We start from the raw sequence: 46,045 nt of genomic DNA on the forward strand, positions 1-46,045 counted from the left end.
TGAAGTTATGGACCCCCGACTGACCGAACTGCTCACCCCGTTCCTGAAGTTCCTCGGCGACCAGGAGATCACCGCCGGCTCCTCGCTGCGCGATCTCGGCCTGGACTCGATGCAGGCCATCGAGCTGCTTTTCGCCATCGAGGACACGTTCGGCGTGACGCTGCCCGACGACGACATGAACGACGAGACCTTCGCCACCGCCGGCAGCCTGTGGGCCGTGGTGAGCGCCGTGATCGACGCCGACGAGCCGAGCGGCGCCCCGCAGGAGCTGGCCGCATGACCGCGCCCACGCTCGCCGCGCCCCGGCCCGCGCCCCGGCGCGCGGCTCCGGCGGCCACCGTCGTCGCGCAGCGCACCGCCCAGGTCGCCGCCGTCGCGGCCGAGCACCTGGCACGGCACGACCGCGACGCGTCCTTCCCCGTCGAGGCGCTGGCCGAGATGCGCCGCACCGGCCTGCTCGGCCTGCTCGTGCCGCGTACGCACGGCGGGCTCGGCGGCTCCGTCGACGACGTGGTGGCCGCGGGCATCGCCCTCGGCCGCGTCGACATGTCCGTAGCGATGATCTTCACGATGCACTGCCAGCAGGTGGCGGCCCTGGTGCGCTACGCCGACGACGGGCTGCGCGCCGAACTGCTGCCCGAGATCGCCGCGGGCCGGGTCTATCTGGCGTCGGTGACCACCGAGGCCGGCAAGGGCGGTCATCTGCTCAGCTCCGCGGCGGCGCTCGGCCGCGAGGACGGGCACCTCGTCCTCGACCGCTTCGCGCCGATCGTCACCGGCGGCGAGCACGCCGACGGCTTCCTGATCACCATGCAGAGCCCGGAGTCGACGTCACCGAACCAGGTGTCGCTGGTGTACGCGCACCGCGAGCAGCTCACCGTCGAGCGGTCCGGCGACTGGCAGCCGCTCGGCATGCGCGCCAGCCACAGCGTGGCGCTGCGCCTGACGGGTACCGTGCCGGACCGCCAAGTGGTGGGCGCGCACGGCGACTTCAGGGCGATGGTGACCGCCGTGTTCGGGCCGATGGCGCATCTGGGCTGGTCGGCCTGTTGGCTCGGCACGGCGGCGGGCGCGCTGTCCCGCGTACTGAAGCTGCTGCGCGGGCCGCAGAGCCGCGGCCGGGTCGACCTCGACTCGGAGCTGCTGCTCACCCGGCTCTCCCGGGCCCGGCAGCGGCTCGACACCGTGCACGCGCTGCTTGCCCGCGCCCAGCACGTCGTCGCCACCGAGGACGACCTCAGCCCGCCGCGTATCCAACTGCTGCTCAACGGGCTGAAGATCACCGCGGCCGAGGAGTGCCATCAGGTCGTCGAGGGTCTGGTGGAGGCCGTGGGAATGCGGCACGGCTACCTCAAGGACTCGCCCACCCGGCTCGAACAGAGCCTGCGCGACCTGCGGTCGGCCGCGCTGAACTACAGCAACGACCGGCTCCACCTGGTCGACGGCAAGCTCGCCCTGCTCGATCAGGAGGTGCGCCTTGCCTGAGACCCGCGCGGCACCGCCCCCCGTCGCGGCGGACCACACCGCCACGGACCACAGCGCCACGGACCACCGCGAGCGGACGGCGGTCGCCCTGGCCGGGCTGCCCGCGCACGCGCCGGTGCCCGGGGTGTGGGCGGCGCTCGGCGCCGCGGGCGTGCTGCGCGACCTCTACGTCCCGGCGATGTCCGGCACCCCGGACCCCGGCCGGCTCGCCGGGCTGCTCGGCGCGGTGGACGCCCGCGGCGAGAACGGCGTCACGCTCAGCGTGCTCGTACAGGTGGCCAGCGCGCTGCCGGTGCTCGCCGCGTCCGCCCCGCCCTCCGGTCCCGTACGCGATGTCCTGGCCCAAGTCCTCGACGGGGCCGCGACGTTGGCGCTGGCCGCCACCGATGCGGCCGCCGCCGGCTCCGACCTGGCCGGGCTCGGCACCGAGGTGACGCTCGGCCCGGACGAGGTGGTCGTCGACGGCGGCAAGCGGTGGATCACCACGGCCTGCGCGGCCGACCACTTCCTCGTCCTGGCCCGGCACAAGGCGGGCCGGCACTTCTCCAGCTTCACGTGGGTGCTTGTCCCGGCCGACGTGCCCGGCGTGGACGTCCAGGCCGCCGACAGCCACCTGCTGACCGGCGGCGGCGTGGGCCACGTCCGGTTCACCGGGGTCCGGCTGCCCGCCGCCCACGTCGTGGGCCGGCCGGGCCGCGGCATGCTGAGCTTCGCGCAGCACATGGGTACGGAACGGCTCGCGGGCGCGCTGTGGGCGGTGGCGCTCACCACCCGGGTGCTCAGCGACACCAAGGTGCGGCTCGCCCTGCGTGAGGTCGACGGCCGGCCGCTGTGGCAGGACGCCTCGGTGCGCCGCCGCTTCGCCGACTGCCTGGTGCAGGTACGCCAGTTGCGGGCGCTCTGCGACAGCCTCGGCACCCGGGTCGTACGCCATCACGACCTCTCGGCGGCCGCGCTGCTCAAGTCGGCGGCGGCGCTGGCCGCCGAGCCGGTCCTCGCGACCTGCGCCCAACTGCAGGGCGCCGACGGGTTCCGCCGCGGCGGCGTACAGCAGACCCGGAGCGAGGCCGCCGTGTTCGGCATCGGCGGCGGGGTCACCGAACTGGTTCTGGGCGCGGTCGCCGACCACGCGGACAAGGTGCTCAAGGAGCTGCGCTCATGACGTTCCTGATGACGCAGGTGGCCCCGAAGGTGTGGGTGGCCGGTGGCCGCGGGCGCCGTTGGGCCGAGGCGGAGCCGCACCCGCTCGACCGGGAGACGGCCGCCGGGGCGCCGCCGTGGCGGGTGGCGGAGTTCCGCGCCAGCCGGGCCCTGCTGCGCCATCTGCTGCGCGCCACCCTGCCCGGCCTGGCCGACGCGGCGGTGACCGCCGACGCGCAGGGCCGGCCGGTCCTCGACGGGCATCCGGAGACGGGCATCAGCATCTCCCACGACGGTGACGCCGTCGCCGTCGCCCTCGCCCCGCACCGCAAGGTCGGTGTCGACGTACAACTGCCGCCCGACACCGCACCCGAGTCGCTGCTACGCCGCTGCCTGGGCGCGCACGCCCCGGAGGTGATCCCGCTCCCCGAGGGGCGGCGGGCCGCCGAGCTCGCCTGGGTGTGGACCGCGCAGGAGGCCTGTGTGAAAGCCGAGGGAAGCGGCCTCTCCGGGCGGCCCTGGGCGATCGACGTGCCGCCCGGCGGCCGGCACGGCCGCTGGGACGCGTTCACCTGGGTCAGCCTGCGCGGCCGCTCCCGCACCCCGTTGAGCTGCGCCTTCACCGCCCCGTACGTCGACAGCGCCGCGATCCGCGGCGCCGAGGAGGCCTCGTGTTCCTGACCGGTGCCCCGGCCACGATGCCGGACCTCAGCTGCTACACCACCAACCTGCTCGCCCACCTCACGCCCGACGTGCCCGATGTACGGCGCCGCTTCGCCGAGTCGGTGCGGCTCGCGGTGCGGGTGGATCCGGACGCCGGTGAGCTGGGCGCCGGTGAGCTGGCCTTCTCGCACCACCCCCGCGTCGACATCACCCCGGACGGCCGCGAGCTGGCCTACCGCGGCGCGCCCGACTGGCCCTCGGCCCGCGTCGCGCTCCTCGACCAACTGCACGCCGACGGGCGGGTGTTGGCGGTGGGCAGCGTCCGCCATCTGCCCTGGGCGCCCGGCTACGGCCGTGCCGACGCCCCGCACTGGGTGCTGCTCCGCGAGTACCGGGACGGCCGCTGGTTCGTCGCCGACCACTTCACGGCCCTCACCCCGCACGGCGAGCAGGAGCCCTACCTCGGCTGGCTCACCGACGGCGAGCTGGCCGCGGCGCTCACACCGGCGCAGGACCCGCCGCCGGAGGTGGCCCGCCGCGACCGGTTCGCCCTGGGCGGGCAGGTCCCGGTGCCGCCCGCCGGACACCACCGCTGGCTGGCCTGGCAGCCCCGCACGACCCCGGTGCCGCCCGCCGATCCGGGTCCGGGCCGGTGGAGCCTCGATACGGCCGAGTCCCTGACCCGGGTCGCGGCCGTCCTGCGCGACCACCCCGAGGCACTGTCGCGCCACGTCGACGACCTGTGGGCCGCCGCCCGCCACCACACCTACCGGCTCGCCTTCGCGGTCGCCGACGGGGCGCTGCACCCCGAGCGGGCGGCCGCGGCGACGGCGGCGTGGGGCGAGCTGCCCAGGACCCTGCGGTTCGCCGCCCAGTCGGCCGCCCGCGGCCGGCCGCGCCCCACCGTCGTCGACCGCTCCATCGAGCAACTCCTCACCGCCCAGGCCGACTTGGGCACCGACTTTCCCCAGGAAGGATGACCATGGACCGGACCCTGTACGAGTGGTTCGCCGGCTCCGTCGACGCCCACGGCGACGCCCTGGCCCTGGAGGTGGGTCAGGAGCGGCTCACGTACGGGCAGTTGGGCGAGCTCTCGGACCGGATCGCCGCCGGTCTGCTCGCGGCGCACGGCACGGTGCCGCGCCGGGTGGGCCTGCTCGCCGAGCGCAGCGTCCTCGGCTACGCGGGCTATCTCGCGGTGCAGCGCCTGGGCGGCACGGTGGTGCCGCTGAACCCGTCGTTCCCGGCCGCCCGCAACACGGCGATCGTCCGCGCGGGCGCCCTGGACGTGGTGCTTGCGGAGGAGACGGGGGCCGCCGAGGCCGGGCTTCCGGTGCCGGTGCTGCCGCTCGCCGGGTGCGCGGACCGCGTGGACCGTGCAGATAGGGTCGAACTCCCGCCGTACGCGGGGGACTTGGACGCGGTGGCGTACATCCTGTTCACCTCCGGCTCCACCGGTACGCCCAAGGGGGTGCCGATCCGGCACCGCCATGCGTCCGCCTATCTGCGGCATGTCGTGCCCCGCTATGAGCTGGGTCCGGGCAGCCGGGTGTCGCAGACCTTCGACCTGACCTTCGACCTGTCGGTCTTCGACATGTTCGCCGCGTGGGGCGGCGGGGCCGCTCTGGTCGTGCCGGGCCGCGCGGACCTGATGGCGCCGTCCCGGTTCGTGGCGGCCAAGGAACTGACCCACTGGTTCTCGGTGCCGTCGGTGGTGTCGGTGGCGCGGCGGCTTCGCAGCCTGGCGGCGGGCAGCATGCCGACGCTGCGCTGGAGCCTGTTCTGCGGGGAGCCGCTGACCCTGCAGCAGGCCGAGGCCTGGCAGCGGGCGGCGGCCGGCAGCCGGATCGAGAACCTGTACGGGCCGACCGAACTGACCATCAGCTGCACCGAGTACCGGCTGCCGCCCGACACCGCCGACTGGCCACGGCCCGCCAATGGCACGGTGCCGATCGGCACCCTGTATCCGGGCCTTGAGCAGGTGGTCCTGGACGCCGACGGACTGCCGTGCGAGGACGGCGAGTTGTGCGTGCGCGGCCCGCAGCGCTTCCCCGGCTATCTGGACCCGGCGAACAACGCGGGCCGCTTCGTCCGGTACGAGGACGGCGAGCGGGCCCGGGACTTCGACGGCGGCGGGCCCGTGCCCGACGCGCTCTGGTACCGCACCGGCGACCGGGTCGCCCGGCAGGACGGCCACCTGGTGCACCTGGGCCGCCTCGACCAGCAGGTCAAGGTGCGCGGCTACCGCGTGGAGCTCGGCGAGATCGAGGCGGCGCTGCGTGAACTGCCGGGCGTACGGGACGCGTTGGTGGTGGCGCTGCCCGGAGCGGACGGCGAATGCGACCTGGAGGCGGTGTGCACCGGCTCGCCCGCACCGCCGCAGGAACTGCTCGCCGCGCTGCGGCTGCGGCTGCCCGCGTACATGGTGCCGCGCGGGATCAGCCGCTACGAGGAGCTGCCGCTGAACGCCAACGGAAAGGTCGACCGCAAGGCGGTGACCGCCGAGATCGCCGAGTCCGTCGCCCAGCACGCCTGAGTACGCCCTTATCCGCACGGCCTTATCCGTACGCCCTTAGCCGCCTGAAGGTGAGCAGTCGATGACCACCGAAAGTCTTCTGTCCGCGCCGCCCGTGGTGTCCGGCGACCGCTTCCGGCACGCGATGGCGCGCCTGCCCACGGGCGTCGCGGTGGTCACCGCGACCGGCCCGGACGGGCCCGTCGGCTGCACGGTGAACGCGGTCATGTCCCTGTCCCTGCGGCCGCCTTCGCTGCTCGTGTCGCTCGGCACCGGCAGCCGCACCCTCGACCGGATCCTGTCCTGCGGCTCCTTCGGCGTGAACGTACTGCCGTGGTCCGCCCGGCAGTTGGCCGGACAGTTCGCGGTGGGCACCGCGGCGCAGCGCTTCGCCGGTGTCGACTGGGAGCCGCGCCACGGCGTGCCGGTGCTGAGCGCGGCCGCGGTGGGCGTGGTGTGCGCGATCGGCGAGACGGTGCGCCTGCACGACCACACGCTGCTCGCCGGGACCGTGCTGTGGACCCGTGCCGACGAGCGGCCCACGACGGTCCTGTACGGGGACGGGCAGCACCGGGTGAGTGCCTGAACGCAGCAGCGACGCGAACCTACCGCCGCGCCGACTCTCCTTCCTCCGTGGGGAGTCGGCGCGGCTCACGCGTTTCTGACCCCGGTTGGACCCAGGCACATTCCGGTCGCGGGCACTGTGTGCCACCGGTTGGCGCTTCCGCCGGAGGCGGACCGCTCGGCAGGCTCGATGTCTCTACCCCTCTGTGGAGCAACGTCTCGAATCCCACCGGGAGAAACCAATGGACATAAGGCAACTTCGGACCTTTCACCGTGTGGCCGCGCTGGGGAGCTTCACCCGGGCCGCGGCCGAGCTGAACTATGCGCAGTCGAGCGTGACCGCGCAGATCAAGAGCCTGGAGGTATCACTGGGCAGCGAGCTGTTCGAGCGGGTGGCGGGCAAGGTGAAGCTCACTCCCGCCGGTACGCGTCTGCTGCCGTACGCCGGGCAGATGCTGTCGCTCGCCGACGAGGCGCGCGGGGTGGCCTCGCCCGACGCGCAGCCTGAAGGTGTGCTGACGATCGGCACGATGGAGAGCATCACCTCGTACCGGATGCCGACCGTCCTTGAGTACTTCCACCACCGCTACCCGCGGCTCCAGATCGCGCTGCGGCCGAGCCTGTGCGCGGAGACGCTGCACTCGCTGCGTCAGGGGGTGTTCGACGCCGGTTTCCTGATGGAGGCCGAGACGCAGCACTCCGGTGTGCACAGCGAAGTCCTGGGCGTGGAGCCGCTGGTCATCGTGGCCGCGCCGGGGCACCGCCTGGCCGGCGAGTCGAAGGTCGACACGGACGAGCTGCGCACCGAGTCGGTGCTCGCGCCCGAGGCGGGCTGCGCGTACCGGGAGCTCCTGGAGGCGGAGCTGAACGACGGCTCGGGTGAGCCGGTGCCGTTCCTGGAGTTCGGCAACATCGAGGCGATCAAGCGCGGTGTCGGCGCGGGGCTCGGCGTCAGCATGCTGCCGCGGATGACCGTCACCGACGAGCTGGCCGCCGGCACGCTCGTACCGCTGGCGTGGGAGCCGCCGTTCGAGCTGTACACGCAGCTCGCCTGGCGCAAGGGGTCCCAACTGTCCCGCGAGCGGCAGGTGTTCGTGGAGCAGGTCATCACGTTCCTCAGCCAGGAGTACCAGGATTCCTGATCGGCACCGCACTGACGGTCCTTCACATGAGCGGCCCGCATGCTGTTCATGAATGGATTCGTTTTATCGATCGGTGCAGCCGATAACGGCCATCTGGTACGGCGAACTCATCTCCTGGACTTCACTCTCCGCACCGCAGAGACTTTTGGAGTCCCAGTTACACAACAAGGAGAAACCCCATGTCCCAGGTCATGCTCCCGGCGAAGCGGTTTGTCGTGTCGAGCGTGTCTTCCGATGCCCATATGTGGAATCTCGTCTTTCTTCAGCTACTGCTCGAGGAGCAGGGCGCGCACGTCACCAACCTGGGAGCTTGTGTGCCCGACGATCTCATCATCGAAGAATGCCGCCGATCGCGACCTGATGCGCTCGTCATCAGCACGGTCAACGGACATGGCCATCTCGACGGTCTCCGGCTGATCCGCCGCATACGCGAGGAACCGGATCTGGCGGATCTGAGAGTGGTGATCGGCGGAAAGCTGGGGGTGCGCGGCGCGGAAAACATCGTATTCGCCGAGGAATTGGCACTGAGCGGTTATGACGCGGTGTTCGAGGCGGACGGCGGTATCGAGAATTTCCAGGAATTCCTGGGAACGCTCGACGCGCCCGCCGAGCGGCCCGCGCTCGCCTCCTCGGGGGTGGCGGCATGAACGCGCCGATACGTTCCTCCGAGGGTGCCGTGGCCGCGGCCCGGACGCAGGGGCGGTTCTCGCGCTACGTCCACGGGGCGCACGCCGACGGCCGGCTCGTGGTGCAGCCGCGGATGGGTTTCGCGGATCTCGCCACGATGCGGGAGGGGCTGCTCGGGGTGCGGGGCGCCGATGCCACGGCGACCGGCACGATCACCCTGGACAGCTACACCCGTGTCAACGACCACGACTCGGCGCGGCAGGCGCTGCGCACCGGTGCGGAGCTGAACGGCTTCCCACTGGTGGCGCACGGCCCGGACGCCACCCGGCAGTTGCTGGACTCGGTGTCGGGTCCGGTGTCGGCGTCGGGCGGCCGGGACTTCCCGGTGCAGGTGCGGCACGGTTCCGCGTTGCCGTACCCGTTGTTCGAGGCGATGGTGGCCGCGGGCGTCGACGCGACCGAGGGCGGCCCCGTGTCGTACTGCCTGCCCTACAGCCGGGCCCCGATCAGTGCGGCGGTGAAGGCGTGGGCGCAGTGCTGTGAGCTGATCGCCGCGCAGCCCGATCCGATGCACCTGGAGAGCTTCGGCGGCTGCATGCTGGGCCAGTTGTGCCCGCCGAGTCTGCTGGTCGCGCTGAGTGTCCTGGAGGGGTTGTTCTTCCGGGAGCACGGGCTGAGCGACATCTCGTTGAGCTACGCGCAGCAGACGCACCCGGGTCAGGACCTGGAGGCCATCGCGGCGCTGCGCCGCCTTGCCGGTGAGCGGCTCGCGGAGGCCGACTGGCACGTGGTGCTCTACACGTTCATGGGGGTGTTCCCGCGTACGCCCGTGGGGTCGTTCCGCATCCTCGAGGAGAGTGTGCGGCTCGCGGTGCGCAGCGGCAGTGAGCGGCTGATCGTGAAGACGCCGGCGGAGGCGCACCGTATTCCGACGATCGCCGAGAACGTGGACGCGCTTGAGTTCGCGGCGTCCATCGCGCGGGACGAGGCCGGGCGCGGGGCGGAGGTCGCGCCGACCGAGTCGGGTGTGTACGAGGAGGCCCGCCTCCTGGTGGACAGCACTCTTGAGCTGGCCCCGACGGTCGGTGAGGCGCTGATCCGGGCGTTCGAGCGGGGCCATCTGGACGTGCCGTACTGCCTGCATCAGGACAACGCCAACAAGTCGCGGGCGTACGTCGATCCGGCGGGGATGCTGCAGTGGGCCGAGGCCGGGCGGATGCCGTTGCGTGTGGAGCGGGGCGCCTCGCGCCGTCCGGTCAGCGCCAAGGGCCTCCTCACGATGCTCGGTTTCAACGAACAGCGCTTCGACCGTGAGCAGTTGACCAACGGCCACCTCCGGGGTCTGCAGTACCCGGGGCGCACGGCCCGGCGGGGCCTGTCGTGAGCGGCCCCGCGCGCTGTGCGCTGCGCCGGGTCCGCGTCCTGCGTATTCGGACCGTCAACAGCCTTTGCCAGAGCTTCCGTTCCTATCCGAGGAGCACTTCGTGACCAGCACTCCCACCCTCGATGCGGTACGCGGACGCGGTGCGCTGCGTGCCGTGGTGAGCCGCGGTATCCGTGGTCTGTCGCAGCGTGGCGACGACGGCCGCTGGGTCGGGCTCGACACCGATATCGCCCGCGCCGTGGCTGCCGCGGCGCTCGGTGACGGCGAGGCCGTCGACTGGGTGTCGTCGGACCCGGCGGACCGGCTCACGCATCTCGCCGCCGGTGACGCCGAGCTGACCGTGTCCAACGTGAGCTGGACGCTGGGCCGTGAGGCCTCGCTGCCGGTGCTTTTCGCGGGGGTGACCTGCTACGACGGTGAGGGTTTCCTGGTCCGCGCGGACAGCGGCATCACCGCGCCCGAGCAGCTCGCCGGGCAGCGGGTCGCCGTGCAGGCCGGCACCACGAGCGCCGCCAACCTGGCGTCCTGGTACGGCGCGCGGGGCCTCGCGGTCGAGCCGGTCGCGCATGCCACGCCCGCCAAGACGCTGGCCGCGTACGCCGACGGGGCGTGTGTGGCGTACGTCCTGGACCGGGTGGCGCTTGCCGGGGAGCGGGCGGCGCTCGCCGATCCGGGCGCGCACCGCATCCTCGATGAGGCCATCTCGCGGGAGCCGATGGCGGCCGCGGTGCGCGACGGTGACGCGGCCTGGTTCCGGCTCTGCCGGTGGGTGCTGCAACTCCTGGTCTCTGCCGAGCTTCACGTCAACGAGGCCGTCGAGGTCGGCGAGCGGGAGAAGGCACTCGCGCAGGCCGCCGAGGCCGCGGGAGCGCACGGCGCCGCGATCGGCCTCGACCAGGACTGGGCCGCGCGCGTCCTGGCCGCGGTCGGCACGTACGCGGACGTCTACGAGCGCAACCTCGGCCCGGCCACGGGCCTGAACGTGCCGCGCGGGATGAACGAGCTGTTCACCCGCGGCGGCCTGCAGTACGCCGTGCCTCTGCACTGATCACAGTCTCCGTACCGGTCACTGACCATCCGTCACTTTCCTTCTGAGAAAGGCCTCTTCCCCATGAGTTCCGATACCCGCGCGGCAGGCACGGAGACGAAGGGCGCGGTAGAGTTGACCGCCGCCATGGTGCTCTCCGGCACTCTCGGCGTCTTCGTCATCGAGTCGGGCGCCTCGCCCTTCAACGTGGTCTTCTTCCGCTGCCTGTTCGGAGCCGCGGCGCTCGGTCTGTACTGCCTGGTGCGCGGCTTCTTCAAGAACCACGGCTTCACGCCCAAGAAGCTGGGCCTGGCCGCGCTCGGCGGCGCGTTCATCGTCTTCAACTGGGCGTTCCTCTTCGAGTCGTACGAGGGCACGTCCATCTCGGTGGCGACGGTCGTCTATCACACGCAGCCGTTCTACGTGGTGCTGCTCGGTGCGCTGCTGTTCCGCGACAAGCTCACGGCCACCAAGTTCGGCTGGCTCGGCATCGCGTTCGTCGGCCTGATCCTGGTCGCCGGGGTGTCCGCCTCGGACCTGACCGGCGGCGGTGACAGCGCCTATCTGCAGGGCCTCGGTTACGCCCTGCTCGCGGCCGTGTTCTACGCCGCCTCGACGGTGATCACCAAGCGGGTCACGGGCGTGAGGCCGCACCTGGTCGCCCTGGTGCAGGTGGTTCTCGGCATCTTCCTGCTGCTGCCGTTCACGACGCTGAGCGAGACGAAGGACCTCGGCGCCGACTGGGGCTGGCTGGTCGGCCTCGGCCTGATCCACACCTGCGTGATGTACGTCCTGATGTACTCCGCGTACCAGAAGCTGCCCACCCCGAAGATCGCCGTCCTGGCGTTCGTGTACCCGGCGGTCGCGATGCTCATGGACTGGGCGGTCTACGGGCACAGTGTGAGCCTGCTGCAGGCGCTCGGCATTCCGCTGATCGTCGCCGCGAGCCTGGGCATCAACCTGGGCTGGTCCTTCAAGGGCCGCCCCGCCGCGGCCACCGCCGCGAAGCCCGCGGTCCAGGAGCCGGCTGCCGCCGCGCCTGCCGCCGAGGAGCCGGGCGACGCCGCCACGGCCGCCGAGTCCAAGATCGAGATCAAGTCCGGAGGCACCCGATGACCCTCGTCACCGACCCCAAGGCCCCGCGCGTCGCCATCGTCGGCGCGACCGGCGCCGTCGGCAACACCCTGATCGGCCTGATCGAGCAGCGCGGACTACGCTACCGCGACATGCGCCTGGTCGCCTCGGCCCGCTCCGCGGGCACCGAGCTGACCGTGGACGGGGTGGCGTACCCGGTGCAGGCCGTCGACGAGTTCGACTTCTCGGAAGTGGACCTGGCGTTCTTCTCGGCGGGTACCGAGGCGAGCGAGAAGTGGGTGCCCAAGGCCACCGCCGCCGGCGCGGTCGTCATCGACAACACCATCGCGTACCGCATGGACCCGGACACCCCCCTTGTGGTGCCGCAGGTCAACGCGCACGAGCTGGACCGGCGGCCGAAGTCCGGTGTGATCGCCAACCCCAACTGCTCGACGATCCCGCTGGTGCGCCTCCTCAAGGGTGTGGAGGAGCGCTGGGGCATACGTCAGGCCGTCGTCAGCACGTACCAGGCGGCGTCCGGGCTCGGGCACCCCGGTGTGGAGGAGCTGCAGGACGCCAGCCGGGCGAGCCTCGACCATCCCGAAGAGGCGTACCCCAACAAGGAGTTCACGCCGTCGCTCGCCTTCAACGTCATTCCGAAGATCGACCGGTTCCTGGACTCGGGCTTCACCCTCGAGGAGCAGAAGATGCTCCAGGAGTCCCGCAAGATCCTCGGCATACCGCACCTCGATGTCACCACGACGTGTGTGCGGGTGCCGGTGGTGAACGGGCACTCGGAGGCCGTGTGGATCGAGACGCAGGGCGTCGTGGACCGCACCGAGCTGGTCGAGACCCTTGCCGCGCTGCCCGAGGTGACGGTGCACGACCGGGAGTCGCCGCGCGAGTTCCCCACCCCCGCCACCATCGACGACCGCGACCAGGTGCACGTCGGCCGGGTCCGCGTGAACCCCAACAACCCGCGCGCCTTCTGGCTGTGGCTGGTCGCCGACAACCTCACCATCGGCGCCGCCCTCAACGCGATCCAGATCGCCGAGGAGCTCATCGCCCGGGAGACGCTGTGAAGGGCTCGCCGCCGACGGCACCGGAGCAGCCGGTCGCGGTCCTGAAGTTCGGCGGCTCCAGCTTCCGCACCCTGGCCGCGTACGGGCAGCTCGCCGAGGCGCTGGCCCGGCGGGTGCAGAGCGACGGCACGCGTCTGGTGGTCGTGGTGAGCGGCCAGCCGGGCGAGACGGAGCAGTTCCGTGAGCGCCTCAGCCAGGTCAACCGGCACCCGGAGGACGAGACGGTCGCGGGTCTGCTGACCCTGGCCGACACGGTGGGCGCACAGCTCCTGGCCACCGCCCTGCACCGGGCGGGCCGCACGGCGACGGTGCTCGCCGGGCACCAGCTGGGCCTGGTCACCGACTCGGCGTTCATGTGGGCCCGGTTGGAGCACACCGACCCGGAGCCGCTGCGTACGGCGCTGCGCGACAACGAGGTCATCGTGGTGCCGGGCGGGCAGGCCGCCGACCGGGAGGGCCGGCCGACCTGGCTGGGCAAGAACAGCTCGGACCTGTCCGCGGTCGCGGTGGCCGCGGCCGTGGGCGCCCGGTCCTGTGAGATCCACTCGGACGTCGACGGCATCTACAGCTCGGACCCGCACCTGGTCACCGGCTCGCAGCTGCTCGGCCAAGTGTCGTACAACACGGCCGCGTTGATGTCCCTGTACGGCGCGAAGGTGCTGCACCGAAGGGCGGTGCGGCTCGCGCAGCGCAACAAGATCGAGATCGTGTGCCGCTACAACCGGGACCCGTTCCCCGCCGGTTCGGTGATCGGCCCGGCCGGTTCCTCGGTGGCGGCCGTGGTGCTCAACCAGCGCTCGGCGGCTCTGCGGTACGCGACGGACGAGCTCGCCGACCAGGCGTTCGCCGCGTTCCACGGCGCCAACATCGATGTCGTACGCCTCACTTCGGGACCGCTGGTGGCGGTCACGGGCGGCTTCGTCGACCTGCCCGAGTTCCAGCGGCGCAACGGCATCACCCCGGGTGAGTACGCGGGTGTGCCGGTGACCGCGGTCCGCGGCAGCCAGGTGGCGACCCAGCTGGCGGCGGACGAGGAGGACGCGCTGCATCTGACGCAGCGTCTGCACGACTACGTGAACCGTCCCGGCGCGGACGTGGACCCGAACGCGCCACTGCTAGAGATGCAAGGAGCCTGACAGACATGACCGCGACCACCGACCACGGCGTCCCGGCCGCCCCCGTCCTCGCCCCGACCTTCCGCGAGATAGCGCTGCCCGACGCGGTACGGGACGCCCTGGGCGAGCAGCTCGCGAAGCTGCCCGACCCGAACACCGACATCGACCGTTCGTCGACCCGGCTGCTGCAGATCTTCGCGGACCTGCCGACCGAACTGCTCCAGCAGATCCTGGACTTCGGCCGCCACATCGACACCCCCGGTGTGTCCCTCGTCAGCAACCTGCCGGTCGACGCGGACCTGCCGGACACCCCGTCGGACGGCGGCCCGAGCCGTGCCAAGAAGACATTCGTGGCCGAGGGCGTGCTGCTCGGCCTGAGCGGTCTGCTCGGCGAGCCGATGGGCGTACTCACCGAGAAGGCCGGGCAGTTGGTGCACGACGTCATCCCGGTCGAGGGCGGCTCGATGACCCAGACGAACCAGGGGTCAGAGGTCTTCCTCAACTTCCACAGCGACATCATGCACGACGTGATCGGCCGCTACGACGTGGCCAACCCCGACTTCCTCGTGCTGAGTTGCCTGCGCCCGGACCACGAGGGCATCGCCGGCACCTTCTACGCCGACGCCCGCGACATCCAGGCCGCGCTGCCTCCGGAAACCCTGGAGACGCTGCGCAGCCCGCTGTTCCGCCTGAACGCGCCGGGCAGTTACGTCCGGGACGTGGCGGGCGGCCAGGACGTGCTGTCCGAGCCGGTACCGATGATCAACGGCCATCAGGACTACCCCGAGATCGCGATCTCCGCGAACGGCGTGCACCCGCTCACCAGCGGCGCGCGCGAGGCCCTGGACACCCTCCAGGAGGTCTGCGGTCAGGTCGCCCACCAGGTCCAACTCCGCCCCGGCCAGGCCCTGTTGATCAACAACCGCAAGGGCGTGCACGCCCGCTCGACGTTCACCGCGCGCTACGACGGCCAGGACCGCTGGCTGCAGCGGACCTACGTACGCCGCAGCCTGTGGAACGTCCGCTACCGCGTGACCGACGAGAACCGCCGGGTGCACTACTGATCCGTACCTGCCCCCTGACGGGGCGCGCCGCCGCCACGACCGTCGCGACGGCCGGCCCCTCCCTTCCGCCCCGCACCGCGCCGAGCGATCCCCGGCGTTGTGCGGGGTTCTTTTTGTTCGCATATGGGGTGTACGGCACCAAATCGGCTTGTGGGGTGGCGATTTACCGCGGTAAATCGCCGTCGGTGCTCCGGGGACTCCTGGGGGGGCGCCGTATGACCTCGACGCCCCCTCATCCGGCGGCTACACCGCCCGCGCCGTCGGACCCGGTGCCGCCTTCGGCGGCGGGCGCCCGGTCCGTGACGGGGTGCGTCTGCTCGGACGCACTCGTCGTCGTGGTACGGGGCTTCTTCTTCCAGAACGGTCGCATCGCCGATCTCTTCCTTGTCCAGGAATGGATGGCGAGCTGGGAGGACGGCTCCTTGAAGCGCTCCCAACGCACGGAGAAGCGCCGAACTGCCCACTCACCCTGAGGAGAAGGGAGAGCAGGCTCTTACAGGCTGGCGAGGAGCGGACCTGATAGCAGCCGCTTGAGGCGCGTCCGTACCCGGATCAGGTCAGCGGCCATGGATCGCACGAGGCCGGTCCCGAACACGTGAGCACAGGCCAGGACCACCACCACGACGACGGACATCCCCATGGCCCAGCAGGCCGGGAGGGGGCTTCGTCGATCGGTGGGCGGATGCACATGTCCATCATGGCACAGCGGATGACGGCCAACTCACGTGTTGCTGCGGGGTGTTCGCGTTGGTTTCGGATGTAGGTCGAGCGGCCCCGGGGCAGGTGGGTGGGGACGTAGTTCAGGGTGTGATGAGGCGGCTGGTGAAACCGTCGCGGATGAGGGACTCGTACGCGGCATGCACGTCCCCCGGAACGTCCTGCTCGATGGCGAAACCGAGCTTCGGGTATGCGATGACCCGCTGGAGGTCGCCGACGAGCATGTCCAGGACGAGCTTCTCGTCGCCAATGGACTTCAGGTAGTCGTCGAACTCCAGCGGCTCGGATGCGCAGATGACCTCCACGTCGGGCCACAACTTGCGGGCGGTGGCGAACGACCTCCTCTCCATATAGGGCTTGGAGATCAGCAGCACCGAGTTCGGGGTGAGGCCGGCGGCAGCCAGGACGTCACGGGAGAGCGTGATGTTCTGCCCGGTGTTCGTGGCGTTCGGCTCCAGCAGGATCGCCGCGGCGGGGACACCGAGGTCGATGGCGTGCTCGCGGAAATGGACGGCCTCGCCGCGAGGGAACACCTTGGCGGTGGTGGGGCTGTTGCCGCCGGTGAACACCAGGTGCGGGAAGAGTCCGGCGCGATGCAGCTCGGCTGCGGCGGTCGCGACTCCGAGGTCGTGGCTGCCCAGGCCGATCGCCACGTCGGCGGGCCGCACCTGGTGGTGCATCTGGTGGAAGTCCCAGATCAGCTCGGCCCCTCGCCACTGGTCGTCTGTGATGGTCTGCTGGTGGTTGCACACGCGGTCTTCTCCCTGGTCACCGTTGCCGGGGCCCGGCTGGACCCGCGCTGGCCTGCACGCCCTCGATACTGCGCAGTTGGTGCACGAGCCCGTACTTGGCGGCCGTGCCTGCGGCCCGGTCGAGGACGATCAGTCCATCATCGCGGGTCGCCGGATCAGAGAGCAGGATGTGGCCGTGAGCGGTGTCAAGGCGCACGCGTTGCATCGGCGAGTCGGAGATCCCGCTGCTGCGGGCCGTATCGATGAATTGCAAGGCTGCGGTCAGATCCCCGGCGCCCCTGCGAGCCAGGGCGAGTTTCTGCTGGGCCACCGCCCAGTCGTCGGGTTCGGTGAGGTCCTCGAACTCTCGGGTCGCGGCCTGCATGACGCGCGTCGCGCAGTCGTGCTCGCCGTCCTTGCTCAGTGCGGTCCCCACCCACAACCGGGCACGAGCCCGGTCGCGGCGCGACAGCCGGTCATCGACGGCGAGAGTCCCGTAGTCGCGGGCCGCGGTCTCCAGCTTGCCGGACATCTCCGCGACGACCGCGAGGGACAGGTCGAGCTGGGCGACACGGCGCGGGATGTCGAGCTGGGCGAAGACGGAACGGGCACCGGCATAGGAGTGCTGGGCCGACAGCGGCCCGAGCACGGCGCCCTGGTCACGTTTGAGGTCGCCGAGCAGGGCGGTCGAGCGGGCGAACAGATACAGGCCCTTGTCGTCGAGCTCGGCGGACGTGAAGCGGGTCAGCCACCGGCCGAGGAGGGTGTCGGCGAAGGCGAAGCTCTGCCGGGAGAGGGCGACGGCGGCCCGGTCCAGGTCGTCGGTCCACGACTCGTACTCCCAGGCGCGGGGACCGACCGTGGTGACCCGTCGACGGCCGCCACTGGCGCCATGGCCGAGTTCGGACAGGAGGGTCTCGAAGCGCAGGTGGACCGCGGCGTCCGCGCGGGCGAGTGCGGTGTCCAAGATGGCCTGGGTGTCGGGTCTTGGCTCGGTGGCGGCCAGGAGCTTCTCCCACTTGGAGATCGTCGCGACGGCCAGGCCCAGGCGCTCGGCGAAGGCCCGCACGCTGAGGCGCAAAGCTAGCCGCAGGGCCCTGGCTTCCAGGCCGGTCCAGTGGTGCACGGTCGCCACACGTCACTCCCTTCCGCCAGTCATCGAAGCACGGCTGGTGCGGTCGGCGGGACGGAAGTGGAACAGAGGTGGAACAGCCGGTGATTGGCACCGGATCGGCCGACGGCGAGCCTGAAGAGGCCACCACGTGCCGACACTTCTGGACGGTCTTGAGCATGGAACCCCTCACGCAGCATCGCCTCGTCAACGGCCCGGTCGTGTACGGCTTTCTGCGGCTGGTGCGCGTCTCCACGGCCCGGCGGGAGTCCTGGCGGCCGGGGGTGACAGCGGCCGCACGCGGACGGCAGATCGAGGCGGCGGCCGCCCGGCCGCTGCAGGTCCGCCAGGCGCGAGCGTCCCGCACATCGAGCCCGCCTCGCGGTCCGACCCGTCACGGGCGGGGTCAGGATCGCGTTCTGGACGCCGAGACATAAGGGTTTTGATGACCGACAGCATGCAGCAGTTCTTCGCTGCCCGGCCCCAATCCGTCAGCCAGGCACGCCAGTTCGCGGATCGAGCCCTGAAGGGGTGGGGACGCACCGGCCGCGCCGAAGATGTCCGGCTCTGCGTTTCGGAGCTGACCACCAACGCCGTGGTCCACGGCACCACGCGGGGGCATGGATTCCTCCTGCGGATCGACTTCGATGACGAGGTGGTAGGCGTCGAAGTGCACGACAGTCGCCGCCAACAGCCGCAGGTCCGTGACGCCTTGGCCACGGACCTCGCTGGACGGGGCCTGGTTCTGGTGGCCGCGCTGGCCGATGAGTGGGGCATCGAGGACCGCCGCCCCATCGGGAAGATCGTGTGGTCGTGCTTCAAGGCCGGGTCGGCGTGATGCTGAGCGCCCCACGGCCAGGCGTCACGTCCGGCGCCCGGAAGCCCGAGGCCGCCCGCGCCCCTGGACAGATGAGAGGAAACTGACATGGAAGCCTTCGAACGCGCCCGGCTGGACGCCTACTTCGCCCGGACCGTCGCCCAATTCACCCCCAGCGAGCCGACCGCATCGTTTCTGATCACCCATCTGCTGCCCGAACGGCCCGCGTTCGTCCGCGCCGTCGCGGCGATGACCCGGCTCGCGGCCGTGCTGCCCAAGCCCAAATCGGTCAACCCGGCAGCCCAGCGCGAGGTCGAACAAGCCGTCCCCGTCGACACGCTCACCCGCGGCCTGTTCACCGACCCCGATACGGCCCTGGACTACCTCGAGTCCCGCGCCGCGGGTGAAGCGGTGAGCCTGCTCGATGTCGGCGGCTACTTCGCCCCGAGCCTCGCTGACCTGCACAGCCGCTTCACCGGCACCCTCGCCGGAGTCGTCGAGGACACCGAGAACGGTCACCGTCGCTACGAAGATCTCGAGAAGCTGCCCTGCCCCGTCATCTCGGTCGCCCGCTCGCCGCTCAAGGACCCCGAGGACTTCCTCGTCGGCCAGTCCGTCGTCTTCTCCACCGAGGCCGTCATGCGCGACCGCGGCGACATCCTCCATGGCCGGCCCGCCCTCGTGGTCGGCTTCGGGAAACTCGGCTCCTCGATCGCCCGGCTCCTGCACGCCAAGGGCGTCCACGTCACCGTCTTCGACATCGACCCCGTTCGCCGTACCCAGGCCATGTCCCAGGGCTTCGCTGTCGCCCGCGACCGCGAGACCGCCCTGACCGGGGCCGGCTTGGTGCTCTGCGCGACCGGCGCCGTCTCCCTGCGCAGTGAGGATTTCGGGCACCTCCGCAACGGCGCCTACATCGCCACCGTCACCTCCAGCGAGGACGAACTCGATCTCGTCGGACTCCCGGACGTCTACACCCGCACTCAGGTCGGCGACCACGTCACCCGCTACCAGACCACCGGCCACTACTTCTATCTGGCGAATGGCGGCAACGCCGTCAACTTCATCCACGGCGCCAGCGTTGGGCCGTTCATCTTCCTGGTCCAGGCCGAGATCCTCGCTGCGATCAGGATGCTCACCCGCGGCGACCTCGCCCCCGGCATCCATGAGGTCCCCGCGTCCGACCGCGAAGCTATCGCGGCGACCTGGCTCTCCTACTTCAACAGGTGATCACCATGGCCATCACGGCAGACCACATCCGCACCACCCTGAACGCCTACCTCGACGAACACCCCGAGAACGAAAGGGAACTCGCCGTCGCCCTCGGCCTGATCGCCGACGGCGACGACCTCACCAGCCGCAAGACGTCCCCCGGGCACGTCACCGCCGGCGCGATCCTCGTCGACGCCGGCCATCGCGTCCTGCACATCCACCACAACGCCACCGGGAAATGGCTGCTGCCCGGCGGTCACCTGGAGTCCGAGGACAACACCCTCTTGCAGGCCGCGGGTCGCGAGCTGGCCGAGGAGACCGGCATCCCGCCGCACGCGGTCACCCCGCACGGCGAAGGCCCGCTGCACGTCGATACTCACCCCATCGACGCCAACCCGGCCAAGGGCGAGCCCGCTCACCAGCACTTCGACTTCCGGTTCCTGTTCCGCACCACCGCCGACATCGGCGACCTGCAGACCGAAGAGGTCTCCGACGCCGCCTGGCGCGACATCGACCAGATCACCGACCCCCAACTCCGACACCGCATCACCGCCGCCCTGCGCTGAATCACCCCTGCCTGCGAGAACGGACCCTCGAATCGGCCCGCCATGGCCTCGACCGGTCATTCCCCTCACGGCCATGAGCGGGCCGCTGCGTGTGGCCGTCGGGCGGCCCATGATCGACGTACCCGCAGGCAGACGGCAGCGAGTCGAGGGAGACCATGGGTACGACACTGGCGCAGAAGGCATGGGACGCCCATGTCGTGCGACGTGCGAGCGGCGGCGGTAAGGACGATCTGCTGTACGTGGATCTGCAGCTGCTCCACGAGGTGAACACCCCGCAGGCCTTCGACCGGCTGCGGGCCGCGGGCCGGACCGTGCGCCGCCCCGATCTGACCGTCGGCACCGAGGACCACAACACGCCCACCCTCGCCCTCGACCGGGTCATCAAGGACCGGGAGGGGCGCCGGCAGGCCGAGTTGATGCGGTCCAACTGCGCCGAGTTCGGCATCCCTCTGCACCGCTTCGGCGACCCGGGCCAGGGCATCGTGCATGTCATCGCGCCCGAACTGGGCCTGGTACGGCCCGGCATGACGATTGTGTGCTGCGACTCGCACACCACGACGCTCGGCGCGTTCGGCGCGCTGGCCTTCGGGATCGGCGCGAGCCAGGTCGAGCATGTCCTCGCCACCCAGACGCTGCCGATGCGGCCGCTGAAGACCATGGCCGTGAACGTGGAGGGCACGCTGCCCGAGGGGGTCAGCGCCAAGGACCTGGTGCTCGCCCTGATCGCGCAGATCGGCACGGCGGGCGGGCAGGGCCACATCATCGAGTACCGCGGCGCGGGCGTGCGGGCGCTGTCGATGGAAGCCCGGATGACACTGTGCAACATGTCCGTCGAGGCCGGCTCGCGCGCCGGGATGGTCGCCCCGGACGAGACGACGTTCGCGTATCTCGAGCGGTGCCCCGGCATGCCGCAGGGCGAGGAGTGGGACGCCGAGGTCGCGTACTGGCGCAGCCTGGCCAGCGACGCCGACGCCCGCTTCGATCGCGAAGTGACAATTGACGCACGGGAGTTGAGCCCCTACGTGTCGTGGGGCACCAACCCCGCGCAGAGCGTCCCGCTGGCCGGGCAGGTGCCCGCGGCGGCCGACTTCGGCACGGCCGCCGAGCGCGCCGCCGCCGAACGGGCCCTCACCTACATGGACCTGAAGCCGGGCACCGCACTGCGTGACGTGTCCGTGGACACCGTGTTCCTCGGCTCGTGCACCAACAGCCGGATCGAGGACCTGCGCGCCGCCGCCGACGTACTGCGCGGACGCAAGGTCGCCGACGGGCTGCACATGATGATCGTGCCGGGCTCCGCCCGCGTACGCCTCCAGGCCGTCGAGGAGGGCCTCGACCGGGTCTTCGCCGAGGCAGGCGCCGACTTCCGGGTGGGTGCGGGCTGTTCGATGTGCGCGGCGCTCAACGAGGACCGGCTGCTTCCGGGACAGCGCGCCGCGTCCACCAACAACCGCAACTTCGAGGGCCGGCAGGGCCGCGGGTCGCGCACCCACATCGTGTCGCCCGCCGTCGCCGCCGCCACGGCCGTCACCGGACGGCTTTCCTCGCCCGCCGATCTGTGAGCCGGAGCACCGTCATGGAGAAGGCCACCGTCATGGAGAAGGCCACCCTCAGGGAGAACGCCACCGTCATGGAGAAGTTCACCGTCCACACCGGGACCGCGGCCCCGCTGCGCCGTACCGATGTCGACACCGACCAGATCATCCCGGTCCGGTTCTGCGCGAGCACAAGGCGTGACGGGCACGCGGACTCGCTGTTCGCCGACTGGCGCACCGAGGACGGCTTCGTCCTGGAGCAGCCGGAACGCAAGGGCGCCACCGTCCTCGTGGCGGGGCAGGACTTCGGCACCGGATCGTCGCGCGAGTACGCGGTGTGGGCGCTGCAGGACTACGGCTTCCGTGCCGTGATCGCGCCCCGTTTCGGCGACATCTTCCGCGGCAACTCGCTGATGAACGGGCTGCTCACGGTCGTCGTCCCGGCCGCGGTGGTGGAGCGCCTGTGGGAGCTGACGGAGGCCGATCCGACGGCTCTGGTCACCGTCGACCTGGAGCGGCTGCAGGTGCGGTGCGCCGATCTCGTACAGGACTTCACCCTCGACGAGGACGTACGGCGCCGGCTCCTCGGCGGCCTCGACGCCATCGCCGACACCCTGCTCGACGAGGCGGACATCGCGCGGTACGAGGCGACGCGGCGGCCCGCGCTGCCGGTGACGCGCCCTCCGGTGACATACCCGCCGGCGACCGTGCGATGAAGGCGACTGTGCGATGAAAGCGACTGTGCGATGAAGCTGTCGCAGTGCGCGGCGTTCGTGGCCATAGCGGACACCGGCAGCTTCACCAACGCGGCCCGCGCCCTGGGCATCAGCCAGTCCGCGGTCAGCCACGCCATCGCGGGCCTGGAGACGGAGCTCGGCGTGACGCTGATGGTGCGGGACCGCTCCGGCGTGGAACTCACCGACGCCGGGCGCCGCGCCCTGGAGCCCGCGCGGGCCACGGTCGCGCAGTCCGAGCGGGTGCGGCAGGCGGTGCACGGCGAGGGCGGCGAGCCGGAGGGCACCGTACGGATCGGCACCAGCCAGAGCTTCGCCGCCCGGCTGCTGCCCGCCCTGCTGTCCGAACTCCACACCCGCTACCCGCTGTTGGACATCGAGCTGCGCGAGGGCAGTGACGCCCAGATCGCGCAGTGGCTGCGCGGCCACGGCATCGACATCGGCATCGTGTCCCTGCCCAAGCGGGGCCTTGCGACGGTGCCGCTGCTGCAGGACGAGATGTTCACGGTGCTGCCGCTCGACCATTCGCTGGCCTCCCACACGGAGCTCGGCATCGGCGAGCTCGGCGGGGAGCCCTTCCTGATGCCGGTCGGCGGGATCGAGGCGATGGTGCGGGCCGCGTTCCGCACCGTGGGCCTGGAGCCGTCCATCAGTCACCACGTACGGGACATCAACGCGCTCCTCGCGATGGTCGCCGCCGGGCTCGGTACGACGGTGCTGCCCCGGCTCGCGCTGCCGGCGGCGCTGCCCGAGGTGCGCCTCGTGCCGCTGTCCCCGCCGGTCGTACGGCACTTGGGCATCGGCACCCGGCTCGGCTCGGAGGACTCGCCGGTGGCGGCGGCCTTCATCGACGTGGCGCGCTCGCTCGCGCTGCGCAACGACTGGAGGAGGCTGCCCGTTGCGGTGCGGTGAGCGGTCAGGCCACCGGGCGGGTCGGCGCGTGCCGGACACCGAGCACGGTGCAGCCGGTCTCGGTGCTGACCCGGTGGACGCTGCCGGGCTCCTCGACGACGAGGTCGCCGGGCCGGTACCGGTCGCCGTTGTCGTTCCGCAGCTCCCCTTCGAGTACGAGGATCAGCTCGTGCCCGAGGTGTTCGTGCAGGTCGCCGTGGGCGCCCGGCGCCATCCGCGTGATCATCGCGGCGCCGGAGGCGTCGTCGTCGGTGACGTACAGGCGGTGCAGGTCGACGCCCGCGCGGCCGGGCTCCTCCCACCGCTCCCAGGCCAGGGCGTCGAGGCCGACCGGGTCGAAGATGTCGCGCAGCACGGTGACGTTGCGGGGCTGCGGCTCGGCGGTGGGAACGGCGGGCTGGGTGACTACGGACATGGGGGTACTCGCTTTCACGGGTCGGAGAGGTCGGAGAGGTCGGGTGGAGCGGGCGCCAGGTCTCAACAGGCGTGCCTAGACGCCCAGTTGGACCGGCGCGGAGGTGGCGAGGACGGGCGCCGTCACATCAGCCGCGATCGCGTCAGCGTTCTGCACGAAGTCCGTCCAGAAGCCGGGCCTGCTGCTGCCGCCCTGCATGAACCAGCGGGTGTGCTCGGTGGGGATGCCGAGGACGTACAGGCCCTCGTCGGGTGTGCCCGCGTTGTCCACCGGGTGGAAGGGTGCCTCGGTCACGGCGACACCGCCGGTGTCGAAGCGGTCGCCGTCCGCGCCGTGGTTGACGTACGACGTCCAGATGCCCTGCTCGCGCAGGCTGCGGGTCAGCGGGTGCGGGTCGAGGCGCACGTCGGGTGTGGGGATGCGGGCGTCGACGACGGTGTCGACAAGGACCTTGGAGCCCGCCACGTACGGCGAGTGCACGGCGAAGCGTCCCGAGGCGGCGTCCGGCAGGAAGCGGGTGTCGGGCCCGGCGATGCGCAGCAGGCCGCAGTCGAGGAGCGCGGTGACCTGCTGGAGGCGGCTGCGGGGCGGGCCCGCGGCGAGGAACGAGCTGCGCGGCACGTACCAGCCGAGGAAGTCCTCGCGGTGCGAGGTCGGGGTGAGGCCGGCGAAGTCCACGAGGGCGCGGATCACGGCACGGGAGTCACGGATGACGTCGAGGGCGGCCTTCAGCGGGTCGTCGACGTTGCCCGCCTCGGCGTGCGCCAGGTCGGCGGCGAGGGCGTCGGTGAGGGCCCGCTCGAAGTGCTCGGGGCTGTCGAAGTGCCGTCCGGCGAACGGGCGGGCCTGACCGTCCAGGTCGATACGGGGCACGTCGTCGAGCCCGTACCCGGCGGCGATGGCGACGACGTCGGGCACCCCGGCCTCGGCGGCGGCGACCACTTCGGCCTCGAACGCGGCGGACTTGCCGGGCCCGTACCGGGACGTCAACGTCGTGGCGTAGTAGACGAGTTCGACCTCGGCGAGCAGCCACGGCACGGCGTCATCGGCGAAGGAGATCTCGCCGTGGCGGCTGTGCGCGAGGATGCGTTCCGTCGTGAACAGCGCGTGGTCGTAGCGGTAGTCGTGGTGTTTCTGGTTGCGGCCGCGGGCCGGCAGCGGCATCGCGCTGCGCGAACCGGCGACGATCACCGGTTCGTCGCCGCTGGGCCGGTAGACGAGCCCGCCGTTCCCGTCGTCCTCGAAGATGCCGCCGCGGCCCTCGGTGAGCGCGGCCATCACGTCGTAGAAGGACAGGCCGAGGCCGAGGACACCGACGGTCGAGCCTGCCGGGGCGCTGTCGAGGGGCATGTCGGCGGCCGAGTCGCCCGCGATGTAGCGCAGTTGCGGGTGCTGCTCGGCGAAGGCGGCAAGGCGGCGCTGGTTGCCGGTGAGTTCGGGGGTGGTGTGGCCGGTGGTCAGGACGACCCGGTCGGCGGTGAGGTGGGCGCCTTCCCTGAGGGTGAGGTGATATCCGTCCGCGGTCCGCGTCAGTGCGTCGACCGTCGCCTTGACGGGTATCAGCCGAACATTTTCGGGGAGGTTTTCCTCAATGGTCCTGAGAATGAACTGCATATAGCGGCCGTGCAGGGCGCGCGGCGCATAGCTGTTGGGCCCGGGGTACTTCGCCGGTTCCTCGGCGCTCCACCACTGGGCGAGCGAGGGGCCCGCGCCGGGCCGTGCGGGGCCGCCGTCCGGCTGTCCGGAGAACGCGGACACCTCGTCGGCCACCGTGTTCATCAGGAACCATTCCGGCTGGTCAGTGCGCCAGATGCGGCCGCTGCCGATCTGGTGGGAGTCGATGAGGTAGATGTCCGTGGCCTCGTCGACCGGGCTTGCGGCGAGGCGGGCCGCCATGCGCTCCAGGACGGAAAGTCCCCTGGGGCCACTGCCGACTATTGCCACCTTCATTTATCTACACGACCTTTCAACAATCGGTACCCGTCTCGCTGTTCCTAAAAGATATGAGCGGCTGTATCTACAGTTCAAGACGGGTTTATTGATGCATCACATGAGAGTTGTTCATGCAATTCCACGGCGAAGGCCACGACGAAGGCCACGACGAAGGCCACGACGAAGGGAAGAGGGAAATGAGTAAGGATCAGCAGCCCGAGCGGGAGCAGGGCGGGCGGGAGCAGGGCGGGCGCCCGGCGCTGCTCGTACTGGACCTCATCAACGAGATCGTGCACCCCGACGGCAAGTACGCGGCGGACGGCTACTACGCCGAGGCCCGCGACCGGGGCGTCATCGAGCACACCGCCGAGGCCATCGCGCGGGCCCGCGCGGCGGGCATACCGGTGATCTATGTCGTGGTCGGGTTCAGCGACAACTACGCGCAATGGCCCGCGAGTTCACCGGTCTTCGAGAAGGCCAAGGCCGACGAGCGGCTGCTGCTCGGCACCTGGGCGACACAGGTCCACGAGGCGCTCGCACCCGCGCCCGGGGAGCCGGTGGTCGCCAAGCACCGCATCAGCCCCTTCCACGGCACGAACCTCGAAGTCCTTCTGCGCACCCAGGAGATCGACACGCTGCTGCTCACCGGGGTCTCCACCGAACTGGTCGTACTGACCACGGCACAGGCCGCCCACGACCGCGACTACCGGGTACGGGTCCTCGAGGACGCGACGCTCGCCGGGGACGCGGAGATCCACGAGGCGGCGCTCAAGGTGCTTTCCCGTATCGCCACGGTCACGACGGTCGCGGACGCGCTGCCGCCGGCCACGCGTGAATGATCGTCAACTCACGTATCAGAGAAGGGAGTCGGAGGAAAATGGGTAGGGGCATGAGCAACCGGGCAGCGTCCCGTTTCAGCACCGTGGGGGCGTCGGCGACGTACGCCGTCTTCGACCTGGTCGCGGAGCTGCGCGCGCAGGGCGTGGAGGTGTTCGACCTGGGCGGCGGCGAACCGGACTTCGACACGCCGGAGCATGTCGTGGACGAGGCGGTGGGCGCGCTGCGTGAAGGGTTCACGCACTACACCCCGAGCCGCGGTGTGCCCGCGCTCCTGGAGGCCATCGCCCAGAAGCTCGCCAAGGACAACGGCGTCATGGCCGACCCGGCGAGCGACATCGTCGTCACCCCGTCCGCGAAGCACGCGCTGTTCGCCGCGCTGCTCACGGTCCTGGACCCCGGCGACGAACTCCTGGTCCCGACCCCGAGCTGGGTCAGCTATACGGCGATGGCGCGGCTGATCGGCGCGCGTCCGGTGCAGGTGGCGCTCGACGGCGGCAACGGTTTCCGGATCACCCGCGAGCTCCTGGAAGCCCACGTCACCCCCCGTACCAAAGCACTCCTGGTGAACTCCCCCAACAACCCCACCGGCCGGGCCCTGACCGCCGAAGAGGCGCGCGTCATCAGCCAGTTCGCGGTCGAGCACGACGTACTGCTGATCGCCGACGAGATCTACGAGAAGATCCTGTACGACGGCACGGAACACCGCAGCCTCGCCGCCCTCCCCAGCTGCGCCGACCGCACGATCACGGTGAACGGCTTCTCCAAGGGCTACGCGATGACCGGCTGGCGCCTGGGCTACGCGGCCGGCCCCACCGACCTCATGACCGAACTTCTCAAGGTCGCGCAGCACACGGTGGGTTGCACGGGTTCGTTCGTGCAGCGCGGCGGCATCGCGGCACTCACGGGCCCACAGGACCCGGTCGAGGAGATGACCCGCCAGTACGCGACCCGCCGCGACCTGGTGGTGGACGGCCTCAACTCCCTGCCGGGGGTGACCTGTTCACCCCCGGACGGCGCGTTCTACGCCTTCGCCGACATCCGCGGCACGGGCTTCACCGACTCGTCGTCGTTCGCCCAGTGGGTCCTGAAGGAGACGGGGGTCGCCCTGATGCCGGGCTCGGCGTTCGGGCCGGGGGGTGAGGGGTACGTTCGGTTGTCGTTCGCTACGTCGGCGGAGGTTCTTGGGACGGCTCTTGAGCGGGTGGGGGTGGCTTTGGGCGGTCGTCCTTAGACGCCATTTCGTTTGGTGTGATCTTGCGGCAGTCTGGTGTGGTGACGACTGGGCTTGTGCAGCGGATGGTGCCGGACGGCTTGTGGGAGTTGTTCGAACGCGTGGTGCCGCCGGCGCCGGAACGTCCTCAGGGCGGTGGCCGGCGTCGGCATGGGGATCGGGAGGTGCTGGCTGCGATCATCTTCGTGGCCACCTCTGGGTGCACCTGGATGGCGGGCTGGACGCGCCGGGCGGCTTCCGCTACTTGCGGCTGAGGGTTTGGTCGTCCCCGCTATCAGGATCTCCCACGCTGCGCCGCATCTTCGGATGCGCCTTCGAGCCGCCGAATTCCCACGGGTTGCCGTCGCAGACGGTGGTCCACACCTTCTCCGCTTCCTTGTCGTCGGGATACGCGCCCCACTCGCCGGTGCCGCTGCACTCCGACACCTTGTCGCCGTCGTTATTGAACTCGGCAAGGTTGGTTACGACGACGGTGCCGTCGTCCTTGAAGAGCAGGGTCCCGGTATCGCCCTCGGTCCAGGTGCCTACGATGTCGGCCCGAGCCAGTGTCTGTGGCTGCCATATGCACCCCGTGGCCAGCGTCAACACCGCGACCGCCAAGACCACTCCACGCAACCCCGCAGCGACTCGCCCTCGTTCATCACGCATGACTCCCCCTTGCGTACGTCAAACCCCGGTTGCTTCGCACACCAGATCGTCAAGCGCTCACGCTGCCACGAAAGTTGAACATGTTCAACTCTGCTCGGTGCGCACTGGCAGCCCCGCTCCACACCGCATTGAGCGGTACACCTTGGCCGCTCGCCGTAAGACGCCATTTCATTTGATGATGCGGCGGTAGCAGATCAGGGTGCTGGCGATGCCGACGAAGGCGAGGAAGTGCTCAGGCTTGCGTTCGTAGCGGCGGTGCAGGCGTCGGCATCCGTTCAGCCAGGACATCGTTCGCTCGACCACCCAGCGGTGCCGGCCCAGTCGATCGGAGGCTTCGATTCCGCGCCGCGCGATGCGGGGCACGATCTGTCGTCGTCGCAGCCAGTTGCGCAGGTGGTCGTAGTCGTAGCCCTTGTCGCCGTGGAGCTTAGCGGGGCGGCGGCGACGGGGGCCGAAGCGGGAGCGGATCGGTGGTATCCCTCGCATCAGCGGGATCAGGGCTTGGCTGTCGTGGTCGTTGGCGGCCGAGATGCCTATCGAGATGGGCAGGCCGTTGCGGTCGACGATCAGGTGGATTTTCGATCCTGGCTTGCCACGATCGGTCGGATTCGGTCCCGTCAACGGCCCCCTTTGAGGGCCCTGACGCTCACGGAATCGATCGCGCACCTCGACCAGTCCAACTCGCCGCGGGCGCCGAGTTCATCCAGGACCAGACGGTGCAGCTTGGCCCACACCCGGGCCTGCGACCACTCCGTGAAGCGCCGGAACGCCGTCACTCCGGAGGGGCCGAAGCCGGGCGGGAGCTGGTTCCAGGTGCACCCAGAGGTGGCCACGAAGATGATCGCAGCCAGCACCTCCCGATCCCCATGCCGACGCCGGCCACCGCCCTGAGGACGTTCCGGCGCCGGCGGCACCACGCGTTCGAACAACTCCCACAAGCCGTCCGGCACCATCCGCTGCACAAGCCCAGTCGTCACCACACCAGACTGCCGCAAGATCACACCAAACGAAATGGCGTCTTAGGGGATGACCACCCCCTCGGCCGTCACCCCCGCGCCGGCACTTGCAGGATGCGCGTGGCGGCGCGCATATTGCTGGCGGACTCACCACGCCTGCATGCCAGTTGAGGTCCGGGTCCACGACCGAACGATCGACCGCACGGGGGACGTGGGATGCGCAAGGGCACCAAGGCAGCGGCATGGCTCAGCGGCGGGGCAGCCCTCGCGCTCTTCGCCGGCGCCGGCGGGCTGGGCATGATCCAGGACCTCATCGTGCCGGACAAGAAGGCGTGCGAACTGGCTTGGACCGCCGACGGACTGCTCCACAAGGCATCGCATCCTGACGATGAAGCCACCGTCTACTACGCCCACGCGAGCGAGATGCGTGCAGCGGCGAAGGTGACCGACGACCGGCCTCTGCGGGCCGCTCTCCTTACCGACGCCGACATTTCCGCACGCTTCGCCAGGGCATTGAGCGAGGACAGGCTCACGGACCGGCCGAAGGACGACCCTGACAAGGCGATCAAGTCTCGGCGGATCTGGCAGAAGCACTGCTCCGACTACTACGTGACCCGGGCGGTGACCTGATCCGTGTGCGGTCTTCGCCTCGGGCACCGCCGCCTACAGGGCCCACCTGTGGACGGCACCGCCGGGCGCTGCGTACCTGACCTCTTGCGCGTCCGGAGTGGCTTCGATGGTGAACCACTCGCGGCGGGGCCGGTTGAGCTGTTCCCACAGTCGGTGGGCGGCTGCGATCGGCCGCCACAGGTCGCGGGGTCCGGTCGACGTGACCGTCGGTGGTCCCTGGGGCATGTCGGCGATGCGGGTCGTCGAGCCGTCGGACGGGTCGTACAACGTCGTGACGTGCAGGCCGTCAGCACTCGTCCCGTAGGTGCGTACGACATCCGGGGGCAGGTGGAGCTGCGCGAAGAACGAGAACGTCCAGTCGTCCAGTACGCGCGCCGACAACTCGCCGTCTCCACACGGGCCTTCCGGGACGACGGAGACCTGTGCGGGCGTCTCCGAGCCGCTCCTGAGCGGCATGAACGCTGCGGGGGTGTGCAGGACGTACCCGGCAGCGGAGCCATCGGGGAGCTTGGTGAGCCTGGCCACCATCCCACCGGCGAGCGTGCCCTTGATCGGTACGACCATGATGCCGCCGGGACGCAGCCGGGCCAGCCATGCGGGCGGAACGCGGCACACGGAGGCGGTGGCGATGATGCGGTCGTACGTCGCGTCCGCCGGGAAGTCCCGGGCGCCGTCGCCGTGGATGACGAGCGGGTCGAAGCCGACGGCGTACAATCGCGGCCGGGCCCTGGCAGTCAGAGATGCCGTCCGGTCGACGGTGGTGACGTGCTTGTCCCCGGCGAGGAAGCACAGCGCGGCGGCGTTGTAGCCGGTGCCGGTGCCGGCCTCGAACACATCGTGCCCCTCGTGCACGTCGAGGGCGTCGAGCATGTCCGCCATGAGGCTCGGCGCCGTCGAGGACGACGTGGGAACACCGGTCAGGCCCTCGGGGGCCGCGTCCTCGGCGTGCACGCCGTCCACTTCGGTGATGAGGGAGTCGTCCGCGTACACGGCGTCGAGCCAGGCCTCCGCGTGGCCGTCGGTGCTGGACCATGGGATGAACCGGTCGCCGTCGCGGCGGTAGAACACCGGCACGAAGAGGTGGCGGGGGACGTTGAGGAAGGCGCCCGCCAGGCGCGAGGACAGCACCACGCTTCCGCGCTCGATCTGCTGGGTGAGGGCGACGCGAGCGGCGAGAGTGCGCTGTCCGTCGTCGAGGATGTTCGTCACGAGCCGGTTCCTTCCAGGTAGTCGCAGATCGCGGCCGTGATGGGCAGTCCGGTCGCCTGCTCGATGAACCCGTACTGTCCGCTCGGGTTCACTTCCAGAAACCGCCAGGCCCCGTCCGGGGTCACCACGAAGTCGAAGGCGCCGTACGGGAGTCCGAGACAGTCGAGCACGCGCAGGACTCCGGCCGCCACGTCGGCGGGCGGTTCGCAGATCTTGTACGTGTGGCTGTCGTAGTCGCTGCGCCAGTCGATGTGACCGGCGTCGGAGTCGGCATGGATCTCGGCGGCGAAGATCCTGCCGTCGACGGCGGTCTGCCGGACCTCGTGTGCTTTGGGCACCCACTCCTGGAAGAGGTGGGCCGTGGTCGCGATGTCCGGGTGTGACAGGTCATCGGGATCGACGACGTTCGCGTACACGGCGACGGTCTGTCCGTGCACGGTGCCACGCACGTGAAAGAACGGCTTGTACACGACGGGTCCGCCGGTTCCGGCTGCGAAGTCCCTTGCCGCATCAGGGTCGTTGGTGATCAGCGTTCGGGGGACGCTCAGCCCCGCCTCGGCGGCGATACGGAGCTGCAGCGGCTTGTACTCGGCATCGGCCGCCTTCCCCGGCGGGGGCAGCCAGCGGCACGGCAGGGCCGACAGCAGACCGCCGAAGCCCCAACGGGCCTCGGTCTCGGCGACTTTACGCGCCTGGGAGGACATGCCCTGCGGAAACCTCGGGCGGGTGGGGCGGCGGTAGTAGACGGAACGGACCGACGCGATGTCGAGGGTGCGGCGGTCGTTCTTCAGCGTGCCGTGCCAGCGGTTCCCGCTGAGATTCCCACTGAGGTTCGCGGCGAGTGTGAGGCTCAGCGGGAACTCGGCCATGTCCGCCCGGAAGACGGGCACGGCACGCCGGTCCAGTTCCTCGACCACCAGATCACAGGTCGGGTCGAACCGGCCCGCGAGGATGAGAACCTGTCCGGCGTCCGTCATCAGTCGTCACTCGGCCCGGGGTCGTCCGGAGCGTCCATCTGGCCCGTCGGCGCCGTCGGCCCGTACGTCTTCGGCGGGTTCTTGGTCATGTAGACGCCGGGCGGCAGGCCCTCGTACGTGCCCCTCTGGGTGTCCTCGTCGTAGGCGACATCGCACGGCAGGATGCCGCCCGTCGTAGGGGCCGGTACGAGGAAGCGGAACGCGAACGGGGACGGCCCGTCGCCTTCGGACAGCTCCGGCAGGAGTGCGGGGCCGTCGGTGCTCAGCGGCAACCGCAGCTCCGGTACGTCGAGCGCGACACCTGTGGGGCGACGCTCAGCGATCTGTGAGGGAGGCATTGTTTTCCCTTTCTCGGTCGTTGGGAAGTGCTCGTTCTTCGTCGGGTTCGGGCAAGCGGTCGCCCCGGCTCTCCGCGACCCGCAGTGCGTCGCTCAGGGCTTCGGTCATCCGGGCGAGCAGGAAGTGGAGTTGGTCCGGTGTGGCCTTGCGGTCGGCGAGCAGGTCGGCGGCGTGGTCCAACAGGTCGCTGCCCATGGCGAGTTGGATGCTCTCGATGTTGTCGGCGACCTTGTTCACGTAGCTGTCGGCGTCGTCACTCGTGAGGAAGCACGGCTTGCCGTCAGGGGTCGCCCACGGCAGGAGCCGCACCATGCCCGATGCGGTCACCAGGCCACCTCCACACCGTGAATCCGGCGCGGCCCGAGGTCGACGCCGTGCACCGCGAACCACAACGCCCTTCGCCGCGCGCGCTGTTGCCGTACCTTCATCCGCTGCTCATGGGCGATGAGGTACGGGCGGACGAGCGGGGTGTCCTCACCCCGGAGCGCGGGTGCGCACCGCGTCGGCGCGGTCGGAACGTGCGCGCCGAGCGTGGCGGAGCGCGCCGCGGCGGCGATGGACCGATGCCGGCCCTTGGCGGGCCACAGCAGCCGTAAGAGCGGCAGGAACAACTGCGCGATAACGTGTGTCACGTCGTCAACCTCCTGGGGTTGATGGCCACGCCCCCGGACCGTTCGCGCGGTCGCGGGGGTCTTCTCATGTTCTTCAAGTACTCGACCAGCACCGGGTGTTGAGAGTCGCACCGAATACATGGCGGTCGGCGAAGGCATTCACGACCGGACGGGGTGGGTGGTGCGCCTCCCCGTAAGAGCGCCCGGAGGCAGGCTCGAACGGGGAGGCCGTCATCAGGGGCCGCGTGCGCGCCTCTGCTTCGGCGCCGGGCGCGCGGATTACGTCGTTGGCCGGCACATGACCACCGAGGCCGACGTCCTCGGTGACGGCGGTTAATGCCCGCGCCTCGGCGAGACTCGGTTCCTGTGTGGTCGCACTCGCCATCACGCACTCCTCGCGTCTTCCCGTCTCAAGCGATGCTTCGAGTAGAGCGCCGAAAGTCCGGCGGACGCGATGAAGAATCGGGTGACGCCTGCTTGCGAGGGACCGGAAAATTTTACTTTCAGCCTTCAGCGGCAGGTGGCGACACGGTTAGCTTGGCGAGGTGGCAATCACTGTGCAGCAGCGCATGGATGATCTCGACATGACGCAGGTCGAGTTAGCCCGGCGCATGAACGAGGTGATCGAAGAAGTCTTCGGCAGTCCGGGCAAGGTGTCAGTACGGACCGTGCACAACCTGATGCACGGCAAGACGAGTTGGCCGCACACGAAGATCCGTATTGCCCTGGAGAGCGTGCTGGGACGCACGGCCGAAGAACTCGGCTTCGAACCGCGCTGCAAGACCAGGTCTGGAGACGAGCAGGAGGGCTCCGCCGTGCAACGTCGCACTTTTGGGACGACCGCTGTGGGGCTTGCCTTGGCCGCCACCGCGGCGCGGCCGGCCGCCGCGCGCACCCGCATCGGGTCGGGTGACGTGCAACGCCTACACACCAAGTTCGCCGAGATCATTGCCAAGGATCACCGACAAGGCGGCAGCCTCTCCATCGAGAATCAGGCCCTCGGGCTGGCTGGTGAGGCCCTGGGCCTGCTCCAGCGGGGCTCGTGCAGCCAGCGAATCCAGAACGCCATCTACGCCACGGCGGCCTCATTCACCAGCTCGGCAATGTGGGCAGCGACCGACGGGCGGCGCTTCGACGCGGCGCAGCGGCACTTCGACCGCGCATCCTCGCTGGCCGGCATGTCCGGGGACCAAGCGATCCAGTTCCGTATCTGGTCCCACGCGGGTTCTCTGTACCGGCACTTGGCGCGGCCGGTGGACGCTCTCGCCGCGAACGATGCGGCTCGTCGCCTGACGCTTGTTCGGCGTGACCCGCTCTTTGGGGCGCTCGGGCACGCTCGGCACGCCGCCATTCACGGCGTCCACGGGGATCTCGCTGCGATCCGACGGTGCATGGGGCAGGCTGAGGATGCTTTCGACCGGGCCGCGTCGGATGAACCGCGCCCTGTGTGGATGCGCGCCTTCTTCGACCAGGCCGAGTTGCACAGCCTGGCCACGGCCGCCTACCTGGCTGCGCAGGACTACGCGACAGCGGAGGCGCATGCTCACCGCAGCCTGGTCTACTTGCGGCCGAACCTGACGCGTTCGCGAGCGATCACCACGGCCCGTCTTGCGCGCGCCCAGCTCGGGCAGGGGGACTTGGGACCTGCCGTCGCGACGGCCACGTCCATTCCCGGATCTTCCATGGACCACCCACGGGTCGCGGGGATGCTCAACAGCTTCACACGCGCCCTCTCAGAGGTCGCGCCCCGGAGTCCCGAGACGAGACAGTGGAACGAGTTCACCAACGCCCGGAGGACGCCTTGACCGAGCTGGTTCGTGCCCGAGACATCGACTCCGTGTGGTCCACACTGATCGATGTCTACGCTGACGTCCGCAAGGCCCAGCTGCACAATCCCCACTACTCCGTGGAGCGATATGCGGAGCGCCTCGCCCGTCATGGGCGTGAACCCGGCTGGGAAGTCGTCATCGCCTACGAGGACGAGCACCCCGTCGGCTATGGCTACGTCAACACGCTGACGCCAGACGACCGTTGGTGGAAGCGCACCAGCCCAACCCTTTCCGTTCAGGTCACCTCGACGCCGACGGTGGCGGTCAAGGAAATGATGGTGGTCAAGGCACATCGGCGGCAGGGAATCGCGAAGAGGATCCACGACGCTCTGCTAGCCGAGCGTGAGGAAGAGGCGGTTTCACTGATGGTGTCACCGGCCAACCAAGATGGCCGGGTGCAAACTCTGTACGCAAGCTGGGGCTACCGCGTAGTCGGCAATTCCCAGCCGTCTCCGGATTCGCCCCCGTTGACGGTCATGCTGCGTCCCTTGCGCATGCCTGAACAGGCTCCCAGCTCCTGAGCTTCGTCATTCTCGGAACGGGATTCGAACCGGGCATCCTGCTGATCTCCTACGACCATCGCCGCACTCGGGCAGGCACACGAGGCCCTGTCCGAGCAGGAAAGCGAGCAGGCGCCCCAGTGGGCCTACTGGGTGTGCGGGGAGGAGCTGGACGTTATGGACGCTCGGGTCTTCACCGAGCTGCACCGGCCGCTACGAGCCGTGCCTCTGCTGACCGAAGTACTCAGCCGGTACGACGCGACACACGCCCGGGAGGTAGCGCTGTACCGCTCGTGGCTCGCCATCGCTCTGGCCGACGCCAACGAACACGAGCAAGCCGCCGAGGAAGCCCGCCACGTCATCACCCTGTCCGCCGAGGTGGCCAGCGATCGCGCCGCCGAACGATCCCGCGTCGTGCTGCGCCGGCTCCGGGATTTCCCCGAAGTGCCCGAGGTACGCAGCCTGTTGCACGAACACGGCCACTTGCTGGGTGCTTAGGCGGGTAGTTGTCCTTGTAGTACAGCCTGGGGAGGCGAGATATGGACCCGTCCCGCCGCGGCGTCATGGGGGCAGCGCTCTTCTCCGTCGCGCTGACCGCGCCGAACTGGCCCGATGTGGTGGGGCGTATGGAAGCCGCCGGGACTGGCGCTGCTCAACGCATCGGCATGCCCGAGGCGCGGCTGGTCGGTGACATGACCGAGCGAATCTCGGAACTCGACGACCAGTTCGGCGGGCGGCACGCACGGCCGATGGCGTCGGCGTTCCTCATCAACACGGTGGCGCCCTATCTACGGGCCGACGCACCTGACGACGTACGGAAAGCGATGCTGTCCGCGGCCTCGGATCTGCTGTACCTGACCGGATACATGGCCGTGGACGAAGGGCTGCACGGTCTCGCGCAGCGCTACTACGTCAAGGCCCTGGAGCTGGCGGGCGCGGGCGAGGACCACCTGACGTACTGCACCACCCTGCGCGGCATGAGCGTGCAGGCGGTCGACCTGGGGCATGGGGCAAAGGCCATGGAGTTGGCCGATGCCGCCGCCACCGCGTCACCGAAGGCGGGGCCGCGCATGCAGGCGTTTCTCGTGGGGCAGCAGGCGCATGCTGCCGCGCAGACCGGCGACCGGACGGGGGCGATGCGGTACATCCGAGAGGCGGAGGCCGCCATGGACCGGGCGGAGGGTCGAGCCAAGGCGCTCGGCTCGTACGATCCCGCAGCGCTCAACTACCACATCAGTCAAGTGCGTTATGAGCTCGGTGACATGCTTGGTGCTGTTGAGGCGATGCAGCAGGCCGACCGGCTGCGTCCCGCGATCTATCGACGAACGCGGATGCACCAACGGGGCACCCTCGCCGAGCGGCAATTCGAGATCGGCCACCTAGAAGCCGCCTGCGCCACCTGGAACCAGGCCCTCGACGACTACCCCAACGTCCAGTCGGGACGGGCCGACGACCGCGTACGGACCATGTTCAAGGTGCTCCGCCCGCACCTGAAGAACGGCACTGCCCGCGACCTCTACGAACGCGCCCGGCACGTCACGCCGGCCTCGCTCTCGGCGTGACGCGCAGCGGGTCGGCTCCCCAGCTACCGCCGGGAGGTGCCCCCCAGAGCAGGGGAGACCCCAATCCCGGCCGACGAAGGGACCACCGTGGCTCAGCCGACAACCGATGACCAGCAGCCCAATGCCCTCAAGCCCGCCCTCGAATCCATGACCCTGCTGGTCGCCGCTGTCGTCGTCCACGACCGAGCCCACAACCGCGTCGTCCTCCTCCAGCGCGGCCAGAACGCCAAGTTCGCCCAGGGCAAGTGGGATCTGCCCGTCGGCAAGAGCGAACCCGGCGAACCGATCACCGAGACCGCGGTTCGCGAGCTGTACGAGGAGACCGGCCTGACGGTGAAGCCGGAATCCCTGAAAGTCGCCCACATCATCCACGGCGCCTGGGGAGTCGAAGCACCCAACGGCTTCCTGACCGTCGTCTTCGCCGCTCATGAGTGGACCGGCGAACCCGAGAACCGCGAGCCCCACAAGCACGCACAGGTCCGTTGGGTCGACACTGATGCCATCCCCGAGGAGTTCGTGGACACCACCGCCGGCGCCCTGCACCACTATCTCGGCGCTGGACCGGAGGTCTCCCTAGGCGGCTGGTGAACTCCACGAGCGCCGAACTCGACCGCATCCCGGCATGGGACGACGAGCGCGGCGGGTTCAAGCAGGTCAGGGCTCGGACGGTTGTCAGTGCCCGTTGCTACGTTCAAGCCGTTCGAATCACTCACGCCAAGGAGCATCAGATGGGATCTCAACTCAACCCGTGCCTCGCCTTCAACGGGAACGCACGGCACGCGATCGAGTTCTATCAGGACGTCCTCGGCGGCCAGTTGGAGATGGGCACCTACGCCGAATACGGCTCGCCGGACGTGCCTCACCCCGACAAGATCATGCACGCCACGCTCCGTACCTCAGACGGCTACACGTTGATGGCCTGGGACGTTCGGGAAGAGATGCCCCACACCCCGGGCAACAACGTCGCGGTCTTCCTCAACGGCGACGGCGACGCCGCCAAACTCCGCGACTACTTCGAGAGGCTGTCCGCCGATGGCACCGTGACGCTGCCCCTGGAGAAGCAGTCATGGGGTGACGAGGCCGGCTCGCTCGTCGACCGGTTCGGGATCACCTGGATGGTCAACATCACCCAGCAGCCCAGCTAGACCATGGGCAGCATCAAGGTCCGATTCCGGAGTTGAAGACAAGCTGAGCTTTGTTCCGGAAGCCCTGGTCAGGGGTGAGGGAATCGTCGCTCTGGGGAGGCGAGACATGGACCCGTCCCGCCGCAGCGTCATGGGAGGGGCGGCACTCTTCTCCGTCGCGCTCATCGTGCCGGGCTGGCCCGACGTGGTGGGGCGTATGGAATCCGTGCAGGCCGGTGCGGCTCAGTGCCTGTTTGGGAAGGGGCTCTTCGGAGAGACCGGAGCCCTAGCCTGAGAAGGTGTCCGGCGGATTCGGAGTGGTGCAGGACCGCCGGTGTCCCAGTGCGGAGACCGGCTGCCACTGGACGCGCGATCGGACGCGCGGTTCTGCTGCGCCACGTGTCGTTGCAGGCAATGGCAGCTCAGCCTTCGGGTCCGGCGGCGCTGGGCGGCCGTCCACCGCGGTGCGGGGATGCGGCAGTGCCCGGAGTGCGGGACTGCGTGGATCGCCTCGCTGGAGCGCCGCAAGGACGCGGTGTTCTGCTCCGGCCGGTGCCGGACCCGGGCCTGGCGGCGCCGGGCGGAATCGTTCAGCAAGCTGTCACAGTGACGGCACCGTGAACGACTCACCCCGTCAGATTCGCCCTTCTATCGGGCAGTTGGAGTCGATTCTTGCGGTTTCACTGCGGCGGGTCGACGGTGGCGTCGTGCGGGCCGAGCCCCGCCGCCGGCACCGCGCCGACGCCCCGGCCCGCCTGGTGGGGTGGTGGCTGCCATGCCCGAGACCGGCGAGAAGACAGGCCAGGTCACCCGCGAGCGGTTCGACCAGATCATCGCCGAGCTGCGCGAGGAGATGGAGACCGACCGGCGCATCCAGTTCGTCGTCGGAGACCGCGCGCTGGAGGTGGAGCCGATGCGCCCGGCGGGCGGCTCGCCCACCGCCATCGGTGACCTGCCCACCGTCTCGGCCTCGCTGCACCTGCTGGCCGAGGAGTCCGGCATCCCGTATGAGACGGTCCGCAACCGCCGCTGGGTCGCCTACCGCTGGCCGGAGAACTACCGCCGGGCCGGGCTGTCCTTCCACCCTTCCTGCTCGTCCGGCAGCTCTTGGTCGCTGGGTTCATCCGGGCCCATGACGGGGTTCTACCCGGGGTCTTTGATCAGCAGCGGGATCCCGAACAGGCACTCAGCCCACCCGCTCATAGGTAAGGACGGTCTTCGGGTGGTTGCCGATCTTGCGTAGGCGCAGCGGGCCGTCCGAGGACTTCACGTCGAAGGAGTACTCGGTCTCCTTCGGCGGGCAGTTGACGGTCCTGGTGCCCTGATCGAGCTTGAAGTTGCTCATGGACAGGTCGTGCTGGTCGATGCCGGTGACAACGGCGCTGCCCTTGCATCGCGGGCCGGTGCGGGACTCGATGACCACGCGTGCCCATCTGCCGGGCTCGACCTGGTGGAGGGTCAGCTGCTGGCTGCCGTCCGTGGCTCGCCACCGGCCCACGAACCAGGGGTGGATGGGCTTGTACTTCGTGGCCACCCCGGCAAATCCGGAGCCTTTGCGCCAGGTCAGCGTGGTGGTTTTCAGCATGCCGGGATCGACGAAGTCCACTCGGGCGCCATCGTCGCGGATGCGGGCCTTCGGCCAGGCGATGGTGTTTTTGGCCGGGTCGGTGGTCCAGGAGGAGAGGTCCCCGGTGGCGACGGCCGCGATCACTTCTTGCGGTTCGTCGCCGTCCCTGCAGTGCGCGCCGAAGCCGGCCGCGAGCCACACGGTGTCCCGGTACGCCTTTGCCCTGATACCGCCGCACGGTTTGGTGCCGGTCTCATAGACCGTCTTCCGGGCGGACCAGGCGTCGTCAGAGGCGTCGCGATGCTGCGCCTCCAGGCCGCGGCGAGTGAAGCGGAGGGACACCTGCCGGCCGTCGGACAGTTCGAGGACGGTGTGGTCGTCGTCGGCCTCGACGACCCGTGAATCAGGCTTGTCCTCGGGTTCGCGGTGGAACTTCGTGTGCTTCGCGCTGCTGCCGGACGGTCCCTTGTCCGATTGCTCGGCGCAGCCGCCGACGGCTGCGCCGAGCATCAGCACCGCTACCGCCCACGCCGCTGCGCTCTTCGTTCTCATGCCGTGTCAGCTCCCCTGTACGCCGCGCCGCGATGCCCGGGCCGGTGGGTGGCACGAACTCGGCGATGCTAGCCGGTGGGCGGCCCGCCCCGCTCGGCCCCCGGCACGGTGCGGCCCCGGCGGTTCCGTCACTCGTCGAGGACGGCGGCGACCGCACCCGGGCCCGCGCCGCCGCCTCCCGCACCTCCAACTCCCCGATCAACGACCCCATCAGCGTCGCCTCCTCCACCCACACGGTAGGGCTCGGCCAACCGGGCCAGGACCCTCACCGCGATGAACCGCATCATGGGCCGTGTCACCGATCGGCGGAAGTTGTGCCGGTGGTCAGGTCCTCTTCGACCAGTCGGTGCGGGGGCCTTTGCGGGTGATCCTGCGGGTCATAAGGGTGATGAGTCCCCAGGTCAGATGGGCTTCCGAGTGCTGGGGGAGCCGTTCGTAGTCGCGGACGTTCCGGCGGGATTTCATGATCCAGCCAAGGGTGCGCTCGACTTTCCAGCGTCGGGGAAGGACCACGAAGCCTTTCGCGCCGCGAGGCCGCGAGACGGTCTTGAGGGTCATGTCCAGGAAGTCGCCCGACCAGTTGATGAGCTGGCCGGCGTAGGCGGAATCGGCCCAGATCTGGGTGATCTGCGGTTGCATCACGCGCAGGCGCCAGAGGAGTTCGCGGGCGGCATCGCGGTCGGTCATGCTGGCGGGAGTCACTGTGATCATCACGGGGAGCCCGAGGGTGTCGACCGCGATGTGTCTCTTGCGTCCGTTGATCTTTTTCCCTGCGTCGAATCCGCGGGTGGCCTTGGAGACAGTCTCCGCGCCCTTCACCGACTGCGAGTCAACGATCAACGTCACTGGCCAGGGGCATCGCCCCTGGCCAGTGCGGATCTGCCGGCGGAGCTGGTCACGCAGGAACGCCACGACGCCCAGCCGGTGCCAGCGGGCGAAGTGGTAGTAGACGGTCTGCCAGGGCGGGTAGTCGGAGGGCAGCGCTCGCCACTTGATCCCGTTGTCGACGACGTAGCGGATCGCGTCGACGACTTCGCGGCGGTGCCATTTCTCCGGCCTGCCGCCCGCCTTGGTCCGGCAGGCCGGGACGGGCAGCAGCGGTTCGAGCAGCGCCCATTCCGCAACCGAGGTGTCGGATGGGTAGCGGCGCCGGCGCGAGGAGAGGGGCATGGGTCATCTCGGGTTCGGTCTATTTGGAGAGCTGGGAGAGTGTCGCCCTCACCCCGGTGAGCTGAGCGGATGCCAGCTGTGCCCATTCGTCGTCGGGGTAGCGGGCCAGGTGCGGGTCGAGGGTCCCCGTGATCATCCGGGTGAGCCGGCCGAGCAGGAGACGGAACTGCTGCTTCTCGTAGGCGATCCAGTCCGCGGGCTCGTCGGAGAACAAGTACCCGTCCTTCCGGCGCCAGATGATCGGGGTCAGGTGCTCGGCGGCACCGACGTCCCGCAGATGCCGCACTCGCCGCGCGACCTGCGAAGGGGAGAGCCGCGTCGCCGCGACCAGCTGCTTCGTCTGAAGTCCGGCCGGCCGGGCCTCCATCAGCGCGACCCTCACCAGGTCGCCGTAGTGCTCGCTCAGGGGCAGAGCCCCCTCACCGCGACGCCGTCGCGGTGCCACCGGGTCAGTCGCCCTTCAGGAGCTGGGCCAGCTGCTCGTCCAGGGTGAACTGGCCGGTGTCGATGGCGGCCTCCAGCCAGTCGGCCGCGCCGCGGACCTTTGCGATTCCGCGCCGGATCGTCTCGTGTTCGTCCTCGCTGAACTCCTGGTCCCGCATCCGAGGGACCAGCCGTCCCAGCGTCGCCACGTAACTGTGGCAGGACCCGACCAGGTCGAGGTATTCCATGGTGTGCTCGATCTGGCGGACCGCCGGAACCCGGTCACGAATACGGCCCCGGGTCTCCTCGGAATTGTCGAACTGGGCCCGGTTCACCACCGAACGCGTCGTGTTGTTGCGCATAGCCTGCCGCGCGACCCGTGGCCGCTGGAGAAACTCCTCGGTCACCGTCTGCGCGACCTCGTCGTCCCGGGTCAGCTCCTGAACCACCCGCACCCGCTCCGGGGCGGGCAGCGTCGCCGCCGCCTCCGGCCGGCGAAGAAGGGTCACCGCGACCTGGGCGGCGACCTCGTCGTCCCGGGTGAGATCGGTGACGGCCTGTACCTTCTCCTCGACCGAGACCGGCGTGTCCACCCGCTGCCCGACCAGGCGTTTCGCCCCGTCGTTCGTCCAACCTCGTCGGCCCGTGCGCTGGTTGAACGGAGGGTCCTCAATCTGTGCCCACCGCTCGCTGTCCTCCCGGATCGAGGCCAGGATCCGGTGAACGCTGAACGCAACGCCTTCCTTCCGCTTGGCCTTCGGCCAGCGGGAGGCCACCCACCGCCAGTCCTTCACGGTCGAGGCCGCCACCCCGATGTCATCGGCGAAGATCGCCAACGACTCCTCGACCGTGAACAAGTCCTCGCTCCCGTTGGGCATCGAGCCGCCCACCGGCCTCAGCGGCTCGATCTCCAGCGCGATGTCCCCCAGCCCGAACTGCGCGCGGGCCACCGTCGCGACGAGCTCCCGCGCGTCGGCGACCAACTGCTCGTAACGCGTCCTGGAGACGTTCCCCACCCGATCCGCCATCGCGGCCCCACCACCTCACCCCGGGCCGGACCGACCACCGGTCAAGGTCGGCTCGCAACGGTGTCAGCCCAGGTCAGGACCAGAATGGCCCCGTTTTCCCGCGCACCGGCAGGTGCGAATCAGGGGCGCACGAGGCGCACTGCCCTCCACCCGCACTCCTCCGCGAAGTCAGTGCGGCACCTGTGTCACCTGCGGCGTTCGGCTATGGCGTCACCGTGACGGAATTCCGCGACACCTTCGACCGCCAGGCCCGCGTGCGGCACCGCGAGGAACAGAACACCGCCGACCGCTGGCGCACGACCCCCACCGTCCACTCACGCGCGCAGACCGGACACGTCATCACGTCCCCACGCTGCATCGCCGCCACCCGCCGCCGTGCCTGTTCCAGGGCTCGCCACCGCCGTGACCTGCACGTACCCGAGCAGAACACCGCTGCCGCCGACTTCGTCGGCGGCAGCGGAACCCCACACTCCCGGCAATACCGCCGAACCGTCCCGCCAGACCTCATGACCACCAGGATCCAGCCGTACAGGCCGCCCGACTAGAGATCTCAAACACTCGCTAAGGCTGCGGTCGGGCCGGTTCGGTCCCCGTGCTGTGGCCCACCGTCCACGGCCGGAGCTTCTCGGGGTTGCGTACGGCCCAGATGCGCGTGATCCGGTCGCCCGCGATGTCGAACGCGTACACCGTCACGATGACGCCGTTCTGCTGGGCGACCAGGCCGGGCTGGCCGTTGACGGTGCGCTCCAGAATCGTCAGGTCGGCCAGCCTGCCGGTGAGGGCGACGAGGCCGCGCGCGAGCTGCTCGGCGCCTTGGATCGGGCGGCGCACGGTGGTGGCGAGGCCGCCGCCGTCGCCGGTTGCCGTGACAGCCGGGTCGAGGAGACCGACGAGGGCGCCGATGTCCTTCGCTTCCCAGGCCTGCTTGAAGTTCCGGACGATGGCGGCCTGTTGGGCGGTCGGGGGCGCGGGTGTCCGCGAGGTGCGGATGCGCCGGCGGGCCGACGTTGCCAGCTGGCGGCAGGCCGCCGGCGTACGGCCGACGATGTCGGCGACGTCCGCGAAGGGGTAGCGGAACACGTCGTGGAGGATGAACGCGACGCGTTCGGCCGGGGTCATCGACTCGAGTACGACGAGGAAGGCCATGCCGATCGACTCGTCGAGGGTGACGCGGTCGGCCGGGTCGGCGGTGGTGCCGCCCGCCCGGCCGCCCGACCACTCCGCGGGTTCGGGCAGCGGCTCGGGGATCCAGTCGCCGACGTACCGCTCCCGTCGGGCCCGTGCCGAGCTGAGCACGTTGAGGCAGATACGGCCGGCGACCTTGGTCAGCCAGGCGCCGGGGGCTTCGATGGCCCGCTGCTCCTGTGCGGACAGGGCGTACCAGCGGGCGTAGGTCTCCTGCACGGCGTCCTCGGCTTCGGCGAGGGAGCCGAGGAGCCGGTAGGCGAGGTTGATCAGCTGACGCCGCTCGCTCATGATCACGCTCAGGCTCGGGTCGGGTCGGCCGTCTCCCGGCTCGGACGGGGTGGTCATGGTGTCGTCGGCTCCCTCGGTCGCGTCTGTCCTCACCCGTACGACAAGACAGCGCCCCTGAATGTGACGTCGGAGTGTGACGTCGGGTGTGACGTCGGTGCCCGCCTCACATTCCGGGCGCCTGTGCTGTCGGAGCGGTGAGACACCATCCGGCACCCAGGAAGGAAGACATCGCCATGTCCACACCGGCGACGACCGACACTGACACGGCGGCGGAGCAGGACGGCATCGAGTCGCGTCTGCCCGACCCCACCCACCTCTTTCCCGAGCTGGCGAAGCTCTCCGGAGCTGTGCGCGGTGGCATCCGGAACGGGCCGGTTCCGCAGACCGTCATCAGCCTGATGCAGCTCCGCGGCGCGCAGATCGTCGGCAGCACGTACCACGCCCTCCCGCTGACCGAGAGCCTCCGCAAAGCCGGGGAAACCGAGAAGCGCATCACCGCCGTGGCGACCTGGCAGGACGCCCCCTACTTCACCGACGCCGAACGGGTCGCACTGGAACTCGTGGAGGCGGTCCTCAACCCGAACCCGTTCGGGGAGCGCGTCTCCGACGAGCTGTTCGCCAAGGCATCCGCTCTCTACGACGACGAGGCGATCTGGACGCTCACCATGGCGATCGGCCACTTCTGTCTGTTCGTCCCGGTCGCTCTCATCGGCAAGCCGATCCCCGGCAGGCCCATCGGCAAGAACTACAGCAAGTAGCCCCAACCGGCTCAGGGTTGCTGCTCAGGGCTACTGCTCAGGGCTACTGCTCAGGATTACTGCTTGAGCGCACCCGGGGCCCGCAGTCGTCATGGCCTGCGGGCCCCTGGCCGGCGGGCTGTGCTGCTCAGGGCGTCGGGGGCATCGGGGGTGTCATCGCACCACGTCGTAGACGAGTTTGGTGACGCCGTTCGAGTAGGACTCCGACTCCCGGAGCCGCAGATTCTGCTGGTCCCGGTCCTCACGGCTGAAGAGGGACTTGCCGGCTCCCAGCAGTACGGGGAAAACGAGCAGGTTGTACCGGTCGATCAGGTCGGCATCGGCCAGACGCCGCGCCAGTTCCGCGCTCCCGTGGATGAAGATCGGCCCGCCCTCGCCCCGCTTGACCTCGGCGACGTCCTCGATCGAGCGGAGAATCGTGATCGGACCCCATCCGTCGACCAGTTCGTCGTCCGTGAGCGACGTCGAGACGACGTACTTCGGAAGATCCCGGTAGGGGGCGTGGTCCTCGGACCCCGGCCAGATCGGCGCGAACACGTCGTAGCTGTGGCGTCCGAACATCAGGGCCGTCGTCTCGGCCAACTCGTCCGCCTTGAGGGAGTAGGCCTCCGGTACGAATTCGGTCTGCATGACCCAGCCGCCGCTGCGGTGGCCTTCCGCTTTCCCTCCTGGTGAGTCCACCACGCCGTCGAGCGACATGAACCCCGTGTAGACCAGCTCTCGCGCCATCACAACTCCTCATCGGTATCGAGCAGGTTGGTCAGTTGATGCGGAGTCAACTGATGCAGAGTCAACCTGGCCCTCATCGGGCCCTCCGTGAAAGGGATGCTCGATCGTAGTGTCATGCAGCCGACGTCAACGTGTGTGATCTCTGCCGGAATTGGTGTGCGTACGCGGCATTGGTGTGCGTACGCCACGGCATTGGTGTGCGTACGCCACGGGGCTGAGCCGGCCGTTCGCGGAGAGGGCGCAGGCAGGGCCCGTCGGTGCGTGCCGAACGGCGTGCACCGTCGCGGGGAGACGTCAGGCCTCCGTCTCCCCCGCCCACCCG

The 46,045-nt window shown here is 69.9% G+C and carries 50 protein-coding genes and 3 pseudogenes; 35 read left to right on the forward strand and 18 right to left on the reverse strand.

Going from position 1 to position 46,045, the window contains the following annotated elements:
- The 15 genes from GUY60_RS03950 to GUY60_RS04020 form a co-directional block, all read left to right on the forward strand.
- Positions 1-280: acyl carrier protein (locus tag GUY60_RS03950; protein ID WP_246234258.1), on the forward strand; the 280-nt coding region annotated here is incomplete at its 5' end.
- Positions 277-1,485, forward strand: coding sequence for an acyl-CoA dehydrogenase family protein (locus GUY60_RS03955; RefSeq protein WP_161693773.1), 1,209 nt, complete (start codon positions 277-279; stop codon positions 1,483-1,485). The genes GUY60_RS03950 and GUY60_RS03955, both read left to right, overlap by 4 nt.
- The gene (locus tag GUY60_RS03960) at positions 1,478-2,647 is read left to right on the forward strand and encodes an acyl-CoA dehydrogenase family protein (RefSeq protein ID WP_223178658.1); all 1,170 of its coding nucleotides are present in this window, start codon (positions 1,478-1,480) and stop codon (positions 2,645-2,647) included. The genes GUY60_RS03955 and GUY60_RS03960 overlap by 8 nt, the downstream gene beginning before the upstream one ends.
- Positions 2,644-3,306 (forward strand): 4'-phosphopantetheinyl transferase family protein, encoded by a 663-nt coding sequence (locus GUY60_RS03965; protein WP_246234260.1) that lies wholly within the window; start codon positions 2,644-2,646, stop codon positions 3,304-3,306. Before GUY60_RS03960 ends, GUY60_RS03965 begins: the two co-directional genes overlap by 4 nt.
- Positions 3,297-4,268 (forward strand): hypothetical protein, encoded by a 972-nt coding sequence (locus GUY60_RS03970; RefSeq protein WP_223178659.1) that lies wholly within the window; start codon positions 3,297-3,299, stop codon positions 4,266-4,268. Before GUY60_RS03965 ends, GUY60_RS03970 begins: the two co-directional genes overlap by 10 nt.
- 2 nt (positions 4,269-4,270) lie before the next feature.
- Positions 4,271-5,824 carry an amino acid adenylation domain-containing protein gene (locus GUY60_RS03975; RefSeq protein ID WP_246234262.1) on the forward strand — a complete coding sequence of 518 codons (1,554 nt, stop codon included), beginning with the start codon at positions 4,271-4,273 and terminating at the stop codon, positions 5,822-5,824.
- A 61-nt stretch (positions 5,825-5,885) separates the two neighbouring features.
- On the forward strand, positions 5,886-6,389 hold the full coding sequence (locus GUY60_RS03980) for a flavin reductase family protein (protein ID WP_161693777.1): 504 nt from the start codon (positions 5,886-5,888) through the stop codon (positions 6,387-6,389).
- A 220-nt stretch (positions 6,390-6,609) separates the two neighbouring features.
- On the forward strand, positions 6,610-7,509 hold the full coding sequence (locus GUY60_RS03985; protein ID WP_161693779.1) for a LysR family transcriptional regulator: 900 nt from the start codon (positions 6,610-6,612) through the stop codon (positions 7,507-7,509).
- A gap of 179 nt (positions 7,510-7,688) precedes the next feature.
- Positions 7,689-8,156, forward strand: coding sequence for a cobalamin B12-binding domain-containing protein (locus tag GUY60_RS03990; protein ID WP_223178660.1), 468 nt, complete (start codon positions 7,689-7,691; stop codon positions 8,154-8,156).
- Positions 8,153-9,520: a methylaspartate mutase gene (locus tag GUY60_RS03995; protein WP_161693781.1), complete on the forward strand. Its 1,368-nt coding sequence runs from the start codon at positions 8,153-8,155 to the stop codon at positions 9,518-9,520. The genes GUY60_RS03990 and GUY60_RS03995 overlap by 4 nt, the downstream gene beginning before the upstream one ends.
- Positions 9,521-9,620: 100 nt before the next feature.
- Positions 9,621-10,568, forward strand: a complete 948-nt coding sequence (locus GUY60_RS04000; protein WP_312866175.1) for a transporter substrate-binding domain-containing protein — start codon at positions 9,621-9,623, stop codon at positions 10,566-10,568.
- Between the two features lie 63 nt (positions 10,569-10,631).
- Positions 10,632-11,663, forward strand: a complete 1,032-nt coding sequence (locus tag GUY60_RS04005; protein ID WP_161693783.1) for a DMT family transporter — start codon at positions 10,632-10,634, stop codon at positions 11,661-11,663.
- A complete protein-coding gene (locus tag GUY60_RS04010) occupies positions 11,660-12,703 on the forward strand; it encodes an aspartate-semialdehyde dehydrogenase (RefSeq protein WP_161693785.1) in 1,044 nt (347 codons plus the stop codon). Before GUY60_RS04005 ends, GUY60_RS04010 begins: the two co-directional genes overlap by 4 nt.
- Positions 12,700-13,839: an amino acid kinase family protein gene (locus GUY60_RS04015; RefSeq protein ID WP_312866176.1), complete on the forward strand. Its 1,140-nt coding sequence runs from the start codon at positions 12,700-12,702 to the stop codon at positions 13,837-13,839. The genes GUY60_RS04010 and GUY60_RS04015 overlap by 4 nt, the downstream gene beginning before the upstream one ends.
- A gap of 5 nt (positions 13,840-13,844) precedes the next feature.
- A complete protein-coding gene (locus GUY60_RS04020) occupies positions 13,845-14,882 on the forward strand; it encodes a TauD/TfdA family dioxygenase (protein ID WP_161693787.1) in 1,038 nt (345 codons plus the stop codon).
- A 232-nt stretch (positions 14,883-15,114) separates the two neighbouring features.
- Here the strand turns inward: GUY60_RS04020 and GUY60_RS04025 are convergent, their stop codons facing one another.
- The 3 genes from GUY60_RS04025 to GUY60_RS04035 all read right to left on the reverse strand — a co-directional run bounded on the left by GUY60_RS04025 (position 15,115) and on the right by GUY60_RS04035 (position 17,465).
- On the reverse strand, positions 15,115-15,252 hold the full coding sequence (locus GUY60_RS04025) for a hypothetical protein (RefSeq protein WP_161693789.1): 138 nt from the start codon (positions 15,250-15,252) through the stop codon (positions 15,115-15,117).
- 430 nt (positions 15,253-15,682) lie between these two features.
- Entirely contained in the window at positions 15,683-16,351 is a 669-nt protein-coding gene (locus GUY60_RS04030; protein WP_161693791.1) for a YdcF family protein, read from the reverse strand.
- Between the two features lie 16 nt (positions 16,352-16,367).
- Positions 16,368-17,465 carry a helix-turn-helix domain-containing protein gene (locus tag GUY60_RS04035; RefSeq protein WP_161693793.1) on the reverse strand — a complete coding sequence of 366 codons (1,098 nt, stop codon included), beginning with the start codon at positions 17,463-17,465 and terminating at the stop codon, positions 16,368-16,370.
- A gap of 421 nt (positions 17,466-17,886) precedes the next feature.
- On the opposite strand from GUY60_RS04035, the gene GUY60_RS04040 reads away from it, so the two are divergent.
- From GUY60_RS04040 to GUY60_RS04065, 6 genes are all read left to right on the forward strand, one after another.
- Complete coding sequence (locus GUY60_RS04040; protein ID WP_161693795.1) at positions 17,887-18,279, forward strand: ATP-binding protein; 393 nt, start codon at positions 17,887-17,889, stop codon at positions 18,277-18,279.
- Positions 18,280-18,366: 87 nt separating this feature from the next.
- On the forward strand, positions 18,367-19,488 hold the full coding sequence (locus GUY60_RS04045) for an NAD-binding protein (protein WP_161693797.1): 1,122 nt from the start codon (positions 18,367-18,369) through the stop codon (positions 19,486-19,488).
- 5 nt (positions 19,489-19,493) lie between these two features.
- Entirely contained in the window at positions 19,494-20,036 is a 543-nt protein-coding gene (locus tag GUY60_RS04050) for an NUDIX hydrolase (RefSeq protein WP_161693799.1), read from the forward strand.
- A 155-nt stretch (positions 20,037-20,191) separates the two neighbouring features.
- Positions 20,192-21,598, forward strand: coding sequence for a 3-isopropylmalate dehydratase large subunit (gene leuC / locus GUY60_RS04055; protein ID WP_161693801.1), 1,407 nt, complete (start codon positions 20,192-20,194; stop codon positions 21,596-21,598).
- 68 nt (positions 21,599-21,666) lie between these two features.
- Entirely contained in the window at positions 21,667-22,287 is a 621-nt protein-coding gene (gene leuD, locus GUY60_RS04060) for a 3-isopropylmalate dehydratase small subunit (RefSeq protein WP_161693858.1), read from the forward strand.
- A 30-nt stretch (positions 22,288-22,317) separates the two neighbouring features.
- Positions 22,318-23,217 carry a LysR family transcriptional regulator gene (locus GUY60_RS04065; RefSeq protein ID WP_161693802.1) on the forward strand — a complete coding sequence of 300 codons (900 nt, stop codon included), beginning with the start codon at positions 22,318-22,320 and terminating at the stop codon, positions 23,215-23,217.
- A 4-nt stretch (positions 23,218-23,221) separates the two neighbouring features.
- Here the strand turns inward: GUY60_RS04065 and GUY60_RS04070 are convergent, their stop codons facing one another.
- Positions 23,222-23,632, reverse strand: a complete 411-nt coding sequence (locus GUY60_RS04070) for a cupin domain-containing protein (RefSeq protein ID WP_161693804.1) — start codon at positions 23,630-23,632, stop codon at positions 23,222-23,224.
- Positions 23,633-23,707: 75 nt separating this feature from the next.
- On the reverse strand, positions 23,708-25,582 hold the full coding sequence (locus GUY60_RS04075; protein WP_161693806.1) for an FAD/NAD(P)-binding protein: 1,875 nt from the start codon (positions 25,580-25,582) through the stop codon (positions 23,708-23,710).
- 179 nt (positions 25,583-25,761) lie between these two features.
- Between GUY60_RS04075 and GUY60_RS04080 the strand changes: the two genes are divergently transcribed.
- The 3 genes and pseudogenes from GUY60_RS04080 to GUY60_RS04090 all read left to right on the forward strand — a co-directional run.
- Positions 25,762-26,403, forward strand: a complete 642-nt coding sequence (locus GUY60_RS04080; protein ID WP_161693808.1) for a cysteine hydrolase family protein — start codon at positions 25,762-25,764, stop codon at positions 26,401-26,403.
- Positions 26,404-26,453: 50 nt separating this feature from the next.
- The gene (locus GUY60_RS04085) at positions 26,454-27,635 is read left to right on the forward strand and encodes a pyridoxal phosphate-dependent aminotransferase (RefSeq protein WP_161693810.1); all 1,182 of its coding nucleotides are present in this window, start codon (positions 26,454-26,456) and stop codon (positions 27,633-27,635) included.
- A gap of 41 nt (positions 27,636-27,676) precedes the next feature.
- Positions 27,677-27,844, forward strand: a pseudogene (locus GUY60_RS04090) (transposase); the annotation flags it as partial.
- Positions 27,845-27,875: 31 nt separating this feature from the next.
- Here GUY60_RS04090 and GUY60_RS04095 read toward each other — a convergent pair.
- Entirely contained in the window at positions 27,876-28,235 is a 360-nt protein-coding gene (locus GUY60_RS04095; RefSeq protein ID WP_161693812.1) for a hypothetical protein, read from the reverse strand.
- 216 nt (positions 28,236-28,451) lie between these two features.
- Positions 28,452-29,236 (reverse strand): IS5 family transposase gene (locus GUY60_RS04100; protein WP_161693860.1). Its coding sequence is split into 2 segments (ribosomal slippage): positions 28,452-28,903 and positions 28,903-29,236, totalling 786 coding nucleotides; the frame shifts between segments, so codons are not numbered across the junction.
- A gap of 219 nt (positions 29,237-29,455) precedes the next feature.
- Here GUY60_RS04100 and GUY60_RS04105 point away from each other — a divergent pair.
- Positions 29,456-29,869: a hypothetical protein gene (locus tag GUY60_RS04105; protein ID WP_161693814.1), complete on the forward strand. Its 414-nt coding sequence runs from the start codon at positions 29,456-29,458 to the stop codon at positions 29,867-29,869.
- Positions 29,870-29,902: 33 nt separating this feature from the next.
- On the opposite strand, the gene GUY60_RS04110 is transcribed toward GUY60_RS04105, so the two are convergent.
- From GUY60_RS04110 to GUY60_RS04130, 5 genes are read right to left on the reverse strand one after another with little or no spacing between them, the layout of a single operon-like run.
- Entirely contained in the window at positions 29,903-31,078 is a 1,176-nt protein-coding gene (locus tag GUY60_RS04110) for a methyltransferase domain-containing protein (RefSeq protein WP_161693816.1), read from the reverse strand.
- Entirely contained in the window at positions 31,075-32,055 is a 981-nt protein-coding gene (gene tgmB, locus GUY60_RS04115) for an ATP-grasp ribosomal peptide maturase (RefSeq protein ID WP_161693818.1), read from the reverse strand. Before tgmB ends, GUY60_RS04110 begins: the two co-directional genes overlap by 4 nt.
- Positions 32,055-32,393, reverse strand: coding sequence for a hypothetical protein (locus tag GUY60_RS04120; RefSeq protein WP_246234264.1), 339 nt, complete (start codon positions 32,391-32,393; stop codon positions 32,055-32,057). Before GUY60_RS04120 ends, tgmB begins: the two co-directional genes overlap by 1 nt.
- Positions 32,371-32,721 carry a hypothetical protein gene (locus GUY60_RS04125; protein WP_312866177.1) on the reverse strand — a complete coding sequence of 117 codons (351 nt, stop codon included), beginning with the start codon at positions 32,719-32,721 and terminating at the stop codon, positions 32,371-32,373. Before GUY60_RS04125 ends, GUY60_RS04120 begins: the two co-directional genes overlap by 23 nt.
- Positions 32,718-33,026: a hypothetical protein gene (locus tag GUY60_RS04130; protein WP_161693820.1), complete on the reverse strand. Its 309-nt coding sequence runs from the start codon at positions 33,024-33,026 to the stop codon at positions 32,718-32,720. The genes GUY60_RS04125 and GUY60_RS04130 overlap by 4 nt, the downstream gene beginning before the upstream one ends.
- A 536-nt stretch (positions 33,027-33,562) precedes the next feature.
- On the opposite strand from GUY60_RS04130, the gene GUY60_RS04135 reads away from it, so the two are divergent.
- From GUY60_RS04135 to GUY60_RS04165, 8 genes and pseudogenes are all read left to right on the forward strand, one after another.
- Positions 33,563-34,810: an NsdA family TPR-like regulatory protein gene (locus tag GUY60_RS04135; RefSeq protein ID WP_312866178.1), complete on the forward strand. Its 1,248-nt coding sequence runs from the start codon at positions 33,563-33,565 to the stop codon at positions 34,808-34,810.
- On the forward strand, positions 34,807-35,355 hold the full coding sequence (locus tag GUY60_RS04140; protein ID WP_161693822.1) for a GNAT family N-acetyltransferase: 549 nt from the start codon (positions 34,807-34,809) through the stop codon (positions 35,353-35,355). The genes GUY60_RS04135 and GUY60_RS04140 overlap by 4 nt, the downstream gene beginning before the upstream one ends.
- A 57-nt stretch (positions 35,356-35,412) precedes the next feature.
- Positions 35,413-35,832, forward strand: a complete 420-nt coding sequence (locus GUY60_RS04145) for an NsdA family TPR-like regulatory protein (protein WP_512700829.1) — start codon at positions 35,413-35,415, stop codon at positions 35,830-35,832.
- Positions 35,833-35,858: 26 nt separating this feature from the next.
- Positions 35,859-36,896: pseudogene (locus tag GUY60_RS04150) on the forward strand (NsdA family TPR-like regulatory protein); the annotation flags it as partial.
- Positions 36,897-36,983: 87 nt separating this feature from the next.
- On the forward strand, positions 36,984-37,484 hold the full coding sequence (locus GUY60_RS04155; protein ID WP_187369926.1) for an NUDIX domain-containing protein: 501 nt from the start codon (positions 36,984-36,986) through the stop codon (positions 37,482-37,484).
- A 140-nt stretch (positions 37,485-37,624) separates the two neighbouring features.
- A complete protein-coding gene (locus GUY60_RS04160; RefSeq protein WP_161693828.1) occupies positions 37,625-38,041 on the forward strand; it encodes a VOC family protein in 417 nt (138 codons plus the stop codon).
- Between the two features lie 76 nt (positions 38,042-38,117).
- Positions 38,118-38,264 (forward strand): annotated as a pseudogene (locus tag GUY60_RS38780) (tetratricopeptide repeat protein); the annotation flags it as partial.
- A gap of 531 nt (positions 38,265-38,795) precedes the next feature.
- Positions 38,796-39,263: a hypothetical protein gene (locus tag GUY60_RS04165; protein WP_161693829.1), complete on the forward strand. Its 468-nt coding sequence runs from the start codon at positions 38,796-38,798 to the stop codon at positions 39,261-39,263.
- Here GUY60_RS04165 and GUY60_RS04170 read toward each other — a convergent pair.
- From GUY60_RS04170 to GUY60_RS04185, 4 genes are all read right to left on the reverse strand, one after another.
- On the reverse strand, positions 39,207-40,139 hold the full coding sequence (locus tag GUY60_RS04170) for a hypothetical protein (protein WP_161693831.1): 933 nt from the start codon (positions 40,137-40,139) through the stop codon (positions 39,207-39,209). The two genes, GUY60_RS04165 and GUY60_RS04170, sit on opposite strands and share 57 nt — an antisense overlap.
- Positions 40,140-40,463: 324 nt before the next feature.
- A complete protein-coding gene (locus GUY60_RS04175) occupies positions 40,464-41,309 on the reverse strand; it encodes an IS5 family transposase (RefSeq protein WP_161693833.1) in 846 nt (281 codons plus the stop codon).
- 19 nt (positions 41,310-41,328) lie between these two features.
- Positions 41,329-41,754, reverse strand: a complete 426-nt coding sequence (locus tag GUY60_RS04180; RefSeq protein WP_161693835.1) for a hypothetical protein — start codon at positions 41,752-41,754, stop codon at positions 41,329-41,331.
- 4 nt (positions 41,755-41,758) lie between these two features.
- A complete protein-coding gene (locus tag GUY60_RS04185; protein ID WP_161693837.1) occupies positions 41,759-42,760 on the reverse strand; it encodes a DUF6192 family protein in 1,002 nt (333 codons plus the stop codon).
- Between the two features lie 215 nt (positions 42,761-42,975).
- On the opposite strand from GUY60_RS04185, the gene GUY60_RS04190 reads away from it, so the two are divergent.
- On the forward strand, positions 42,976-43,305 hold the full coding sequence (locus GUY60_RS04190) for a hypothetical protein (RefSeq protein WP_161693839.1): 330 nt from the start codon (positions 42,976-42,978) through the stop codon (positions 43,303-43,305).
- A 16-nt stretch (positions 43,306-43,321) separates the two neighbouring features.
- Here the strand turns inward: GUY60_RS04190 and sigJ are convergent, their stop codons facing one another.
- The gene (gene sigJ, locus GUY60_RS04195; RefSeq protein WP_161693841.1) at positions 43,322-44,293 is read right to left on the reverse strand and encodes an RNA polymerase sigma factor SigJ; all 972 of its coding nucleotides are present in this window, start codon (positions 44,291-44,293) and stop codon (positions 43,322-43,324) included.
- Positions 44,294-44,469: 176 nt separating this feature from the next.
- Between sigJ and GUY60_RS04200 the strand changes: the two genes are divergently transcribed.
- Positions 44,470-44,994, forward strand: coding sequence for a carboxymuconolactone decarboxylase family protein (locus tag GUY60_RS04200; protein WP_161693843.1), 525 nt, complete (start codon positions 44,470-44,472; stop codon positions 44,992-44,994).
- 153 nt (positions 44,995-45,147) lie between these two features.
- Here GUY60_RS04200 and GUY60_RS04205 read toward each other — a convergent pair whose 3' ends face one another.
- Positions 45,148-45,723, reverse strand: coding sequence for a dihydrofolate reductase family protein (locus GUY60_RS04205; RefSeq protein WP_161693845.1), 576 nt, complete (start codon positions 45,721-45,723; stop codon positions 45,148-45,150).
- Between the last annotated feature and the right edge of the window lie 322 nt (positions 45,724-46,045).

The organism is Streptomyces boluensis (assembly GCF_009908195.1).
GTDB classification, from domain to species: domain Bacteria; phylum Actinomycetota; class Actinomycetes; order Streptomycetales; family Streptomycetaceae; genus Streptomyces; species Streptomyces boluensis.

Coding starts and splice junctions, on each gene's coding strand:
- GUY60_RS03955 (WP_161693773.1), top strand. CDS start 277: ATGACCGCGCCCACGCTCGCCGCGCCCCGGCCCGCGCCCCGGCGCGCG.
- GUY60_RS03965 (WP_246234260.1), top strand. CDS start 2,644: ATGACGTTCCTGATGACGCAGGTGGCCCCGAAGGTGTGGGTGGCCGGT.
- GUY60_RS03975 (WP_246234262.1), top strand. CDS start 4,271: ATGGACCGGACCCTGTACGAGTGGTTCGCCGGCTCCGTCGACGCCCAC.
- GUY60_RS03980 (WP_161693777.1), top strand. CDS start 5,886: ATGACCACCGAAAGTCTTCTGTCCGCGCCGCCCGTGGTGTCCGGCGAC.
- GUY60_RS03985 (WP_161693779.1), top strand. CDS start 6,610: ATGGACATAAGGCAACTTCGGACCTTTCACCGTGTGGCCGCGCTGGGG.
- GUY60_RS03990 (WP_223178660.1), top strand. CDS start 7,689: ATGTCCCAGGTCATGCTCCCGGCGAAGCGGTTTGTCGTGTCGAGCGTG.
- GUY60_RS03995 (WP_161693781.1), top strand. CDS start 8,153: ATGAACGCGCCGATACGTTCCTCCGAGGGTGCCGTGGCCGCGGCCCGG.
- GUY60_RS04005 (WP_161693783.1), top strand. CDS start 10,632: ATGAGTTCCGATACCCGCGCGGCAGGCACGGAGACGAAGGGCGCGGTA.
- GUY60_RS04010 (WP_161693785.1), top strand. CDS start 11,660: ATGACCCTCGTCACCGACCCCAAGGCCCCGCGCGTCGCCATCGTCGGC.
- GUY60_RS04020 (WP_161693787.1), top strand. CDS start 13,845: ATGACCGCGACCACCGACCACGGCGTCCCGGCCGCCCCCGTCCTCGCC.
- GUY60_RS04025 (WP_161693789.1), bottom strand. CDS start 15,252: ATGCGACCGTTCTGGAAGAAGAAGCCCCGTACCACGACGACGAGTGCG.
- GUY60_RS04040 (WP_161693795.1), top strand. CDS start 17,887: ATGACCGACAGCATGCAGCAGTTCTTCGCTGCCCGGCCCCAATCCGTC.
- GUY60_RS04045 (WP_161693797.1), top strand. CDS start 18,367: ATGGAAGCCTTCGAACGCGCCCGGCTGGACGCCTACTTCGCCCGGACC.
- GUY60_RS04050 (WP_161693799.1), top strand. CDS start 19,494: ATGGCCATCACGGCAGACCACATCCGCACCACCCTGAACGCCTACCTC.
- leuC (WP_161693801.1), top strand. CDS start 20,192: ATGGGTACGACACTGGCGCAGAAGGCATGGGACGCCCATGTCGTGCGA.
- leuD (WP_161693858.1), top strand. CDS start 21,667: ATGGAGAAGTTCACCGTCCACACCGGGACCGCGGCCCCGCTGCGCCGT.
- GUY60_RS04065 (WP_161693802.1), top strand. CDS start 22,318: ATGAAGCTGTCGCAGTGCGCGGCGTTCGTGGCCATAGCGGACACCGGC.
- GUY60_RS04070 (WP_161693804.1), bottom strand. CDS start 23,632: ATGTCCGTAGTCACCCAGCCCGCCGTTCCCACCGCCGAGCCGCAGCCC.
- GUY60_RS04075 (WP_161693806.1), bottom strand. CDS start 25,582: ATGAAGGTGGCAATAGTCGGCAGTGGCCCCAGGGGACTTTCCGTCCTG.
- GUY60_RS04080 (WP_161693808.1), top strand. CDS start 25,762: ATGAGTAAGGATCAGCAGCCCGAGCGGGAGCAGGGCGGGCGGGAGCAG.
- GUY60_RS04085 (WP_161693810.1), top strand. CDS start 26,454: ATGAGCAACCGGGCAGCGTCCCGTTTCAGCACCGTGGGGGCGTCGGCG.
- GUY60_RS04105 (WP_161693814.1), top strand. CDS start 29,456: ATGCGCAAGGGCACCAAGGCAGCGGCATGGCTCAGCGGCGGGGCAGCC.
- tgmB (WP_161693818.1), bottom strand. CDS start 32,055: ATGACGGACGCCGGACAGGTTCTCATCCTCGCGGGCCGGTTCGACCCG.
- GUY60_RS04120 (WP_246234264.1), bottom strand. CDS start 32,393: ATGCCTCCCTCACAGATCGCTGAGCGTCGCCCCACAGGTGTCGCGCTC.
- GUY60_RS04160 (WP_161693828.1), top strand. CDS start 37,625: ATGGGATCTCAACTCAACCCGTGCCTCGCCTTCAACGGGAACGCACGG.
- GUY60_RS04165 (WP_161693829.1), top strand. CDS start 38,796: ATGCCCGAGACCGGCGAGAAGACAGGCCAGGTCACCCGCGAGCGGTTC.
- GUY60_RS04170 (WP_161693831.1), bottom strand. CDS start 40,139: ATGAGAACGAAGAGCGCAGCGGCGTGGGCGGTAGCGGTGCTGATGCTC.
- GUY60_RS04175 (WP_161693833.1), bottom strand. CDS start 41,309: ATGCCCCTCTCCTCGCGCCGGCGCCGCTACCCATCCGACACCTCGGTT.
- GUY60_RS04185 (WP_161693837.1), bottom strand. CDS start 42,760: ATGGCGGATCGGGTGGGGAACGTCTCCAGGACGCGTTACGAGCAGTTG.
- sigJ (WP_161693841.1), bottom strand. CDS start 44,293: ATGACCACCCCGTCCGAGCCGGGAGACGGCCGACCCGACCCGAGCCTG.
- GUY60_RS04200 (WP_161693843.1), top strand. CDS start 44,470: ATGTCCACACCGGCGACGACCGACACTGACACGGCGGCGGAGCAGGAC.
- GUY60_RS04205 (WP_161693845.1), bottom strand. CDS start 45,723: ATGGCGCGAGAGCTGGTCTACACGGGGTTCATGTCGCTCGACGGCGTG.